This window comes from Pseudarthrobacter sp. NS4 (assembly GCF_024758005.1).
Classification (GTDB): Bacteria; Actinomycetota; Actinomycetes; order Actinomycetales; family Micrococcaceae; genus Arthrobacter.
Genome location: NZ_CP103288.1, coordinates 2,395,819 through 2,452,107 on the forward strand (window position 1 = coordinate 2,395,819; position 56,289 = coordinate 2,452,107).

Consider the following 56,289-nt stretch of genomic DNA (forward strand, 5'->3'; position numbering starts at 1 on the left):
GGATGTCCCGGAAGGAGTGAAGGCACTCAAGGCCGCGGGTTTCCGGCTGGCCACCCTGACCAACGGCTCAACGGGGGTTGCCGAAAAAATGTTCGCAGATGCCGGGATCAGGGACAGCTTTGAATTGCTGCTCTCCGTGGAGGACGCCCAGTCCTGGAAGCCCGCACGGGCCGCCTATGAGTACGCAGCGTTGGCTTGCGGCGCAGCGCCCGCGGAGTTGCTGCTGGTGGCCGTACATCCGTGGGATATTCACGGGGCGGGGAGGGCCGGCCTGGGCACGGCGTGGATCAACCGGTCCGGCGGGAAGTACCCCGGATATTTTCAGGCTCCGGACTACACTGTTTCCGGGCTGGACCAGCTGGCTGCTGCCCTGATCTGAGGGCCAGGGGCAGCAGCAGTCACGAGCCTGTCAGAGCCTAGAGGGCCAGTGCCGGCGCGGCGGGGACGTCGAGGGCTGTCCTGGCGTAGTGGTTGAAGTAGTTCGTGAAGAGGTTCGCGGCGATGTGCGCGAAGGCTTCAGTCAGTTCCCGATCGGTCCAGCCTGCGTCCAGCGCTGCCTGCCAGACAACGTCAGAGACGTTCCCTGTCCGGGCTGCCGCTTCACGCGCAACCTCGGTGATGGCGGCGAGCTTCGGATCAAAGTCCACCTCGCCGGCGCGCACGGCGAGGATCTGGTCATCGTCCAGGCCGGCCTTGCGGGCCGACAGGGTGTGGGCGGCCTGGCAGTAGTCGCAGCCGTTCTGGTTTCTCACCGCCAGGGCGATGGCTTCCTTGGTCCGCGCGTCGAAGGATCCACGGGTGGTTATGGCCTGCGAAATCCCGTCATAGGCGCCCAGGACGGCCGGTGAATGGGCCATCCCGGCGTGGATGTTCAGGAACTTACCCATCCGGCGTTCCAAATTGCCGGCAATTTCCTTTGAGCCTTCAGGGGCACTGTCTACGGTGTGTGCAGGGATGCGGGGCATGGATGGTTCCTTGGTGTTGTTGGGTGTCACAGGGCGGTGCTGCCGGCTGTAACCCGCAAAGCGGACGGGTTCTGGATAGTGATGCGGCCGCGGCCTTGCCTGATGAATCCTTTGGCGGCGAAGTCGGCCAGGGCTTTGCTGGTGGCTTCCCGGGTGGCGCCCAGAAGTCCTGCAATCTGTTCGTGGGTCAGCCGGATCGATTTGCCTTGGCCGAACCGGCCACTGGGTGCGGCGGCATCAAGGCTGAGGAGGATTGATGCGGCCCTGGCCGAGAGCGGCCGCAGGGCCAGGTCCGTCAGGCGCTCTTCCAGCCGTGCCACCTGCTCCCCCAGCAGCCGTGAGATGCGGATCGCGATCCGGGGATCGGAAATGAGGTACCGCTCCACGTCCTCCACCCCGAGCTGGCAGATGGCGGAGTCTTCGATGGCTTCGGCGTAGTTGTCGTACATGCGCTGGCCCACCAGCAGCATCTCCCCGAAAACGGCGCCGGGTTCCAGGATTGCCATGGTCAGGGCTTTGCCGTCTTCGGCGACCCGGAAGACCCGGATCCTGCCGGATTTGAGGATGAACAGCGCCGTGACGGGCTGGGCCTGGCTGAAGACCAGTTCGCCGCGGCGGAAGACCCGGCCGGGCGCCATCATGTGCATGGCCCGCACTTCCTCGGCCGTCAGGTCCGCGAAGAGGTCAACTTCGTCCAGGCAGTTGAACGGGTCATCGGGGCCGGTGGAAAAGGGATCCTGTTCACGTTGCCGCGGCGACCATGGCTGGAGGCCACCTGCGGCAGCCTCCAGTCCCCTCTCCCAGTTATCGCTCATGGGCCGGCTTCAGGACCCGAACGGCGACAACGGCCAGGACGGCCCCATAGACCAGGTGACCCATCAGGGACCACATTGCGGCGGTATCGATCATGAACATCGGCATGCCCAGCATGGTGGGCATGATAACCAGAGGACCAAGGACCCACCAGAGCGCACCGTAGACCAGCCCGATCAGTACGCTGCGTCCGTAGGAGGTCAGGAGCCCGGCGAAAGGTACGGTCAGGCCCAGGCCGATCAGGACCGAAATCACCATGTGGACTCCGAACCCCACGACGGCAGAGTCGGAGCCGACCATCATGGCGATCATGGGCAGCATCCCCATCATGGCCATCAGGATGCCGAATACCAGGCCCCCGGCGACGCCGCCGGCAGTGCCGGCCGCGATGCGGCGGCCAAGGTGAAGGGTAAAGGCGTGTGGCGGCCGTGCCACCGGAGATGTAGCGGACATCGTGTGCTGCCTTTCTATGAACGAGAAACTGCTTACCTTCGAAAGGTAGGCCTCCGGCCAACTCTGCACTGTAAACCGGGACACATAAGGGGCACCGGGTCCGAAAAACCACCACCCCTGCCCCACCACGGGGAAGGCCAAAGGCGGGCCGCTGACCCTTTTTAGTTCACCTTGTCCATATTGTGCCCGCAGCAGCACTTCGGGTCCTGGTTGCCGCCGTGGCCGGGGGCCGCCCCTTTGGTGACCCGGATTTCACAACCGCATGCCTCATCCGGGCAGCGGTAGGTCTCGCCTTCCTGCAGTGCCATGGCTGGTTTCCTTCCTCTCAGTCCTTGTCCACGCGGACACTTCTCACGCTAAAACCTTCCAGTTGGGGGAAGGCAAGGGCTGGGCGGAGGGTTCTGCTGCGAGGCCGATGACCGTCAAAGACGGGGTGGGCAGCTGAATCCGGACCGTGCCGCCGACGGTGAGGCTCTGGCTTCCGGAAGCTTCGGCGTGCAGGGCTGCACCCTTGGCGTCCATGCTGATGAGCTGCCGTGGTCCACGCGTATGGACGCCCGTTATCACCGCAGGCGTGCCCTGGCCTCGTTCATCGGAAATGATGATGTGTTCCTGGCGCACCACCAGAGTGGCGGGTCCTTCCGGCCACGTCTGATCGTCCGGCAGCGGGTGGGCACCCAGTGCCGAATAGTGGATTCCCTCCCGCACAGTCCCTGGAACCTCGTTGACTCCGCCCATGAGGCGGCTGACCTGCAGGGAGGCGGGCCGGCAGTACATCGCTTCGACAGTGCTGTGCTGGAGCACCCTGCCTTCGCTGATCAGGGCGAGGTGGTCAGCCACGTCCGCAGCTTCGTCACGGTCATGGGTGACCATCAGGATGGTCGGGTTCAGCTTCTTCCGCACTTGCGCCAGCAGTTCGTGCATGGCTGAGCGGAGTTCAGGGTCCAGTGCACTGAAGGGTTCATCGAGCAGCAGCACGGCGGGACGTGCTGCCAGTCCCCGGGCGATGGCTACCCGCTGCTGTTGTCCGCCGGAGAGGTCCTTCACCGTCCTCTTGCCCGCTTCTTCCATCTGGACCAGTTCCAGGAAGGCCTGTGCATCCCTGCGGGCCTCCTTTCGCGGAACACCGCTTACGATTGCCGCGAATGCCACATTGTCGAGCACGTTCAGGTGCGGGAACAGCAGCGGGCGCTGAAAGACCATCGCCATTCCGCGCCGTTCAGGGCGGACGGCAGCAAGGTCCAGGCCGTCCAGCAGCACACGTCCGGTGTCCGGGGTTTCGAGGCCCGCGACGGCGCGAAGGAGTGTGCTTTTACCCGATCCTGAGGGGCCAAGCACCGCTGTGCAGGACCCGGCAGCGAGGGTGAGGCTGACCGCATCAAGGGCCGGAGCCCTTGATCCCTTGAACGACTTGGAAACCCCCTCAATAACCAACGCGTGGCTCATGAACTGCCTCCCCGCCGTCGTCCTTTCAGGCCCAGCAAAAGCAGCAGTGCCAGCGGGGGCGCCAGCGCCACCACGGACAACACGGCAACAACGCCGTCGTTACCGGTGCCGGAAGCGGCGGAAGCCACCAGCAACGGCACTGTCACCAGCGAGCCCCCGCCGATGAGGAGCGTGACCAGGTAATCGCTCCACCCCACAAGGAAGGCCAGGAAAGCCGCCCGCGCAAGGGCCGGTGCGATCAAAGGCAGATGCACCCGCAGGAAGACCTGCACCGGGCCCGCCCCCAGGGTGCGGGCTTCTTCTTCGAAACCGATGTCATGCCCGCCGTAGGCCAGGCGCATGACATAGGCCGTGTAGGGAAGGGCGTAGGCCGTCAGGACCAGGATGACCGCAGCGTAGGAAGGGACCTGCAACCGGATCAGCACAACGTTCAGCCCGAACACGGCGACAAAGGCCGGCAGGGCCAGCGGGGCGAAAAGGAGGCCGCTGATCAACGGGGACCAGCGTGTGCGGTGGAACGCCAGGCTCCGGGCAGCCATTACACCAAGCGGGGTGGCAACCGCGCTGACCAGGAGTCCCAGGCCCAGGGAACGGACGAACGCCGGCACAGCGCCTTGGGCAACTGCAGATTCGGTATTACCGGTCCCCCATTCCTGGGGCAGCGGGGCTGGGTAGGACCAGCGGTCCGCGAAAACCCACAGGGCAAGCGGGACCAACGGCAGCACAAACCAGACGGCCAGGGCCGCGGCTGTTACTGCCCGTGCCACTCGTCCGGCGCCACGGGACTCGGTCAGCCTGTTCTGCGCCGGGGGGCCATGCGGTGCCTGCTGGGTCAGTGTTGGCGGCAGGGTTATCGCCATAGCGGCACCTTCCGTAGGAATAACAGGGCAAGCGCCGCAGCGCACAGCGATACAGCTGCGGTGACGGCAGCGACGGCGGCAGCCTCCGGCCGGGAGGTGAGCGTCACCGAGTTGTAAAGACGCAGGGCCATGACGGGTAACGGCTCAGGGTAGGGCCGGCCCAGCAACCAGGCAACCTCATACGAGCCGAAGCTGTAGATGAAGGCGATCGTCCCCGAGATAATCAGCGAGGGCAGGCTCAGGGGCAGCAGTACGTGGCGCAACCGGCGGACCCGTCCGGCACCCAGCAGGGCAGCGGTTTCCTCATAACTGACGGACCGGGTGGCCAGGGTTGCTGCCACCACCAGTCCCACGAAGGCGGATTCCTTCCATGCATACTCGAAGACGACGGCCGCCCACCAGGGACCGCCGACCAGCTCGGGCCAGTTATCCGCTGCCCCGGAAATCCTGGCCAGCAGGCCGGAATCTCCGATGAGCAGCCCGACCGACGCTGCCCCCACAATATGAGGCACCGGGATGGACAGCGTGCCCATTGCCGCCACAAGCTTCCCGCACCATCTGCCCTGCATGATGACCAGGGCCACGGTCAGGCCAATCAGGCAGGCCAGCAGTGTCGAGGTTCCCGCGAGGGCCAGCGAGATGGCTGCGCCGTGCAGTAAGTCGCCGGCGTTGACTGTATACGCCGCCGTGGAAAGTTCACGCCGGCCCACCAGGGGCATCAGCCCCAGGCTCTGGACGGCGACCGTCGCCGATCCGCCCAGGACAACGAACGAGACCACCAGCACTGCCGGCATGGCCAGGAGAACGCCGGGGACACGGATCCACATCCGAAATGATGAACTTTTTCGCTCCTGGACCGTCGGCGGGCAGGAGACGGGGTCAGCTCCCGGCAAGAATCTGCCTCCGCCAGGCCTCATCCAGGGCGGTAACCCAGCCGGCTCCGAGCTCAGGGTTCGCGTTCCTGGACAGCTCCTCATAGCCCGGGACCACCGGTGAGGAAGGGACCTCTGCGAAGAGGGCGTTTTCTGTTGGGCTGAGTGCGGCCGGGCTCAGGACCGGGTACTGTCCCCAGATCCGCGGGTCGGCTTTCTTCGCCTGCTGCTCGGCCGAGAGCGCGAGGTTCGCCACCACCTTCGCTCCTGACTTCTGGCCCGACGTTGAGGGGATGGCCAGGAAGCTGGCGTTGCCCACCGTCCCCTCGTCCAGGGTCAAAACCTTCGTCCCGGCGGGGTACGTGCCGTCGGCGACCAGCTTTGTGAGTGCCGCAGGACCATAGGTCATGGTGAAGTCCACCTGCCCGCCGGCGTACAGGGCATCAAGTTCACTGGAGGATTTCGGGTAGGTTGACCCGTTCCGCCACAGCGCCGGTTCCAGGTCCTCGAGTTCTTTCAGCAGTGCCGGGGTGAGCCGGTCAAAGGCTTCCTGGTCAAAGGCCAGCGGCACCTCGCCGTACCCGCCGGAGACGCTGTAGAGCACTTCGCGGGTGAAGACGGAGCCGGTGAAGTCCGGCGGCGCCGGATACGTAAAACGGCCCGGGTGTGCCTTGGCCCAGTCCAGCAGACCCGCCAGTGTCGACGGGGGCTCAGCGACGGTGCCGGAGTTGTAGGCGATGGTGAACTGGGCCTTGCTCCATGGAGCTTCACAGCCCTCCACGGGGGTTCCGAAGTCTTCTGAAAGCAGCGGATCTGCGGGGTCGGTAAGAGCCATGTTGGGCAGCACCGAGGTCCAGCCGCAGGCCCACGCACCGGCCTCCTTGCCGGTGCCGAAGTTGTTGCCGTTAACCCAGACCAGGTCCACATCGCCGTCGGTGGTGCCGGACTGGACCTCCGTCAGGACCCGGTTCAGGGCATCCTTGGTGTCGGCGACGGGCACGCGTTCCAGCGTGACCCCCTCATCTGCTGCGGCCGGGATGAGGTGGTCATCGACGTAGGCGTTGCCCTGTTCATCCCCGCCGTACATCCACAGCTTGACCGTCTGTCCCCGGGCCTCGGAGCTGATGTCCTGCCAGGGCTCCGCTTGCGGTGCCGCTGCGGGGCCGCCGGCGCAGCTGCCCAGGAACATCGTCCCGACGACAGCCGCCAGGAGGTTTACATTACGACGGCGGTGGGCTGGTTTCACTGGCGGGTCCTGACCTTGGGGCTGAGGGGAAGGAGTTTGCGGAGCCCTGCGTTCTCGGCAGGGTCCAGCACCGAATGCTGGACGCAGGCGGGGACCAGCTGGCCGGTTTCCGGGTGGCTCATGGTGTACATGCAGGCGCCGAGCCGTTCCTGGACCTCACGGGTCTTCGGGTCCTCGCTGACCACGCCCTTGTCCATCAGGTCCCAGGCCGGTGCAACGTCCGCCGCGTCCATGAAGTTATGGACCACAAAGGTTTTGAAGGACAACCGGCCTGCCCGGGCGGCAGCAGCGATGCGCCGGATGCCGCCGGCCCGCCGTGCCAGGCGCAGGCCGAACCCCAGGATGACCGGGACGTCGCCCGGGTGGGCCAGCAGGGCCCTGGTGACTTTTACGGCGAGAACCCAGGGCCGTGTGCCCCCGAAGTACATTCCCCCGAAGTGGCCCAGCAGCCGGTCCCGCGCATCAATGTCCTTTGTATCGTCCGGGTCCAGCAGGGGTGCCATCTTTTCCCCGGAGCGCAGGACCACAGCCGTCCGGTTGCAGCGCACGTCCCCGAACTGGGTGCCCTGCCAGGGGATGCGCTGCCCGGCGCCGGCTTCAATCCGGTTCCAGACGGCGTCAATGGTCACGTCAGTGAAGCCTTCAACCCACCTCCGGTCATCCCCGATGTAGGCGGCGGGCTGGAATGAGAGCATGTCGAAGGGCATACCCAGGACGGCGCTGGTGACCCCGGCTACCTGGTTGATGTTCGCCGGGGTAACGGTCATGTTGTGCGCTACATAGGAGCTGACCCCATGATCCTTCCTGAGGTCTGCGAACATCTGTGCGAACTGTTGGCGGAAGGGATCCAGCTCCGCTTCTGTGCGGGGACGCGGCACTCCCCTGCGGCCGCGCATCAGGGAATCGAAATGGGCCGCGAACGATACCCTCCGGAACCGGGGCCTGCCGGTTTGGTCCAGTACGACGTCGAGCAGGTACCGGTAGTCGAAGTCGCCGTGCGTCATGGACATCGGTTCGCGTCCTGCGGCGTGCATGGCAAGCAGGGCTGCGGCGTGGTCTTCGGCGGGCAGCAGGCTGACTTCCCCGCCGATCAGCTGGGCATGGGCACGGGGTCCGCGGACGCGGCGGAGGAGTGCCAATTGTTCAGTGACGGCGTTGACGGTGTGGCGGCCGTCGATCCGCACTTTGTTGGCGTCGGCAGAGTGGTAGCACGGCGTGCAGGTCAGGTTGCACTTGGGGAAGACGCCATGGGTGCCTTCACACCCGACAGCTGTCCGTCCCAGCAACTGCTCAGGGGTTTTGACGTGTTGGGGCAGTTCGGCCCAGCGGCGGTCCAGCGCTGCCCGGCTCTCCGGGTGGACCGGCCGGGTGAGCAACTCGAGCCTGCGGAGGGAGGCAGGCCATTTCTCCGCATCCATGTGCGCCCTTTCGTCCCGTTCCGGTGGTACCGCTCAACCCTACGGCCCGTTCAGGTTGGTTTTTGTAATCTGGGGCACACAACGCTGTTTGACCTGTTCACGTTCGGAGTGCACCGGCCCGCACTTGCACGTGTCCTGACCGGGCCGAGCTGCGAACCACGTCCGTGCAGTCCTCCTCAACGGCACGCCACGGGTGGGCTTGGATGTCGGCACCGCCGAGGGCACAGGCGGCGCGCGCCAGCGGGGTGAACACCCTCCCCCATCCCTCGGGCTCCTGCATGTCCACCACGGCCGCCCTGCCCTGCCCGCGGAGCAGCGCGGCGATGTTCGCCCACGCTTTCCTCCACTCCGGCATCAGCGAGAGTGCGTAGGTCGCCAGGGCCGCGTCCGACGCCGGTGCGCCACCCTGCTGTGCGATGTCGGCACGGACTGCTGCCGGGTCCATCAGGACGGCGTCGGCCCGGACGAGGATCACATTGCGCCAGCCGGCAGCTTCCACCCGGCGCCGGGCCTGCTCCAGCATCTGGGCACTGCGGTCGATTCCTATGATTGTTCCTGCGGGACCCACGCATTCCTGGAGCAGCGGGAAATTGAGCCCTGTACCGCATCCCAGGTCCAGGACCTGCTGTCCCGGCTGGGGACCCAGTGCCTCGATGCCCAGGATCCTTCCGGCACGGTAGACCGGGTATTCGCCGGAAAGTGCATCGTAAAACGGCGCGAATGTTGTGTACTTGTCAGGGATGGCTGGCTCCTCGGATCACATAATGCAGGGGAACGCCGGCAATCCTCCACGCAGCAGCCGGCATCAACCGTAAGGATCTTTATCATGGCACCCAGCGACGGAATCATTGACTTCCTGGTCCTCGGTGGCGGAACGGCAGGGATTGTCGGAGCGAAGACCGCTGCCGGCTTCGGGGCCACCACAGTCCTCGTGGAGCAGGAGCGCACCGGCGGGGACTGCCTGTGGACCGGTTGTGTTCCCTCCAAAACGCTTCTTTCGGCGGCCGCGCAGGCAAAAACCCTGAGGAAGCAGACCGGCCAGGAGCCCGACTTCCAGGCAGTCCGCGGACGCATCGCCACCGCCATCCGTACCATTGAGCCGGAGGACAGCTCCGAGGCGCTGGAAAAGGCCGGGGTCCAAGTGCTCCCTGGACGGATCATTTTCACCGGACCAGGCACGGCCGAGCTGGACGGCCGCCCCCTCCGGTTCCGCCAGGCCCTTATCGCAACAGGGGGGCAACCCGCTGACCCCGGCATACCGGGGTTGGACCCTGCCCGCACAGTGACCTCCGAAACCGTGTGGGACCTGGAGGAACTGCCGCCCCGGCTTGCCATTCTTGGCGGCGGACCCATCGCTTGTGAGCTGGGCCAGGCGTTCGCCCGGATTGGCTCGGACGTCACCATGGTGGTCCGCTCCGCCATCCTGGCCAAGGAACTGCCCGAAGCCGTGGACATCGTGAGGGAAAGCCTGAAGGCCGACGGCGTGACAATCCTGGAGAACACCACCGTTACCACCGCAGCAAACTACGACGGCGGCGTGCGGCTGCAGCTCGCGGACGGGACTGCTGTGGATGCTTCCACAGTGTTGGTAGCTGTTGGGCGCACCCCACGGACCATCAATCTTGGGCTGGAGAAGGTGGATGTGCGGACCGATGGGCGGGGGCACGTGATCACGGATGAGCGCATGCGCACCTCCAATCCCCTCATCTGGGCGGCGGGGGACGTCACCGCCCAGCCGCAGTTCACGCACCTGGCAGGAGTCCACGCCAGCGTCGCAGCGTCCAACGCGGTGCTGGGCCTGCGCCGGAGGATCAGCACCGCGGTCCCCCGCGTCACCTACACCTCACCGGAAATCGCTGCCGTGACCAGCACAGGATCGGGCGACGGCCAGGCCGGAACGCCCCGGACCATCTGGCACTCGCACCTCGACCGGGCCATCACCGCGGACAGGACCGAAGGCTTCACCCGCCTGCTCGTAGGCCGGCGCGGCCGGATCACCGGAGGCACCATCGTGGGCCCCCGGGCCGGAGAATCCCTCGCTGAGCTGTCCCTGGCAGTGCACAAAAAGCTCACCACATCCGACATCGCCGGCACCACCCACGCCTACCCCACCTACTCCGACGGCGTCTGGAACGCAGCAGTGCTCGATGTCCGCGAACGCCTGGCGTCCCCGCTCACCGGCACGGCCATCAAGGCCCTGGCCCGGATCCGTCGGGTGGTCATCGACGGCCGCCGGATCAACTCAAAGCCCGGTACCCCACCAGAATCCGGTGCACGGCACTGATCCCCACCACCAGGGCCCAGACGACGGCGATACCCCAGGCGGCGTTTGGGAAGATCAGCCACAGGCTGTGCACCACCACGGTTTCCGTCCCCTCTGCCAGGCCGCCCAGGAACGACAGCGACCGGCCATCGTCAAGCCGGCGGCCGGTCTTCTCCGCGATCGAGGAAAACGCCAGGAACACCGCGCCGTTGATGTAGTAGGCGAAAAGGACAAGCATGAACGGCAGCCACGGCGCGTCGAAAGCCGCCGTGGCGCCCACGCCGACGCCGACAACCGTGGCGCCGTAAACGACGAAGTCCGCGCTGATGTCCCAGAACCCGCCCTGGCCGGGATCTTCCTCCCCTGACTGACGGCGTCGGAGGCGGGCCAGCGGGCCGTCCAGACCGTCGGCCAACCGGCACAGAAGCCAGGCGGCCAGGGCCGGAAGCCACCACTGCCCCGCGGCCAGCCCGGCGCTGGCCAGGCCAAGGACCAGGTTCAGCCCGGTCAGCCGGTCAGGGGTAACCCAGGGACGGTCCAGCGCCGACGCCATCCGGTCCAGCACGGGCGCGGTCCGTGTCCTCAGTGCAGCGTCAAACACTTCCTGCCCCCTCACTGCGCCTCCGCACAGCCACGATCAGCCCGGCAATAGTCAGCAGGCCCAGTGCCGCAGCAGCAGCCTGGACCTGCCAGCCGAGCTGCATGCCAAAGGCACCGAGCGTCACATAACTGACAGTGCCGGGCAGGATACCCGCCGCCGTGCCCGAGAAATAAGGCCACCAGCCAACAGAGGTGAGACCGGCAAGGTAATTGATGGCGGTAAATGGAAGCACCGGCACAAGCCGCACACCCACCACCGCCGCGAACCCCCGCCGCCGCAGCACCTCATCGAGTTTTTCCACCCGCGCTCCCGTGAACTTCTCCACGGCTTCCCGGCCGAGCCAGCGGCCCAGCCAGAAAGCGGCTGCCGCGCCCAGCAACGCTGCCGCCACAACCACTCCTACTCCCCCTGCGAAACCGAAAACCACTCCGGCGCCGATGGACAGGACGTTCTTGGGCACCGGCGAAAGGGTCAGTGCTGCGTACCCGAGGACAAAAACCAGCGGCCCCCAACGGGTGTTCGTGAAATAGCCCTGCAACTGATCAATGGCCGGCAGCGGCAACAGCAGAACCGCGACCGCTGCGGTGGCGATAAAGACCAGCAAACCCGCAAAGCGGATCACTGCGCGGCGGCCCTTCTTCGGCTCTGTCATGGACTAGGCCTTTCCCGGCCAGGGACCGGGTCCCCGGAACCGCGGACTTTCTCCTCGGCCTGGCTGATCGCCCAGGCGGCGTTAACCAGCCCGATATGGCTGAAAGCCTGCGGGAAGTTCCCCAGCAGTTCCCCGCTGCCGGCCGCTACCTCTTCAGAAAGCAGGCCCAGCTCAGTCGCAAAACCGGCAGCGCCTTCAAAAACTTCCCGCGCCCGCTGAACGGAACCTGCAAGGGCAAGGGCGTGGGCAAGCCAGAACGTACACAACAGGAAGGTCCCTTCCTCCCCAGGCAAACCGTCCTCGCCGCCATACCTGTACACCAGGCCCCGTCCATCACTTAAATGATTCTCGATGGCCTCAATGGTGGCCACCATCCGCGGGTCATCCCCCGGCAGGAAACCAACGATGGAAAGCATCAGCGCTGAAGCATCCAGCTCATCGGAGCCCAACGCCTGCGTGTAAGCGTTCGCCGTGTCGCTCCAACCCCGGCTCCGTATTGCGGCGGCAATCTGGTCCCGCACGTCCCGCCAGCGGGGAACCCTGTCCTGGGCGTCCAGGAGGTCGGCGAGGCTGATGGCCCGGTCCACCGCCACCCAGCACATCAGCTTTGAATACAGGTAATGGCGCGGCTCTCCGCGGACTTCCCAGATCCCCTGGTCCGGGGACTGCCACCGGGCAGCCGCCGCGTCGGCGGCATCTGCCAGGAACCCGCGGGTTTCCGTGTCCATTTCAGCCAAGTATTCCGGCAACGTCGCTGCAGCGTCCAGAAGTTCCCCGTACACGTCGAGCTGGCTTTGCCGCCATGCCCCGTTACCTACCCGGACCGGCAGGCTGGAACGCCAACCCGCCAGATGGGGCAGTTCACGTTCTGAGAGGTCACGTTCACCCCCCACCCCATACATAATTTGCAGCTCTCGCCCTTGGCCGAGCTGGCCCGAGCCGGCCGTTGCCAGGAAGCGGAAAAACTTTTCGGCCTCATCCGGGCATGCAGCAACCCACAGCGCCTGCAGGGTCATGCTTGCGTCCCGTACCCACGTATAGCGATAGTCCCAGTTGCGCTGGCCACCGATCACCTCGGGCAGAGATGTGGTGGGGGCGGCCACAATTGCTCCGGTGGGAAAGAACGTCAGCGCCTGCAGGATCCGGCCGCTCAGCCTGACCAAGTCCTGCCAAGGACCGGTGTAGCTCTGGTGCATTACGGACCAGCTGGACCAGCCCTCCCGGGTATCGGCCAGACGTCGGAGGATTTCCTCCTGGCCCCAGGATGAAGGCGCAGCCTCCCAGCTGCTGGCATGTTCCAGGGCGAATCCAAGGACGTCACCTGCACGCATCACAACACGGGCCCGGGCAACATCACCCTCCATGCTGAAGGGAACCGATGCCGATAAGAACAGGACGGCGGCGCCTCCTCTCACCAGGAGCCCATCTGATCCCTCGCGTACGGCAGGCCGGATCAGCCCGTATTCCGGCCGCGGAACAAAGACCACATCAAGCTCGACCGTCCCTTCCCTGCAGGAAACCTGCCGAAGAAGAGCCCCCGGGGCTCCCGCGCCAAGCTCATGGCCCCTGTTCCCGTCGCCGAGCACCAAGGCATCAGTTAAGGTAACCGCTCCCTCGCCTGTGCGAAAAGACGTCTCAAGAACCATCGTGGGACCCAGATAGCGCCGGGTGGAGGTGAAGGCAGCCACGGGTGTGATCGACCAGAACCCCGCCTGCTCGCCCAAAAGACGCCCGAAAACGGAAGGGCTGTCAAACCGCGGGAGGCACAGCCAGTCGACCGATCCGGCAGTGCTTACCAACGCAGCTGTCCGGCAGTCAGAGAGCAGCCCGTAATCTGCAATGGGTTTACTGGTCATGAGCACACCCTGACTGAACCGTCGCAGATCGGCAAACGAGCTCATTCGTGGCCGGGACTCCCACGAGGCGCCAGTCAGACTGCCAACTCTTGAAGAGTCTCCTTCGTCGACAGGACAGCCCCTGCGATGTAGTTGAAATTAACCAGAGCGGCTGCATACCCGTGGCCCAGGTCGGGGTGTTGTGCGGCGGCCGTAGCGTCGGCAACGACAGCAACCTCGAACCCCTGCTCCAGCAACTCCCGCAGGTGGCTCTCCACGCAAAGATTGGCAGACATCCCCGCGGGAATGACCTTGCTGATCCCCCGCTTGCGCAGCTGAAGGACCAGGTCGTTCTGCTCCGGCCCGTAAACCTTGTGCGGGCTGCAGACCACTGTCCTGCCATCTTCAAGGTAGGGCTTGAACCGGTCCAGCCAGTCCGCCCCAGAATCGTTGAAGCTTGCCAGGTCCAAAGGCCCCGTACGGTCGAACATGCCGATGTCATGCATCTTCTTCTCCAAAGTCCCACCAAACTCCCACCGGTGGTCATGCGGGAAGTAATAATGCGGGGAAACAAAAACCTCATAACCGCCGGACTTGGCCCCACCGAGCAACTGCTCAATGTGATCCACGGTCTGATTCTCTTCGACGCTCTTGCCCACCAGTTCCCAGGTCACACCGTCGGGACTAAGAAAACCATTCTGCGGATCAGTCAAAACAAGAGCCGTAGTAGAACTATCAAACTGCATGAAAAGCCTCCTCATCGAAAACGGAACGCGCAAGCACGCCTTCAGATTCAACCTAGGGCGGCAGAAAACGCTGGTCTGTAATCTCCCGCACAGAAGGGATGGACGCGTCACGTACGCCTATCACGCTAGTCTCGGGGACAGCGGCCCCACATTGCCTGGTCAGGACGTACTTTGATCTGATAGGGGGTGAAGTCGGCGGGGGGCGGACGAATGCTCCTCACCTTCCGAAGGATGGAAAAACGCACAATGCCCGCTACCACCAGGAACGCGCCGGACCGCACACTCAGGTTCGGCTTCGTCTTCATCGGCCTCCTGCTGATCGCAGTTAACCTTCGGGTGTCCTTTGTCAGTGTGGGGCCGGTACTTGCAAACATCAGCGACGACCTTGGCCTGTCCAGTGCCGCAGCAGGGTTCCTCACAGGCCTTCCACTCATTGCTTTCGCAGTCTTCTCACCCCTGGCGCCCGGCTTCGCTTCCCGCCTGGGCCTGGACCGGGCACTTTGGATGTCCCTGCTGATCCTCGCATCGGGAATCGTGCTTCGCTCCTTACCTCTGCCCGGCTTCATCTGGGCGGGCACAGCGTTGATTGGCCTGGCCATAGCGTTTCTTAATGTCTTGGTCCCCTCCCTCGTAAAGCGGGACTTTCCATTGAGGGTCAGCCAGGTCACCGGAAGCTACACCGCCACACAGGCGGCCTTCGCAGCGATCGGCGCCGCCGTCGTCGTTCCCGTGGCGCAAACGTCCCCGGCGGGATGGCGGCTTGCCCTGGGCATCTGGGTGGGACTGGCCCTCGTAGCCATGGCGGTGCTCCTGCCGTGGCTGCGCCGGCACGGGACAGGCACCGTGGACGCCCCCAAGCCGGAGGTTTCCTACCGGTCGCCTTGGGTGTCAGCCTTGGGCTGGCAGGTGACGATATTCATGGGACTGCAGTCAATCGCCTTCTACGTGCTGATGGCATGGCTGCCCACCATCGAACAAAGCCGCGGGGTTTCAGCCACTACTGCCGGCATCCATCTGTCCGTTTTCCTGCTCATCAGCGTCTTCGCCAGCCTTGCCGCGGGGGGAATCCTTCACCGGGGTTCGGACCAACGGCTCGTATCCTTCGCGAGCGGCGCGGTCATGTTCGTGACGTTCCTCGGGCTGGCGCTTGCACCGGAGCTCATGTTGCTGTGGGTCCTTCTTGGCGCGATCGGCTGCGGGAGCCTCATTGTCATCGCCCTGTCGCTGTTCAGCCTCCGGACCGTGAACTACCCCCAGGCAGCGTCCCTGTCCGGCATGGCGCAGTCCGTCGGCTACGGTCTAGGTGCTGCGGGGCCGGTGTTGTTCGGTGGTCTTCGTGACGTAAGCGGAGACTGGACGCTTCCGCTGCTCGTCACAGCAGGCATCATGGCGGTTCTCACCGTAACGGGCGTGCTTGCCGGGCGTAACCGGGTGATCGGCGATAAAACTTCCCTATGAGGTATGGCCCGCTGTTCCTCCCAGGAGGCACCACCTGGGCGCCGGAAGGGGCCTGGGGTGCGCCGTGGATTTATGCCGGCACGGCAGCCACCGCCGGGCTGATGTTTCAGAGGTCGTGTGGACAAATTTCAGTGCCCGCTAGCTCAGGCATTCCCTGCCCGAATGAGGGGTCGTCGTCACTTCCGGCCCAGACGACACCGCCTCCGGGGCAGGGCATCACATCGAACGCCCGGCCATCAAGGTGCGCCCGCAGGTGGCGCCCGTCATCCTCGACCACTTCCCAGCCCGCCGCTGGCAGCGCTGCACGGTAGTGCTGCAACACATCGACGTCTCCTGGGAGCACAAACCAGCGGGTACAGCCGCCTACACCACTCATGCCGCCACCGCTGAAATGGCCGATGTGCTCCATGGAATCGAACACCTGCTGGGACTCCCGATCCGCGGTGGCCATGGGCTCATCCGTGCCCTCGGTCACGCATTGCGGAGTCGAATCGAACTGCACCTCAAGCCGCTGCCCCAGTGCCGAGGGGGTGACAGCGAACATCCCGATCAGCATGAGGACCGGGATTGCCACCGCCGTCAGCCGCATCCACCATCGTGTCGAGAGCATGAAGCCGATCATGGCAACGACCGCGACCAGACCGAGCGCCAACCCGGAGGGTCCGGCCGTCAACCCCCAAGTGAGCCCCTCGAACGCGGTACCGCTGACATCGCCGTATATTCTCATGAATTCGTAGTGGACCAGCACAGCCAGCAGCGCCAGTCCTGCCCCAATGACGAGCAGCACCGCGGCAGAGACGGCTCGGCCTGTCACGGGCATGGCTCATCGTATTCCCGCTTGGCCACATGTGAACAGGTGCCGATCACTACATTAGTTGCGGGTCAGCCGGCCTCAGGCAGTCCAAGGCAGAGGACGATGACGCTAGCTCCGCAAATGGGGAGCCAGGGCGTCCCCAAGGACAGTTCGCACCTGGTCCTGCATGGCTTCCGTCAGGTCCGGGAGCGGTCGACGGACCGACGGATACCGACTATCCTGACGGCGACTCCTGTCAGGACCAGGCCGATTCCCACAGCCATCAGAATCCAGACAGGCGTTGCAGCGGAATCAATGTTCCGGTAGCACTCTGCCGCCAGCCCGGTCGTCCGCAGTTGCAAGTCGGCCATTTCAGCTGCATTGCTTTGCGGGAGCAACGGGCTGCCGCAAAGCGGCCCCACCGTCCTCAAGCCGATGACGATACTGAGGATGTGCAGGGCGAACCCGACAACGATTGTCAAAATCCAGCCGCGCCGTTGACTAAGTTCCTGATCGATGGCCTTGGTCGCATTACCGGGTGAATCTCGAACCTCCATGTTCAGAGCATAGTGGGATTCCCCCAGTACGGGCGGAAGGAGAAGCACAGCATATGAGGCCACTAGCAAGGCTAAACTCCTGGCGCGGCCGTGCAGCAGAAGTTTTTCTTACTGCAAATCCCGGTCAGCTCAGCGACGCCAAGTACTGCTGCACGACGTCCTCTTTGATCCGTCCGCGCGGGTTGACGGCGACGCCGTTGTCGGCAGCCCAGTGCCGGATTGCCTTGGTGTCTACTGCCGGGGCGATCGTGGTGACCTGGCGGCGCACAGAACTGCTGCCCTTCCGTCCTGCCTCGACGTAGCGCGCCAGCGCACTGCGCAAGGAGCCGGCGTTCTGCTCGGTCAAGTCAATCTCGTAGTCGGTGCCGTCAAGCCCAAAGCGGATGGTTTCGGATGCCTGGGATCCGTCAAGGTCATCAATGAGTTCAATTACGGTGCGTGTAACCATCCGGAAATCTTAACTAGTCAGCACCCTTACTTATGCAATGAAACGCTGGCCAGCGCGTGTGATCCACACCATACGGGTGGTCCACGTCAGTTGGATGCTGGGCTTAACACCAAATTTTCATAGGTGTAGGTGGACGCCGCCGGCGAGTCGATGGTTAGGCTGGGCGGATGGCGACAGTTATTCTTGTGCGGCACGGCCGTACCACAGCCAATGCCACTGGGCTGCTGGCTGGTCGGGCCGCTGGCGTTAGCCTGGACCAGACCGGGCGCGAGCAAGCGGCTTTGGCCGGGGACCGGCTCGCGGGCGTGCCGGTAGTCGGGGTGGTGTCGAGCCCTCTCGAGCGTTGTCAGCAGACCGCCCAGCTCATCCTCGATCGCCAGGCTGGCACTCCGTACGCGCCGGTCGAACCCGATCTTACAGAGTGCGATTACGGCCAGTGGCAGGGCCGGATGCTCAGTGATCTCGCGGCCGAAGATCTGTGGCCGGCTGTGCAGTCGCAGCCGTCCGCCGTCATCTTTCCCGGCGGCGAATCCATGGCCGCGATGCAGGCTCGGTCGGTAGCTGCGATTCGACGCCACGATGCAGCCTTCGAAGCCGACTATGGACAAGAAGCCGTGTGGGTGGCGGTGAGTCACGGTGACATTATCAAGTCAATCCTCGCCGACGCGCTCGGCATGCACCTTGACCTTTTCCAGCGTATTAACGTAGGCCCCGCCTCTGTATCGATCGTGCGCTACGGCGCTTCTCGGCCGAGCGTCTACGCGACCAACACCGACGCGGGGGACCTGTCGTGGCTGTCGAACGGCATCCACTCAGGCGATGCTCCGGTGGGCGGCGGTGCAGGGCAGAAGGAGCCGTGAAACCCATGTGCCTAAAATACTGATATGCCTACACGCGTTCACGAATTTGCCTGGCCTGATCGGGTCGTCGTTGGCACCATTGGCCTTCCGGGGGCGCGCACGTTCTACCTGCAGGTGCGGGCAGGCACTCAGATCGTAAGTATCGCCATGGAGAAGCAGCAGTCGGCTCTGCTCGCAGATAAAATCGACGAAATTCTCGACCAGCTTCTCAACGTCGAGGGAAACCCTCACAGCGTTCCCACGAGCACTCCCATTGAGTTGGTCGACAATGACCAGCTCGAGGCCGTTCAGGAGCAGTTTCGGACCGGCGCCATGAGCTTAGGTTGGGACCCGACGACGGCGCAGGTGGTCATAGAGGCTTACCCGATCACCGATGTCGATGCTGATAACGACGACGAATCGCTTGATGAGGATGACGCTGAAGTGCCTGAAATGCTGCTGGTGCGAATGCCGGTCGGTACCGCCCGCGCATTCGCCAAGCGCACCCGGGAGGTGGTCGGCGCCGGACGTCCCGCGTGCCCGCTCTGCGGTCAGCCCGTGGACGCCGACGGGCACGTCTGCACTCTGCCCGACCTCTGATGCACGCGCCCGACCTTTTGACGGCCGAGCTAACGCTTACTGGGCGCATTACGACGGCGTCGAACGCCACCTTCCTGGGCAGCATCGGTGACACTACGGTCGTCTACAAACCGATAGCCGGGGAGAAACCGCTGTGGGACTTTCCCGACGGCTTCCTTGCCCACCGGGAGGTTGCCGCCTATCTGGTCTCGGAGGTCCTTGGCTGGAACGTGGTGCCACGCACCTGGCTGCGCGATGGTCCGCTCGGCAAAGGAATGGTGCAGCTCTGGCAGGAGACAGACCCCGACCAGATCACAGTGGACCTCGTCGCGGCGGACGACGTACCGGAGATGGGTTGGAAACACGTCCTCGAAGGTCAGGATGAGAACGGACGGATGGTCGCCCTCCTACACGAGGACTCTCCAGAGCTGAGACGGATGGCGGTGTTCGACGTCGTCGTGAACAACGCCGACCGCAAAGGCGATCACATCCTTGCCATGTCAGACGGACACCGGCACGGCGTGGACCATGGGCTCACCTTTCACCGTGACGACAAGCTACGCACGGTGCTGTGGGGGTGGCTGGGAGACGCTCTGACCGGTGAGGAGCGCAACGGCATCGATCGTGTCAGCGCAGGACTGCACGGTGAGCTGGGCCGAAACCTGGCGAACTTGCTCAGCGCGGAAGAAGTCGCCTCGCTCGCCGCGCGCTGCGCACGGTTGCGTTTGGCAGGGCGGTTTCCGGCTCCGAGCGGTGAGATGTCGGCGGTGCCCTGGCCGCTGTTCTGAGGGATTCACAGCAAGGCTTTGCCAGCCTGCTTACGTTGAGGGGCCTGAACGACTACCGGTATCCGGACATCATGGAACGGGGGTTCAAGACCCAATCGCCAACCCAGGACGCGCTGGCTGACCTGCTTAGCAGCCGCGAGCTCGCTCCCCCTTTCTGCATTCGACAAACTATGCAACTTTGACCTTGCCTGGCTTCAGTCCGAAACTCTTTCTGGTCCTCGAGCGGAAGCCCCAAGACGCCCACTGGGGAGCTCTGTGGCGGCTGCCAATTGGCCTGCGAAAGAGGCTTGTTATAGCTCGCCACCACCCCTCAATCGTGTCGATACCGCTACGAATGCGCTATGCGCCCTCGTAATCGGTAGCCGCGTAGACTCCTCAAGGAGAACAATTTGGGGGACGGATGATCCTTGGAAAAAAGCAGCACACGTGCGAGATGTGCGGCATGAAGACAGCGGCACATAACAGGGATTTCCGGTTCCGGCTCCCGGACCCGGTCCTGAACAGCCCGGAGCAGCACCGCGCCGACGACAGCTGGTTGAGCGACCCGGATCCCAACAAAGCCACTCTCATGCAGATCCAGGGCATCAGCCCGTTTATCCGTGCCCTACTGCCGGTGAAGCTCGAAGGCGGATACGAATACCGGTACGGGGTCTGGATCGCCATCCACCCCGATGACTTACAGCACGCCTGCAGGGTCTGGAACGCCCCTGAGTACACAGACTTGAAGCTCACCGGCTATCTGGCCAATAGGATTGAGCCCTGGGGCCTGTTGGCTGTCCCGGTGAACCTCGCCGTGCTGAACCCGGATCACACCCCCTACTGCGTGAGCAGCACCAATGCGGAGCTGAGCGAGGTGCTCACCAAAGAGTGGCCGCACGACATCCTCGCGTCATTACCCTGATCCAGCAGCCCGTCCGCCGCCCCTGGACGTTCGCTGCGGTTTGCGTCATGGTCGTTGCGCTTACGCTCTTGGTCTTCGGCCTGACCCAGCTTCCTGTGATCGAGCTGTTGCCCAGGTACGCGGCCGCCTATCTGCTGGTCGGTGCCTGCATCTTTGCCCCGGTCGACAAACTCCCGTCGTTCACAGTGTTCCTGCTGCCGGCCATTCCCCTCATCCGACTGGCCTACCCGTTCTACAGGGCAAGGCGGCTCCAGGCGCCCGCCGAAGTTCTCCTGGCCGTGGCCGCCGTCGTAGTGGCCGTGCTGCTCCCACTCCGGAACGCTGTCGTACAGCTCGCCCTGGATGCGCGCCAGCGGCGCCGCCAGGGCAGGGCTGATGATCGCCTACTGGGCCCGGGGACTCCCCCCGTCAGATCACACTCAAGCACGAGGCAACTTAGAACCCCGTAATCGTGTAGCGGCGCTCGATCCCGGCCGTGGCACGCCCCCAGGTGCTGGCCGCTACGCGGTCTTGGTGAAGTCTGAAAGCAGCCGCGTCGCGGAAATGTTCGTCAACCTGCCACACCAAAGGGTCACCGGTAGGCGTCACGCTGAAAGAGACGCAGCCAGCTTCAGCCAGCGTCAGCGTGACGTGGCTGTCAAAATGCTGGACGACGATGGCTACGTCGTCGGAGTTACGGCACACAAGTTGTCCGCTCAAATAAACATCAGTCACTGAGCCATCTTCGCGTATTTGGGCCGGCATCCATCATCGGAAGAATTGAGCAGCAGCCCACTGCTACCGCAGGGCTGCGCGCAGCCTTTCCGACAGGTCCTCTAGGGATTCGCGCCATTCCGGTTTGTCGGCGTCGTCGCAGAGCTCAGCCAGCTCGGACTCATCCCCGGCCACCCGCTCAACTGCCTGCAGCGCGAGCTCCACATCTTCGGCACCGAGCTAAGCACCATGAGCGGTCACCCATGTCGTGACGCTCTCCGGCAAGTCGACAGGCGGGTTGCCCTGACATGCTGAGGTGATTCGGCGGCGGCTACGGCCACACTGCCCTCGGGTGCTTCGACGTAACCGTCTCCCGCGTTGGTCAGGGCTCCGCGCACCACCTTGACTACCCACCTGGATCCCACGGTCATACGATGGCGGTATGGACACGCCAGAAGGCCCCCTCGTCGTCCGCGCAGGTGAAGTCGATGTCTCCGGAGAACCAGGATTCCAGGACCGGTACCTTCTGGAGAGCGCAGCTTCCTCCGGCAGGGTTGCGCTGATCGAACACGTGCTCGGCCCGAAGATGCTGGCCGCACCCATACACCGGCACAGCCGCGAAGACGAATACACCTTCGTGCTGGCCGGCACACTCGGGGTGATCGAGGAGGGCATCGAGATCACGGCAACGCCGGGCGATTTGGTAGCCAAGCCTCGCGGACGCTGGCACACCTTCTGGAACGCCGGCGAGGGCGAACTCCGTGTGCTTGAGATCATTGTTCCGGGCGGCATCGAGGCACTGTTCCGCCGCCTCGGCGAGCCTGGCGGCGAATACTCCCCGGATACACTTCCCGCCCTCGCAGCCGAGTACGGCGGCGAGGTGGACTTCGAGGCAACAATGCCGCTAATCGAGCGGCACGGGCTGATCTTGTAGGGGATTACTGACCTGAAGAAGCTCTTCGGGTCATCGACGCCAGGAGGTCGTGGTGGAAGACGATGGCGTCCACGGGCCGGGCGTCCACGAACAGGACCGCAACCGTCCGGGAGTGGACCACGGTGTACGGGGTGAGGTCATCCACCCAGGAATGGATCCCGGTGTACTCCTCGACAAACCGTGACCGAGCAGGCTTCCGACGGCGATCCTTTCTCGACGTCCGGGAGTTAGCGTTGTGCGTCGGGAACAAACACGATGGCTCGTTCCAGTGAGCGGGTGGGGAGGCCTTGGTCACCTCTATTGACTATGGCTGCACCCCGCGCTATACCTCAACTAAGTCCAGCAGCAGGCCCCGCATCAGCTCATCCGGAGACCGCTGTGACAGCCCCCAACTTCCCCAGCTCCCCGCAGAATTCTGCTCTTAAAGAGCAGACGCGCGCCTCACCCATGAACCTGCGAACTCCGAGGTTCAGCCTGGGCTAATGCCCACACCGTGAATAACCCACACCTCACCGGCAAACCGCCGAACCTTTTCGAGGAGAAGTGTCGCAGTGGACACGCTTCCAGCAGTGCTCCTTGTCATCGGCGCGGCATTTGGCTGGATCGGCCTGACCGGCATCGTCGTCCTCCATCTTCGCCGCAGACGGAACGGGTCAACCCTGGTCGCCTCGGCCGCTGATGAAATTGAGCACCCGGTGAGGCCATGGCCGGCCCGGCTTCACCGAAACCGCGCCGCTGCACGCCCTCGGGGGATGAGCCTCCGACGAGCACGAGGCAGCGGCACCACCCACCAGTCCGGATAACCTTTGGGAGCAAACGTTGAATGCCGAAACGATCTTCGGATTCAGCATCGGGTACCTTGCCGCCCTTGTCGGCATCTTCATCCTGTGCCTGCCGTACCTCATCCTCTTAGTGGCGCTGCTGATAGCGGCCGGCATCCTTCAGCTGCTGTTGCTGCCTTTCGCCCTCTTGGTCCGGAAACTGCGGCGAACAAGGCCGCGGCCAACTCCTGACAACTCATGGATCCTGAACCGGTCGGACAGACAGCCCTCCGAGCAACTCCTGCCGCCCAGGCGGCACGGGGCGGCGCCCCAGTAAAGAGCTTTCTGCGCCCGACTGCCCGCGCCCCGCAGCATTGAGGAGCACATGGTCACCTCCCGCGCCGCCCCGCCTTGGGGAGCTACAGGAGCGTGTCCTCATCAGTGACGACGGTGGACCGGCCCCCTAAAAAAGACGGTGGCACCGGCCCACGGCAGCGGCCTTCCCTGCTCGGGCCCACCATCACCGGCTACCACATCCTGGGGGCAGCCGGTGGTCTTAGCCCGCTTCCGGGCACGGGTCTCGATCGTTGGATGCTGGCTAGGGTCGCATGATGCCTCCAGGGGACGCAGAGCGGTGGGTGAGCTCCGCGTCCACAATGTGAAGGAGCGCCTGCGCCGCGGCCGACCTGTCCGTCTTGAGCCGGAGTCCGTCCGAGCACGTGCTTCCGCCGGAGGAGATCCGATACCGGAACGACCGGCCAGCGCCGGAAGGACTTGAAGATCCCCCGCAATCACATCCCTTTAGAGACTTTTCCCACAGCCGGCATCGCCCTCGTGCCCACGCCCCTTACATGCTCCGGGCTCGCCAAAGACCTGCATCAACTACGCCGTTAGACTGGCCGGATAAGGACGGATTGGGGGATCCTCGGCTGCGGTGCGGCTGTTCCACTGGTCGGTCACAGCCAGCGAACCAAGGATCACTTTGACCTTCTTCCAGGACTTCCCCATACCCGCCCCTCCCCCGCGTGGTCGCACTGTCCGGTACGTTCCTCCACCATGGGCCGGCGCCCCGCGGTATGAGCTTCCCGCCGTAGAGCACGTGGGGCAGTTCCTGCACAGCAGCCCCACTCTCGTGATGGCGATCAGGAGCGCCAACGTGTTCTCGACGGGCTGTACCTTCGACGTGTCCTGGATCTTCCGCCGAAGTGATGAGGATGATGAACGGTGGGCTGCACTGAACGCCGTCTTCTTCCGCGGTGGCCCACGACTCCAAGATGGGGTAATTTCGCTGGATTCCATGTTGCTCTTCGGCGTGCAGCTCAATGACGGCACGAAGGCCAGTACGGGGTCCAGCGCGATGCAAGAGATACCTTCGGACCCTACCCGCCGGCCGGAAGCACCCGTCCTCGATTTCAGAGGCTCCGGCGGGAACGGCGGAGATGAGGAGATGGCAGGCAGCGGGTCGCTTTGGCTGTGGCCGCTCCCGCCGGCAGGGGACCTCCGGCTACTTGCACAGTGGAAAGACTTCGGCATGGAGGAGAGCTCCATCGTGCTGGACGGAGCACATTTGCGGGAGGCCGCGGCACGGATGCAGCCGTTCTGGCCTGGAGCGGCTCAGCCATGACGGACCTTAACAATGTCGTTCTGGCCGTGCTCTTCACGGCCATCTTTTTCTACGTCCTCTACGGAGTGATCCGCGCCGCGGTCCGCGACGGCATCGGCCAGGCCGACGAGCAGCGCAGGAAACATGAGGAAGGGCTGGCCATGGATGGCTGGTAAGCCGACTTGGCAGCGGGTGACTACCCCTCCTGACTGGATGGCAGCCCAATCCCAAAACCTTTCACCGTCGACGCTCATCCTGGTGGTTTTTGGTCCTGGCCTGCTGGCCTTCTTCGTCGTCCAGACCATGTTCGGATATTGGCCCTCTGTTGCCGCCTTCGTGGTACTTGAGGCCGGCGTACTGTTGCTGATCCGGCAAGACTACAGGCGGGGCTGGCTCCGACGGGGGCTACCAGCAGCGCCGGAACGGCCGCATGTAGGGTGTAATTGCATCAAGCAACGACGTTCGGGGGAAACAATGCTTGAAAACGCTGCACGGCCAACCCAGCCGCCACCACCAGCAGATCACCGCCACATCCAGCAATCGGACCTGCCAGCAGAACAGATCTACACCCGGGAACCGGCGCCCAAAGGCCGCTTAGCCGGTTGCGTTCTCGCAGTCCTTCTCAGTGGTTGGGCGCTCATCGTTCCGATTGCGCTCATTGATCGACTCAAAGACGCTTCCGAGTCAGCGGTAGGTGTTATCACCGGGATCATCGTGGTGAGCGCCGTGATCACGGCCACTCTGGGCTGTATTCGTCTTTCCGCTGCCAGGGACAAGCGCAAGTCGCTGTCCTTTACACTCATTGCGACCCTCACGACAGCTATCGCGGTCTCGGTCATTTCCGCCACACGGCTGGAGTACGGACTACTCCTGCTCGCCCCAGCCCTGCTGGCGGGACTTCCGGCGTTGGGTGCATTAGCCAGGGACGCCCGAACGAACTAGAGCGGCGACAAGGACTGCACCCGTTGGCAGAGGGCGGCGAGAAACAGGGCTTCGGCAAGGATCGAATTTCGCAGTTCGCCCACGTGAACGGATTCGTTGGCTCCATGCGCACGCGAATCGGGGTCTCTGGGTCCTGTCAGCAGGATGGAGCAGCCGGGATGGTGCCGGCTCAGCTCTGCCACGAACGGGACTGAGCCGCCAGTGCCTCTGGTCACCGCCTCGGTTCCCCATGCCGCCCCGAGTGCCCATAGGGCTGTCTGCGCCATCCGGTCGCGCGGCGCCATCGCGAAGGGCCTGGTCTTTGTGCCCGGAGTGAATGTCACTTCGGCGCCAAAAGGGGCGTGCTTCAGGGTGTGCCGGCGGACCGCTTCCATGGCTTCGTCCGGGTCATTACCGGGCGGAATCCGGAGGCTGAACTTAACGGCGGCCGCTGGAATCAGGGTGTTTGGAGCGGTTGCTATGGGCGGGGCATCCAGCCCGATGAAGGACAGCGCCGGCTGGCTCCACAGTCGGGAGTTGATCTTTCCTGCGCCCGCCAGCTGAATACCATCCGGGACGCCGGCATCACGCCGGAATTCCTCCTCCGAGAAATCCGGACCTTCGGTGCTTGTTGTTACGAGGCCTTCGACGGCGACTGAACCATCATCGTGGTGGAAGGTGGCCATTAGGCGGGCAAGGACGGTGGGGGCATCCAGGGCGGGACCGCCGAAGCTGCCTGAATGCAGCGCATGATCCAGGGTTCGCACTTCGATGGTCCCGTCGACCAGTCCTCTCAGGCTGGTCGTGAGGGCAGGAGTTCCGATTTTCCAGCTGCCAGCGTCAGCAACGATGGCTGCCTCCGCCTGGAAACGTGGCTTATGCTGCCCAAGGAGGGCCGGCAGCGTGGGCGACCCCGATTCTTCTTCTCCTTCGATGAAGAAGGTCAGGCCCAGGCCGTTGCGCGATCCTAGGACTGCGTCCAGGGCGCGTACAGCAGCAACATGCATCAGGATTCCTGCCTTGTCATCGGCCGCTCCACGCCCCCACAGGCGTCCATCCCTAACAAGAGCAACAAATGGGGAATTCTCCCATTCCTCGGCCGGGCCAGGCGGCTGGACGTCGTGGTGGGCATAGAGCAGCACCGTTGCCATGCCGGGAGCGGCAGGCCTCGCGGCGAAGACCCCGGGTGCCCCAGGTACGCCCGCCGGGTCGGTGGCGCGCATGATTTCCGCGTCAGCAAAACCTGTCTCACGGAGCAGCTCCCGGACGTTCCCCGCACTTTGCTCCAGGGCACTGGGCTCGAAGTCGGGCCAGGCGATGCCGGGTACTGCGACCAGCCCCGCCAGGACTTTCACTGTCACGGACATCCCGGCGTCAACGGCGGATGCCAGTCTTGCCACGGTTTCCCGTGGCAGCCTGCCTGCGTCTTTCATGGGACCATGGCTCCGACCGCGCCGCTTCGTGAATCGATAGAGATAAGCGTACTTCTCTTTTCGTTGTTGGAAGTAGTTGAATCTTTTCCGGCGCACTCGCTTAAGCCGACTCCTCGAAGTGGTGCCCGGAAGTCTGCTGGGGTTTTCGTGACAGGACTTCGCACCCGAAAATCATCATGGGCACAACCAGGACGGGCCGCTTCAGTGAACGGGTCGCCCCCTGGGTGCTGCAGCGGCTGACAGATTACGGATTCGATGTGCACCAGGCTAAAAGACGCCAGGACGTCCCGGTGCGACGCCGCGCAGGGTCCAGCCTTGGCCGGGCCGTCCCTGCTTTGTGCTTCTCATGTCTCCTACCTGGATGTGGTGGGGACCCAGACGTCGCGGTCACGGCGGGCGAACTCAGCGAAACTGGTCGGGTCCCTGCCAAGTACGTCGCGGACGGTGTCCGTCAAGCCAGCGGCGAGGCCAAGCCTCACAGTGGTGTAGATGGCTGCAGTGACAATGGTCATGCCCCAGGGCATGCCCAGGGCCCGGCGGGCGTGCCGGAGGTAGCGGATCACGCCCGGACGGTTATACCGGACGGGCCCGCCGAGTTCCGCGGTCAGGATTAACGCAACCTGTTCATAGGTCAGCGCTTCGTTCCCCGTGACGGCCAAGGCAGTGTTGCGGTGCGCTTCCGGATGCAGCAGGGCTGCAGCAGCCACGGCACCAACGTCCACAGCATCGACAAAGGCGGTCGCGCCGTGGCCGGCCGGGACGACGAGTTCGTCACGGTCGCGGACGTCCGTGAGGTGTGTGCTCGAAAGGTTCTGATGGAAGAACGCAGCCCGCACGAACGTCCACTCGGCCCCGGACGCGCGGATCCACGATTCAATGCGGGCATACGGAACGAGTTTGTTCTTCTCCGCACCTTGAAGAGACAAGAACACTATCTGTTCCACGCCCTGGATGCGCGCGTACTCCAGGGCCGGAAGGATTTGTTTCCCCGGCTTGCCCAAATGGGGCGGGCGCAGGAGGAACATCCGGTCCACACCCGCGAACGCCCCAGCCCAGGTCGCCTTCCAGGTGAAGTCAAGGGCGACGGGCTCCACCCGGTCATCGAACATCCTCTGCACGGAGCCCGTGGTGCGCGCGGCGCGCGGACAGCACAGCCGGCGGCGAGCAGCTGATCGACCACGACACTACCGACATTGCCCGTAGCCCCCGTCACCAGAACTACCCTGTCCGCCATGCCCCTCTCCCACTTGTTCCTTCAGAACCAGTTGCGCAGAGTGTGATGATCCACTCGATGACTAATACAACGCCGGTAACGTCAGGAACGGAAGCCCGCAGATCCCCTATCGGCGAACTTCCATTCCCAAGAGCACACTGACATGGACCGCGGCATCAACACCAGCAGGATCAAGCGGACAGGGTACAAGCGGGCAGGCGCAACCGGCCGAAGACGATACCGTGGGGGCCCCAAACAGGCACCACCTATGTCCCCGAGGTCACCAGCGAATACCCCTCGCCCGATACATTAATGTCGTCCGCGGGACCGGCATCCGTTCGATCCCAGGCGTACCCCTGTGGTTGGAGGAGGGGTCAACTGCGGCGGTGGTCTTGGTTTCGTCGGTCACCGGCTCATGCTATGTGTGGCGGGCCCCCAGCAGCCGTAGACTCGGCCCATGAAGACGGGTTGGGGGATCCTGGGAGTGGCTGCGCTGGCCGCGGTCACGCTGCCGGCAGCGGGCTGCAGTACAGCGTGTCCGGCTATTGGCTACGTCAGCGGCATTGAGGTGATCGTTGAGGGCGACACGACGCTAATCGACGAGGTTCAGCTGTGCACGGATGAGGGCTGCTCGGCGCCGGAACCCACCGCGGCACCTGTCCCTGCCCCGTCCGTGGCCGTCACCGATGACTGGGTACAGCTACCTAATGGGGGCTTCTCCCCCGCTCCGGGTTCACGTGTCCAGCCGCCAACCTACCCCGACACCCACTACATCGGCAGCAGGAAGGAAGGCAATACCTGGAGGTTTACCGTCATCCTCGGCCCGGCACCAACCCGTATCACCTTGCGCGCTCTTGCTGAGGACGGCTCCTTGTTGGCCGAGCAGGTGAACGACCTGGAATGGACCAGGGACGACCCGTTCAACCCCTGCCCGGGGCCGGTCACTACTCCCCCGGTCTTGTTCCTGGTGGGTGAACGATGAATGCCAGTACTGAAAGCCGCCCCCGGCTCGCAGCTGTCGCCGTCTGCAGTGTGATGTTGGTGGCAGCACTGACAGCCTGCGGAGTTCAGCCGGGCCCTCCTCCACCTGGTTCCAGCCCACCCCCAGGCATTTCCGTACTGCCCATCGAGACAGTCTCGCCGCAGTACGGCGAAATCCAAGTGGACCGAAGTACTGATCCAATGCCGACCGTACCTTGGCAGCTAGTGAGGGTGGACCGGCAGGAGAACAGGGTCTACCTCTCGGCGTCCACCACCGGCTGCAGTCATCCCAAAGGTGTCAGAGCCACGGAAAGTGGCTCGTCCATCCACATCACCGTCACAGGCACGGGTGAAAGTGAACCATGCAGCATGCGGCACGTCACCTTGATCGGCTACGTCCAGCTCGGCACCATAGGCGACCGGAAAATCACCGGCTACACCAGCTCATAGCGATAGCCAGGCCCTGGGTGCAGTTGACCTGCATGTAGGCTCAGTGGACAGAGAGCCTGAGGGGGCAGCGCTGATGAAGAACACCCGCATCCTTGCCGCAACATTCGCCGCGGCACTCCTGCTGCCCGGCTGCACTTCAACGCCGAAGATCAGCGCGCTGGAAGCTCCAGCTGGAGCAGAAGACCAACTGCCTGCCGACGTCACCATCTGGCCGGATGACGAGATTCCTGCCAGCAGTGTGAGGTTCCTCGTCGAGCACAATGAGGTCAGATATTTCGGTGCGAAAAGCACCGATGGCCGGCGGGCATGCGTGGCCGTCCTACCGAGGGACAGGCAGGCCTCCTGGATTGCCGGTTGTTCCGATCTGAGGGATGACCGGGAAGTAATTCATGTGAGCGGGACCGGAGTCGTTGAGACCGTATTGGTGTCCGACGGCTTTGACGTCGACAAGCTCATAGGCGACGGGTGGAAGCCCATCCACAAGAATATCGTCATCGCCACACCCTAGGCTGCTCCCGCCCTGAACTGAACGTTCGTGGTGCGAGGGCAGTTGGATGATAGACGGGCGATAAAACGTAGGTCGGGAATTACAAAAGACCCCCGGAACGTTCCGAAGGCCTTTGTTGCTTCTATTAATCTATTTACGGCGTTACCAAATCAATAAACACTGTTCTCGGTCGTACTTCGAAGCGACCGTCTCTGTCGGCATCCTGGACAAGGTGCTGATTACAACACCTTGTCCAGGCTTACTGATCTGCTCCTGTCACTTAAACTGCGACCACTTCCGTTACACATGCAAATCGGATCGCAGCCTATTGCATAAGGACTCGCGAAATCTTCAGCAGCAGGGGACCTGAGCCCGACACAGCTGCCCTTGCCTAACGGGCCTCGGCCAACGGCTCGTTATCTGCATCGCTTGCGAGCGCGGCCGGCAGCGGCAACCCATACTTCTCGCACAGGAATCGGGTTTGGCAGTACCGCTGCGCGTCGGCGGCCACATTGCCGAGGACCGCTGAGTTCATACCGGCACCAATGAGGATGCCCACGAACGGCACCACCTTTGCGACGCTCTGAACCGGAACCCTGGAGCCGGCCGGACCAAGGTGCTGCATCAACTTCTCAAGGCCGGCCAGCAGACGGTGGTCGGCGCGGAGTTTGTCCGACCACCTAACGCGGCCGTTGATCGCTTCGGCTGCACGTGCGACGTCACGCAGCGGCTCGACCTTCGCTGCTTGCGCCATGAATGACCGGCGTACCAGGCGTTGGATAAAAATTTGTTCATCGGGGTCTTTAGCGTCGTAGCCGTAGGAATATGCGACGCGCGATGCAATCGATGTGGACAGGACTTGGATGACGAGAATGTCGGCTGTCATCGCGACAGGAATACCGGCCACGGGAGTCAGAGCCAGCACACCCATGGCCCCACCCTCCAGCGCGCCAAACGTCCGCCACGTGAGGGTATTGAATTTCAGCAGTCGATCGCAAACCTTAAGGTCATGCTGCCGCAGTTCGGTGAAACTGTTGAGGTCCAGACCTCGCTTGCGGGCGAGCTTCTCAACGCTTTTCGGGTCGTTGAGCTCCATCGCCCAGTCGTTGACCAGCTCCAGAAGCGATGCCGCACCTGCGAGCGCTGGCCGCACGGCCGCGGTGGAAACAGCGTCGCCAGCACGGCGAACCGGTTCCTTGACCGCCTCTGGCACAGCCGCCGTGACCCTGTCCACGGCCTTTCCTGTTACCTCGCCGGTGCGCTCGAGCGCACTGCTCGCCCAGTTCGGCAGGCCACGGCGGTTGTTACGCCGTTGCCAGTGCTCGTTGAGCTTGTCCCACACTTGCCCCTCGTAGGCACTCATCGGCGTTGCGCCATCGACGAGCGGGTCTGTGTATGTGGTCACTGAGATTCTCCATTTCGACTGTGATTGCTCGATCCATGTTGCCCTACAAGCTGAGACACATGGGTAAGGGCGCTCTGTGTCATCACTGCGCATTATTGAAAGTTGTCAGCTGTGGGAGTGCGGCGAGCAAATCTCGCCGTACGGGTGGAAGGAGATTTGTCGCTTGGGCGTAAACCGAAAGGTCTCCTTCCACCCCAGTCTGGTCATGACCCATTAAGGGATCTGAATGCGCGCAGCTTCCTGCAGCAGCGGATCGGAGATCATCACCGTCGCGGCGCCAGGAGCGATATCGAACGCGATGAAGCCTCGCGACTTATCCCCGGGCAAGACTTCCCCTGAGCCCAGCTGGTTGTCTGCAAACATGCTCAGGTCGGCCTTGCGCCCCTCAGCATCTTTGGCGGAGAAATAGAGCGGGTTGGAGCTGGTCGTGCCCTTCTCGGTTTCCCACAGCACGTCCAGGAGCAGGTAGGTGCCGTTCTTGGGCGGAGTGGCAAACGCCGTCGTACTGACGGTGTCCGTCCTGACTGCGGAGACGATGGTGATCCGGGCAACGTCGCCGTTGCGCATCTCCACAGTGAACGGCGTCCCTACCATCGGGGCGGCAGGCGCCGCAGGAGCAGGTGCGGGAGCGGACAGCGCCGGTGCCGCCGCCGGCTGTGCTGCCTCGGTTGGGGTCGAGGGGACGGTGCCACTGCCAGCAGTGTCGGTGCCTCCGCCGGAGCAGGACCCCAGCATGATGCCGAGAAGCACCACGGCGGCCGGGATGACGTAGCGCTTCTTCTTGTAAAACGGCCGCTGCATGGGGCCCTGGGGAGCGGGCGGCACAGGGGCAAAGTTCTGGTGGGACATGATGGAGCCTTTCAATGGTGCGATGGATGATGCGGGGGTAGAGATAGCTACTGCTTTTCCCATTTGCCGCAGCGGGTTGAGTTGAAGTCCTGGCCGGCTGAGAGCGTGACCACGGGGCGGCCGCCGCCTGGGATGTCGTTTTCGATGATGTCGCCGCCGTTGCTGCCGCTTCGGTAAATTCCCCAGTAGCAGGTGGAGCCGACTGCCGCCGCGGCCCTATAGGTGCCGGGCTCGATGTCGCTTCCAACCGTCCAGGTGCCGTCCCCGACCGTGTTGGCGGCCTTCGTCTTCTCGGCTCCGGTGACTGCCTCTTCGCGGGCCTTCACCGCGGCCTCTGCAGTTTTGACCGCAGCGTCGGCCTTGCCGACCTCGGCTTCCTTAGCCGCGACCTTGGACTCGCGGGACGCCATGCCGTTCTCGAGGGTGTCGTACTTGCCCTTGATTGATGCGTAGCTGGAGAGCGCGGCATCGCGCTCAATCTCGACCGTGGACTTCTCATCGGCCAGGGACGTGTACGCTTCGCTATTCTTTGGATCCGGGAGTGCAGTACCGAAGGCAATCCCGCCGGCGAAGAGTACGACGGCGGCGCTCGCCAGAAGGATCGGCTTCCTGCGGCGGGACTTTCCTGACTTCCCGGGCTGTCCGTGGGCAGCTTCGGCAGAGACCTCGCCTTCTGGCCCGTGCGCCGGGCTGGTGTCATTGGTCAACATATTCTCTTCCTCTGTTCGTGGATAACCGCAGAACGGCGGCGGGATACTGATCCCCCAATACGCGGTTCCCCGCCGCCGCCGCAGCTCCGGAAGATCCCTTCCTTCTTGGCTGCAGAACGAACCTACGATCCGCTGGCCTCCGCCGCGGCGAACATGCCTGATAACACGGGTTATCAGCACAAGAGGAGGATTGTCGCACCCCGTCGCTAGGCTGATGGGACGACGATCACCACCGAAGGGGGCGGGCATGGAAACATCAGGCGGGACTTTGCGCATGACGCTCTCCGACGTCGCCTCGCTTGCCCAGGTCCAGCGCCCGGTCGTCTCCATGTGGCGCAAGCGCAGCAGCACAGGCCCGCTGCCTTTCCCAGCAGCCGCGGCGACGCTTCAGGGAGTCGAAGTGTTCGACGCCGATGAGGTCACCGCCTGGCTCCGGGCAACCGGCCGGGGCAACAACCCCGAGGCGCACAACGACGTCGCGGTTTACGCCAAGCTCATGGCGGGGGCAAGCGAAGCACCCCGGGACAGCCGCCATACCTTCGACGGCCTCACCTCGCTCCTAGCCCTGAAGGTCATTACTGGAAAAGCTCTCAGCCGAAGCAGCGGCGCGGAGCTTCTTGATGCTGCCGACGAGGCGGACCCGGACGACGTTTTCCTTTATTCCGAGCTGGAAGCCCTCGGTTCCGCGCTTCCAGGGCTGGCCAACTTCGCTGACAGACTGGCGGACAGTGCTTTCAGTGCGTCGGCAGCGTTCGAGAAGCTGCTGGGCCACCGATTCAAGGAAGGCCTGCGCGAGCACGCAGACACCGCGCTGACGGACGCCGCACTTAAACTCGTCGCTGCCGCAGCCATCGAACTCGCCTCCACCCTGGACGGCAAGGCCCTGTTCGTCGATTCCACTCCCGGTGGAAGTGACGTGATGCTCAGCATCGTGCAGCGGTTCGGCGAATCAGCGCCGGTCACCTTCCTGGCAGCGGACCACGACGGCGGCGCCTCACGGTTGGCGCGCCGGCGCCTCGCGGTGCATGGCACGGAGAGCGGACCGGTGAAGGTCGACGCCAAGGGTGCCTTTGCCGTCAACGGCCCGGCTATACACGTCGCGCAGTACCCCGCTCCGGGCGCTCCCGCCCTAGGCACCACCGGCGTTCTGTCCGGCATTGAGAACATCGTGCTGCAGATGGATGACTCCCAGCGGGCGGTGGTCGTCGCTCCTGCCCGGGTGCTCTGTGACGCCCTGGCCGGAGAACCGGGCAACCTCCGCTCGGATCTCCTGCGGTCCGGCCGCGTGCGTGCCATCGTCCGGCTTCGGCCCGGGATGCTTCGCGCCAAACCGCGGGAACCGCAGGCACTGTGGGTACTGGGCCCGTCCCTTGCGGACGTGCCCATCGCCGAACGGTGGACCATGGTGGCGGACCTGAGCACCACGCCGCTCACCCTCGACGTGAGCCAGGACCTGATCAGCGATGTCGCCGCCTCCATGGGTGACCGTGCCACCATCCGCGCCCACTCCTTCAGGTTCGCCCGGCTGGTCCAGACCCGCATCCTGCTCGCCGGCACCGGCGCACTCGTCAGCGTCCCTCCCGGAAGAAGTACGACGGCGGCAGCCGGCGCCGAAGGAGCGCTTCGGATTGATGAACTCGTCCGCGCCCTGTCCTCCCCGGCGGCCGAGCCGTCAGCACTGCCGGCCGTTCTGCCCAGCGATTCCAACGCCCCGTTCCCTCCTGCTACGGTCCAGGAGCTCATCAACTCCGGAAACCTCAAGTACCTCAAAGGCATCCGCGTTGAAGAAGCTGACCTCAACGGCAAGACCGGAACCAAGATCCTGGGCCGCGAGGAACTGATGGACCCGCACACCGCACCACAGCGGTTCATCACCCTCCTGGACTTCGCCGCGAAGTACCCGGCAGGGCGCCTCACCGAACCGGGTGACGTCGTCTTCTGTACCAGCCCGCGGCCCGCCGCCATGGTGGACGCGGAGGGCGGCGCCGTCGTCGTCTTTCCTGCCCGGATCCTGAGGATTGACGCCGGTGACCCGGGCGGCTTGATGTCCGACGTCGTCGCCGCTGACATCAACGGCCTCAACCCAGCGGACAAAACCTGGCGCAAATGGCACCTTCGCCGCACACCGGAAGTCCAGCGCCAGCCACTGGCGAAGGCCCTGCAAACCCTGCAACACGAGCAGGCCCAAGCCCGTGAACGCGTCAAACAACTGGAAGAACTCGCTACCCTGATTACGGACGGCGTAGCGGGCGGAAGCCTTACCCTGACAGACCCCATTTCCATCGCCGCACCAGAAGAAGGAACAGCATAATGCCCCCGAAAGTGAAGGTGGACCTTGCCCCGTCCACCATGAAGGAACTCAAGGACACCCTCTGGAAGGCGGCGGACAAGCTCCGCGGTTCGATGGATGCCTCGCAGTACAAGGATGTGATCCTGGGGCTGGTGTTCCTGAAGTACGTGTCGGACGCGTTCGAGGAGCGGCGCGGGCAGATCCAAGCGGAGCTGGAGGCCGACGGGCTCAACGAGGAGCAGATCGCCCAACTGATCGACGACGTGGACGAGTACACAGGCCGCGGCGTCTTCTGGGTATCGCCCCGGGCGCGCTGGACCTACCTTGCGGAGAACGCCAAGGGCCTGGATGCGGTGGACGGCGCGGCGCCGAAGTCCATCGGGCTGCTGATCGATGAGGCGATGGAGCTCATCATGGCCGACAACAAGAGCCTGGCCGCGACGCTCCCCAAGATCTACAACCGGGACAACGTAGACCAGCGCCGCCTGGGCGAGCTGCTGGACCTGTTCAACTCAGCACGCTTCACCGGGCAGGGCGCCAGCAAGGCCCGCGACCTGCTCGGCGAGGTGTACGAGTACTTCCTGGAGAAGTTCGCCAAGGCCGAGGGCAAGCGCGGCGGCGAGTTCTATACTCCGGCCGGCGTGGTCCGCGTTCTGGTGGAGGTGCTGGAACCGCACCGCGGACGGGTCTACGACCCGTGCTGCGGCTCGGGCGGCATGTTCGTGCAGGCGGAGAAGTTCCTGGCCGCGCACCATTTAGAGGGCTCGGACATCTCCGTGTACGGTCAGGAGCTGAACGAGCGCACCTGGCGAATGGCCAAGATGAACCTGGCCATCCACGGCCTGAACGCCAACCTGGCCTCGCGTTGGGGCGACACGTTCGCGCGCGACCAGCACCCGGAACTGACCGGGAACAACGGCGCGGACTTCATCATGGCCAACCCGCCGTTCAACATCAAGGACTGGGCCCGCTCCGAGTCCGATCCGCGCTGGAAGTACGGCGTCCCGCCGGCCGGCAACGCCAACTACGCCTGGATCCAGCACATCATTTCGAAGCTGGCGCCGGGCGGCAGCGCCGGCGTGGTGATGGCCAACGGCTCCATGTCCTCCAACTCCGGCGGCGAGGGCGAGATCCGCGCCCAACTGGTGGAGGCCGACCTCGTCTCCTGCATGGTGGCGTTGCCCACGCAGCTGTTCCGCAGCACCGGCATCCCGGTGTGCACCTGGTTCTTCGCGAAGGACAAGACCGCGGGACCCCGTGGCTCGGTGGACCGGACCGGGCAGGTGCTCTTTATCGACGCCCGAAACCTCGGGTACATGGTGGATCGCGCCGAGCGCGGCCTGTCCGACGAAGACATCGCCAAGATCGCCAACACGTACCACGCCTGGCGGGGCACCGCTTCTGCAGTGGAGGCAGGACTGACGTACGACGACGAGGCGGGCTTCTGCTACTCGGCAAGCCTTGCGGAGGTCAAGGCTGCGGATTATGCGTTGACGCCTGGGCGTTATGTCGGAGCGGCGGATGTCGAGGACGACGGCGAGCCGATCGAGGAGAAGATCGCGCGGCTATCCAAGGAATTGCTGGAACAGTTCGACGAGTCCGAGAGGTTGGCGGCCCTCGTGCGCGAGCAGTTGGGGAGGGTGTCGTGACAACCGGACGAGCAAGCACCCTGAATCAATTCTTAGAGTTCAGGAACGGCAAAACATCTCCTGACCGGACTGGCGAGGGGGCCTATGCAGTCTTTGGCTCAAATGGGGAGATAGGTAGATCAGACTCCACTAATGCGTCGGGCCCGCTGGTCGTCATTGGTCGCGTCGGATCCTACTGCGGAAGTCTTTTCTACTCAGAAACCGACGCATGGGTCACTGATAACGCCATTGTTTGTTCGTCCAAGGATTCGAAGGACGTTCGCTACTGGTACTACGCTCTGCAGACGTTAGATCTCAACGGAAGAAGTTCCGGGTCGGGCCAGCCCCTCTTGAATCAAAGTGTCCTCGGCGCCATCGCGTTTGATCCTCCGGAAATGGACGCGAGGCAGGCCATCGCAGAAGTTCTAGGCGCCCTCGACGACAAGATCGCCGCCAACATCAAACTCGCTGCCAGTTTGACGGGCTTACTCGATGCACAGTTCGAGCAGTTGGGGGTTAATTGCGAACCTCAAGATGATAGCCAGATCGTTTCTCTAGATGAGCTCATTGAGCTGAATCCAAAAGTAGCTGCCCCGAAGGAAGCAGAGCCGGTCTACGTCGACATGCAAAAACTGCCCACAGCCGGAATGAGTATCAGCGGGTGGGAGCGTCGCCCTGCCAAGGGTGGGGCAAGGTTTATGAATGACGACACCTTGATGGCCAGGATCACGCCCTGTTTGGAGAACAGGAAGACCGGGTTCGTGGATTTTCTGCCGGATGGTGAAGCAGCCATCGGCTCTACGGAATTCATCGTCATGCGTTCCCGCCCCGGCATCCCGAAGCAACTGTCCTACTTTCTTGCCACTAGCGAACGGTTCAGAACCTATGCGATTCGCCACATGGTCGGCACGTCAGGACGGCAGCGCGTCTCAGCGCTCAACCTAGCCGGATATGCCGTTTCGAAGCCAGATCCGGAAGCGCTTGCACGCTTCGGAGAGATCAGCACGGCCCACTTCAAGCTACTTAAGTCCCTGACTGACGAGAACCGCACCCTCGCAGCGACGCGTGACACACTCCTCCCTGAGATGATTTCCGGCAAGCTCCGGGTCAAGGATGCGGACAGGGTCCTAGAGGACGCCGAGGTGTAGACGCGGAACGCGATTTTGAGGGCACCCGGGGATAGTCCCCGGGTGCCTGAGTAAGCTGAACAACAAATCGATTTTGGGGGAATCACCGTGACAGCACCAGCAGTGGCCTTTTCGGAAGCCGACTGGGAGGGCGCCGCGAAGGAGCGGCTCGGCGAGCTGGACTGGAAGCCCTTGGAGGGCCAGTCGATTGCGCCCGGCTCCGGGGAACGCGATTCGTGGTCCGAGCTTCTGATCCGGCCCCGCCTGCTCGCCGCCCTCCAGCGCCTCAATCCCGCCGTTCCCGCCCAGTACCTCCAGCAGGCACTGGCGGAAATCGCATCGCCCAAGTCGAACGACGCGATGGCCGAGAACCACCGCATCCACAACTGCCTCGTCGACGGCTACCGGCTGACCTACATCGACTCCGACGGCAACGAAGCCAACCCGACCATCCGGCTGGTCAGCCAGGCACCGGACCAGAACGACTGGCTCGCCGTCAACCAGGTCACCCTGGTGCAGGGCGACTACAAACGGCGCTTCGACGTCGTGCTCTACTGCAACGGCATGCCCGTCAGCATCATCGAACTCAAGAAGGCCGGCAGCGCCCACGCCGACCTCCCCGGCGCCCACGCCCAGCTCCAGACCTACCTCCGCGAATTCCCCATGGCGTTCCGCTTCTGCGTCTTCACCCTCGCCAGCGACGGGATCCAGGCCAAGTACGGTACGCCATTCACCCCTTTCAACCACTTCTCACCGTGGAATGTAGACGACGACGGCGTCCCCGTCCCCCAGGGCTACATGCTCGACGGCGATGCCGTCACCGCACTCGACACTGCGCTTGATGGCCTCTACAACCAGGAACGCTTCCTGCAGCTCACCCGCAACTTCACCGCCTTCGACCAGGGCCCCGGCGGTTTGGCAAAACGCATTGCCAAGCCGCACCAGTACTACGCCGTGACAAAGGCGGTCGCCAGCACCATCCAGGCCGTGGAAAGCAACGGCAAGGCCGGCGTCGTCTGGCACACCCAAGGCTCCGGCAAGTCCATGGAAATGGAACTGTATGCCAACATGGTGGCGCGTGCACCCAAGCTGAAGAACCCCACCGTCGTGGTCATCACCGACCGGAACGAGCTCGACGGCCAGCTGTATGAAGGCTTCGACCGCAGCCTGCTCCTCGCCGAATCGCCCAAGCAGATCAGGAAGCGCTCCGAACTGCGCGATGAGTTAAGCAACCGGACAACAGGCGGCATCTACTTCACCACCCTGCAGAAATTCGGCCGGAGCAAGTCCGAGAAGGACGCCGGCGCCGACCACCCGCTGCTGTCCGACCGGCGCAACATCATCGTGGTGGTGGACGAGGCGCACCGCTCGCACTATGACGACCTGGACGGCTACGCCCGCCACCTGCGCGACGCACTCCCCCATGCCACGTTGATCGCATTCACCGGAACTCCGATCTCTTTCGATGACCGGAACACCCAGGACGTCTTCGGCGACTACATCGACATCTACGACCTGTCTCGGGCTGTGGAAGACGGCGCGACTGTGCCCGTGTACTTCGAGCCGCGGCTGATCAAGGTGGAACTTTCCGAAGGTGTCACGGAAGAGGACCTGGACAAATCCGCCGACGAACTGACCCTCGGCCTGGACGATACGGAACGTGCGCGCATCGAGGCGAGCGTCGCCGTCGTCAACGCCGTCTATGGTGCGCCGCAGCGCATCGCCGCGCTGGCCGAGGACCTGGTGGCGCACTGGGAAAACCGGCGCGAGCGGATGGGCAAGTTCATCGAGGCGCCGGGCAAGGCGATGATCGTGGGCGGGACGCGGGAGATCTGCGCGAAGCTGTACGCCGCGATTGTGGAGCTGCGCCCGGACTGGCATTCGGACGACCTGTCGAAGGGCAGGATCAAGGTGGTGTTCTCGGGCGATGCGACCGATGTGCCGCCGGTGTCCGACCATGTGCGCCGGGATTCGCTGAATGCCCAGGTCAAGGAGCGCCTCAAGAACGTCGACGACGAGCTGGAACTGGTCATCGTCAAGGACATGATGCTCACCGGCTACGACTCTCCCCCGCTGCACACCCTGTACCTGGACCGACCCCTCAAGGGCGCGCTGCTCATGCAGACTCTGGCACGGGTGAACCGCACGTTCCGCGGCAAGGAGGACGGGCTGCTGGTGGCGTACGCGCCGCTGGCAGAGAACCTTGCGAAGGCGCTGGGCGAGTACACGCAGTCGGACCGGGCGAACAAGCCGGTGGGCAAGAACATCGACGAGGCCGTTGGGCTGACGGTTTCCCTGGTGGAGACGCTCCGCTCGCTGCTGGCCGGGTACGACTGGAAAGCCGTGCTGATGAAGGGCGGACCGAAGTCGTTCGTCAACGCAGTGACCGGAGCGGTCAGTTATCTGCGGAATCCTGCCACGCCGGGCAACCAGCCGGCGGACGGCGAAGAGTCGGTTGCAGCGAAGTACCGCAAGTTCTCCAGCCAGCTGTCCCGCGCATGGGCGCTGTGCTCCGGATCCGAGACGCTGGCTGAGCTGCGCCCCGAGATCCAGGTGTACGAGGAGATCCGCGTCTGGATGGCGAAGTACGACGCCGCCGACCGGCAGGCGAGCGGTGAGCCGGTGCCTGAGGAGATTCAGCGGCTGCTGGGGAACCTGATTGCGCAGGCGACGTCGTCCGGCGAGGTGCTGGACATCTACGACGCCGCCGGCATGCCGAAGCCGTCCCTGGATGACCTGACGCCGGAGTTCATTGCTAAGACCCAGAAGGCGCGGAACCCGCAACTGGCCATCGAGGCACTACGGAAGCTCATTGCCGATGAGTCCGCTTCCTCTACTCGGAACAACGTCATCCGGCAGCGGGCGTTCTCGGAGCGGATCACGGAGCTGATGAAGAAGTACACGAACCAGCAGTTAACGTCGGCTGAGGTGATTGCCGAGCTGGTGGAGCTGGCGCGTGAAGTGGCTGCTGAAGGCAAGCGCGGTGAGCAGTTCACTCCCCCACTGACTTCAGACGAGCTCGCATTCTACGATGCCGTGGCGCAGAACGAGTCTGCCGTGCAGGTCCAGGGCGAAGGCGTTCTGGCCGACATTGCGCGCGAGCTGGTTTCGGTGATGCGACGTGACGTGCGGACCGACTGGACTGTACGTGACGACGTTCGCGCCAAGCTGCGATCTTCGATCAAGCGACTTCTGGTCCGGTTTGGATACCCACCGGACAAGCAGCCCGAGGCCATCAAACTTGTCATGGAGCAGATGGAGTCCATGGCGCCGCGTTTTGCCGAGAGCAGCGCATAAATGAGGTGTTGCCACATTTCACGTTGCTCATGCCCACGTTCGTCGCGATCAAAAGTGCGCCTGGTCCTAGGTAGAGGCAGACCGTCTGACACGAAGATGCCGCCAGATATAGTCGCATCAAAGCATTCGCATAGGCTCGTTCCTCCCAGCAAAGTGAAAGCAAGTAACGGATGAAATCGATCTTCTTTGGATATCCAGAACGGCCCCACTCACAGGCAGAGTCCATGCGGACTACCGCCCGCCTGCTGATGGAACAAGGGTATGCAGAAACTGCGACCTGGGAGGCCCTAAGTGTAGGGGGCACCGTCGTCATTGACGAGGTGCTCAATGCCATCGACGAAGCGGACATGTGTGTTTTTGACATCACTAGCATGAACCCGAATGTCCTCTTCGAAACGGGCTATGCCATCAGTCGCGGCAAGCAGGTCTGGCTGACGATCGACAGCTCCATACAAGCAGCATTCCCATTGTGGAAAGAATTTTCGCTCCTCGGTCCCTTAGGCTTCACCCCCTACCGAAACAGTAATGAGTTGGTTAGCGAATTTCTAAGGGATGATCCGCTAGAAACATTGGTGCCGATTTACGACTCGCTTATTGAACCCAGCCTTCCCGATACATCACTGCCTCGTCGTTCGATTTTGTACTGCACTACTTTCGAACCATTCGAGGCTTCAAATCGGCTCGATAATTTCATTGATGAAAGAAAGCAAAAAGGGCTGAATGTACTTGTTTCTGACCCCAAAGAGTCCAGCCTAAACCCAATCAACTGGTATGCGCCGATTTTGCTTCGCTCCGCCGGCGTGCTGATCAGCTTCTCCGGAGCGCAACGGAACAAAGCCGAAATCCACAATAAGCGCCACTCATTAGTGGCGGGTCTGGCGGCAGGCTTCGAGATACCCATCCTATTGGTCGCAGAGAATGACTACCTAGCTCCATTTGATTACGAGTATCGGCTTCACACTTACGATTCAAGCGATGAGTGCGTCGGTATCGCACGTAAATGGCTCAACAGCCTAGAGTTCGAACGCATATCATGGAAGAATGCACGTAGTGGCGTTTCAAACCGGCTAAAGCAAATCCGCTTTGGCGAACATGTAGCAGAAAATGAAAGCGACAGCCTCGGAGATTACTTCATCGAGACCGCAGCATATGGAGACGTCGTCCTCGCCCGTAATGCGATATTTATCGGGCACCGCGGGACGGGCAAAACAGCAAATGCCCTGCAGGCCTTTGTCGCGGTTAAGGAAAACAAGAACAACCTTGCAGTTCTAATCAAGCCGCCTGGGTTCGAATTTTCAGCAATTATGCATCTGGTAAGCAAACTACCAAGAGTCCAACACGAATATTTCTTCGACGCATTGTGGCGGTTTGTCGTGCAGACGGAGATAAGCAGCGCGGTCCTGAAGAGTATCGAGGACAGGCTATCAGGCGTGCCTCGGACCCAAGCGGAATCAGAGTTTGTTAATTATGTAGACGGCACCCCCTTCAACATACGATCCGACATCTCGGTCCGCATTGATCAGGCTCTAGATGCCCTCCTCCTCACTCTCGGGGACACGACGACACTCGAAACGAACCGCGACCACATAAACGAAGCATTTCATTCAAATGCTCTTGCCGAGCTGCGTCATAATCTTGGGCCCGTACTCAAAGATCGTACGCGAGTTGCTGTGTTTGTCGATAATTTGGACAAAGGATGGGAAAAGGGTGCTGATTTCAATGTGATGGCACGCTTCATATTGGGGCTCCTGGTCGCAGAGGGGCGACTGGCTCAAGACTTCGCTCGGCACGATTCTTGGCGGGATAAGATCAAATTGACTGTAGCTATCTTCCTCCGCAGTGATATATACACTTACTTGGCAATCGAAGCGCGAGAACCCGACAAGCTCCCTATTTCAACTGTCGTATGGAGAGACAGGCAGACGTTACTTTCGGTGATTGAAGAACGTTTCTTGGCGAGCCGTTATAGTCGCGGCGACTCCGAGGAGCTATGGACTCAGTATTTCTGCGGGACGGTCAGCGGCATCGGCGTCAAGGAATACCTCGGGAAGGTTGTCTTGCCTCGTCCGCGAGACATCGTCTACTTCTGCAATGCTGCTGTGGGAAGAGCCATAGACAGACGCCATGAGAGGGTTGAAGAAGATGATTTCCTGGCAGCGGAGGAGACATATTCGCGATACGCGTACGAAGCCCTTTTGGTTGAGAACGGAGTAACGATTCCAGAAATGGAAGAAGCTCTTTTCGGTTTTCTCGGCTGCAGGCACATTCTCAGCGTAGGTGAAGCAAAACGAGCTATCCTTAACGCTGGCGTCGCCGACTCCCGCGTTGACGCACTACTAAGAAAACTTGTATCCATGTCGTTCCTTGGGATTGAAACGCGACAAGGCGAATTCACGTATCCCGAAGCGGGAATCGACCTAAAAAGAAGTATGAAACTGGCTAGTATTTTGGAGCCCTCAACTGAATCCCAGAGAGTCGCTGTTCATCCAGCCTTCTTCAACTTCCTTGCTGTGGAACGGAACGCTACTGAAGGAATTTAGTTTTTGATTCTCCGAAGGCCATTAGTCGCCTGGTCGGGATGAAGCCCAAGGTAACCGGAGCCCTGTGCTGCACTGTATTGCAGAACAGGGCTCCTGCTTCAATCAGTTGCATCAGTCCCGGGAGCGTTATTCGCAAGTAAGACGGAGAGGCAAGAAACCTAGAAGTCCCAGTCCTCATCCTCGGTGTTGACGGCCTTGCCGATCACGTAACTCGAACCTGACCCCGAGAAGAAGTCGTGGTTCTCGTCAGCGTTCGGGGACAGCGCCGAGAGGATGGCCGGATTTACGTCGGTGACCGAGGCCGGGAACATGGCTTCGTAGCCGAGGTTCATCAGCGCCTTGTTGGCGTTGTAGTGCAGGAACTTCTTTACGTCCTCGGCCAGGCCAACGGAGTCGTAGAGATCGTGCGTGTACTGGACCTCGTTCTCATACAGCTCGAAGAGCAGCTCGAACGTGTAGTCCTTGATCTCCTGCTCGCGCTCCTCGGACAGGCCTTCGAGGCCCTTCTGGAACTTGTAGCCGATGTAGTAGCCGTGCACGGCTTCGTCACGGATGATCAGGCGAATCAGGTCAGCAGTGTTGGTCAGCTTGGCGCGCGAGGACCAGTACATGGGCAGGTAGAAGCCCGAGTAGAACAGGAAGCTCTCCAGAAGCGTGGAGGCCACCTTGCGCTTCAGAGGATCGTCGCCCTGGTAGTAGTCCATGACGATCTGCGCCTTCTTCTGAAGGTTCGCGTTCTCCGTGGACCAGCGGAACGCCTCGTCGATCTCCTTGGTGGAGGCCAGCGTGGAGAAGATAGAGGAATAGCTCTTGGCGTGCACAGACTCCATGAAGGCGATGTTCGTATACACGGCTTCTTCATGCGGAGTCAGGGCATCCGGAATCAGGGAAACTGCCCCGACGGTGCCCTGGATCGTATCCAGCAGCGTCAGACCGGTGAACACACGCATGGTGAGCTGCTGCTCAGCCGGCGTCAACGTGTTCCACGACTGAACGTCGTTGGACAGCGGCACCTTCTCCGGCAGCCAGAAATTGTTGACCAGGCGGTTCCAGACGTCCACGTCCTTATCGTCCTGGATACGGTTCCAGTTGATTGCCTCGACGTGGCTAAGCAGCTTGACCTTCTCGGTCATGTCATCCCCTATGCGTTGGGTGGTTTCTCTAAGTTAAAGCGTACGACGGCGGGCGGGCACCCGCCGTCGTACTGGCACATTTAGTTGAAAATTAAAGCATGCAGGAAACGCAACCCTCTACCTCAGTCCCTTCCAGCGCGAGCTGGCGGAGACGGATGTAGTAGATGGTCTTGATGCCCTTCTTCCAGGCGTAGATCTGGGCCTTGTTGATGTCGCGCGTGGTGGCGGTGTCCTTGAAGAACAGCGTCAGGGACAGGCCCTGGTCCACGTGCTGGGTGGCAGCGGCGTAGGTGTCAATGACCTTCTCGTAGCCGATCTCGTACGCGTCCTGGTAGTACTCCAGGTTGTCGTTCGTCAGGTACGGCGCCGGGTAGTACACGCGGCCCAGCTTGCCTTCCTTGCGGATCTCAATCTTGGACGCCACCGGGTGGATCGAGGAGGTGGAGTTGTTGATGTAGGAGATCGAGCCGGTGGGCGGAACGGCCTGCAGGTTCTGGTTGTAAATGCCGTGCTCCATGACCGAAGCCTTCAGCGCCAGCCAGTCAGCCTGCGTGGGGATGTGCACGTTCTTGAACAGCTCCGCAACCTTCTCAGTCTGCGGCACCCATTCCTGCTCCGTGTACTTGTCGAAGAACTCGCCGGAGGCGTACTTGGACTTCTCGAAGCCGCCGAAGGTCTGGCCGGTCTCGATGGCCAGGAGGTTGGAGGCGCGGACAGCGTGGTACACCACCGAGTAGAAGTAGATGTTGGTGAAGTCCAGGCCCTCTTCAGAACCGTAGTGCACCCGCTCGCGCGCCAGGTAACCGTGCAGGTTCATCTGGCCCAGGCCGATCGCGTGGCTCTGGTCGTTGCCCTTGGCGATGGACGGCACCGAGGTGATGTTGGACATGTCCGAGACAGCCGAGAGTGACCGGATGGCCGTCTCGATGGTCAGGCCGAAGTCCGGGCTGTCCATGGTCTTGGCGATGTTCAGCGAGCCCAGGTTGCAGGAGATGTCCTTGCCGGTGTCGGCGTAGGACAGGTCATCGTTGTACGTGGTGGGCTGGGAGACCTGGAGGATCTCCGAGCACAGGTTGGACATGATGATCTTGCCGTCGATCGGGTTGGCCCGGTTCACGGTGTCCTCGAACATGATGTACGGGTAGCCGGACTCGAACTGGATCTCGGCGAGGGTCTGGAAGAACTCCCGGGCCTTGATCTTGGTCTTCTTGATCCGGGAATCATCCACCATCTCGTAGTACTTCTCGGTGACCGAGACGTCGGAGAACGGCATGCCGTAGACGCGCTCGACGTCGTACGGCGAGAACAGGTACATGTCCTCGTCCTTCTTGGCCAGCTCGAACGTGATGTCCGGGATGACAACGCCCAGCGAGAGGGTCTTGATGCGAATCTTCTCGTCCGCGTTCTCGCGCTTGGTGTCCAGGAAGCGGTAGATGTCCGGGTGATGCGCGTGCAGGTACACGGCACCGGCACCCTGGCGGGCACCGAGCTGGTTGGCGTAGGAGAAGCTGTCTTCGAGAAGCTTCATCACGGGGATGACGCCGGAGGACTGGTTCTCGATCTGCTTGATGGGCGCGCCCACCTCGCGGATGTTGGTCAGCGCAAAGGCCACGCCGCCACCGCGCTTGGACAGCTGAAGCGCAGAGTTGATGGACCGGCCGATCGACTCCATGTTGTCTTCGATGCGCAGCAGGAAGCAGGAGACCAGCTCGCCGCGCTGCTTCTTGCCGGCATTCAGGAACGTGGGCGTGGCCGGCTGGAAGCGGCCCTCGATGATCTCGTCCACCATCTGCAGGGCGAGCTGCTCATTGCCGCGGGCCAGGTGCAGGGCAACCATGCAGACGCGGTCCTCGTAGCGCTCCAGGAAGCGCTTGCCGTCAAAGGTCTTCAACGTGTAGGACGTGTAGAACTTGAACGCGCCCAGGAACGTTTCGAACCGGAACTTCTTCTTGTACGCACGGTTGAACAGCTCGCGGATGAAGTTCATCGTGTACTGGTCAAGCGTCTCGCGCTCGTAGTACTCGTTCTTCACCAGGTACTCGAGCTTCTCCTCCAGGTCATGGAAGAAGACGGTGTTGTTGTTCACATGTTGCAGGAAGTACTGGTGTGCAGCCTCGCGGTCAGCCTCAAACTGGATCTCGCCGTTGGGGCCGTACAGGTTCAGCATGGCGTTCAGCTCGTGATAGCCCAGGCCTTTGTAGGCGGCCGGCATCTCGGGCTTTTGGGCCCTGGTTACTTCTGTGTCTGCGACAGTCGTGTCCAAAACGTGTCCAATCCATTGTTTACGCGGGCCACGTCTTCTGGCGTGCCCATTAATTCGAAGCGGTAGAGGTGCGGTACTCCGCACTTGGCGGCGATGATGTCCCCCGCCATGCAGTAGTTGTCCCCGAAGTTAGTGTTGCCGGCACCGATGACCCCGCGGAGCAGTTGCCTGTTCTGCGGGTTGTTCAGGAACCGGATGACCTGCTTGGGGACGGAGCCCTCTCCCCCGGTGCCGCCGTACGTGGGCACCACCAGCACAAACGGCCGGGTGGCGAGAAGGGGTGCATCCTTGGCTAAAAGCGGAATCCGGGCCACGTCACGGCCAAGCTTCGAGACAAAGCGGCTGGTGTTCCCGGATGCCGAGGAGAAGTAGATGAGCTGGCTGCCGGTGACAACCGGCGGGACAGGCCGGGAGGATTCCACGCGCTGAGCCACGTGGGAGTCCTGTGCTGTTGGTGCTGCCATGGGAGTCACCTCAGCTGCTTGATGGTTGCCGGCAGGGAAAGGGTCCCTATGCCACAGAGGAAACAGCGGAGAGAGCCAGTTCCTCGATCTTGTCCGGGCGGAAGCCTGACCAGTGGTCCTGGTCCGTGACCACAACGGGTGCCTGCATGTAGCCCAATGCCTTCAGGCGCTCAAGGGCCTCGGCGTCCTGGGAGATGTCAACGCTCTGGTAGGTGATGCCCTTTTTGTCGAGCGCCCGGTAGGTGGCGTTGCACTGAACACACGCAGGTTTCGTGTAAACCGTTACGGTCATGGTTCCTGTCCCCTTTTCTGGAAAACTTGCTCGTCCGGTGTCCCCGCCCAAGCTGTACCTAGATACTACATCTAGTGCAGACGCCTCTTTGGAACCCCAAGATGATGTATTACAAGTATGTCATTTTATGCACTTTTAATCCACAGGCAGGTGCCCTCAAAATGTCCGGAATCCCGCCGATTTTGTGGACACCATCCACATCCTGTGGAGTACTTAGCCACATTTACCGCCCAGCGTGTCGGCGAAAAGGCGGCGTGTCGGGAACGCACCCAGGCCGTGTCGAAGCCCACAGCACACCACACCGGAGGCACCATCCCGGCACCCAAATCCGAACGCCCGGAATCCCCTCATCCGGACGTTGACGGCAGCGACGCCAGCAGGCCCAAGGCGCGGTCCAGCAGATCATTCATGCTTCCCCTGGCAGCCCCGGCCACAGCCTGCCTCGCTACTGCATCAGCACGGGCCACATCACCATAGTCCAATGCTGCACGGGCTTCGGCGAGCAGAATCTCAACCTGCATCCACGTGTAGGAATCGGTGACGCGTCCGCAGAGGGTCCCTGCGTTCTGCATCCACTCCAGCGCAGTTTCCGCATTGCCCTCCAGGAGATGCGTGAGCCCGATGGTCTTTGCCGCAAGTCCTTCCCAACAGGGGTCCTGCAGCTGGCGCGCGAGTGCGAAAGTTGCCTCCGCCTCCTCCCTCACCACCGCAGGCCGCTCGCCGGCGGCAAGGCGGGCGTGGGCCAGCCACCCTTCCGGCCAGGGCCGGAACGCTGCCCATCTCTCAGTGCGCGCAATCTCACACGACTGGCGTGCCCACTCCGCTGCCTCGTCCGCGCGGCCCAGAATGAAGAGGCTTCGCGCGCCAACTCCCAGGTTCCATGCTTCACGCCTCGCCGCTCCGGCTTTCCGGCTTAGCTCCACGGCATCTCCGAACCGGTCCGCCGCAGGCTCAAGCCTGCCCCAATCACTGAGGTTCATGGCTTCAAACCCGGCGATGGCGGCCGAAAGGGAGGCGTCCCCGGTGGTCAGGCCACGCGCAGTCTCCAGGTATCCCGCAGCGCTGGTCCGTCGGCCGGCCAGGATGTCCACGTAAGCCAGTTCTGACAGCGCTTTGGCCGAGACGGATTCCGCGCCTGCCGCTGCCGCCAGGTCAACAGCGGCGGCAAGGATGATGGAGCCTTCGTCGTCATAGCCACGGATGGAGTGGACCAGCGCGGCGCCAAGCTCGGTCAGGCAACGGCTCTGCAGTTCCTTGTCGCCGGACAGCTCGGCTGCAGCTGACGCTCCCCGAAGGCATTCGATCCCGGCGTCGGCCGCGCCGGCCGACAGCGCCGCCAGCCCCGCCTCACACAAGGTCTCGGCTGAAGCACGGGCTGAGACGCCCGGTATTGGTCCCGCAATGGCGGGCCGGACCGCAGCGCGGATGGCCGGCGTCGGCTTTGTCCCAAGTTCGGCTGTGAGCATGGCCTCGCTCGCGGCTGCCTGCCGGAGGGCAGCAGCCGTGTCACCGGAGGATGCCAGTGCCTTGACCAGCAGGACATGCGGCCCCTCCTCCAGTGGCGCCCTCTCCACCATTGCACGGGAGAGCTCCACGGCCCGGGGGAAGTCACGGCCGGAAAGTGCACGCAGCGCTGCCTGCCTCAGCGCACTAAGCACCTCGCTGTCGACGCGCTGGCGCTCCACCAGGAGCCAGGACTCAAATCCCGGCGATCCCCTGACCTCGATTCCTTCCAGGAAATACCCTTCAGGAAGTTCGCCATCCTGTACGGCTTGCGGGAGGTTGGCCACGTCCGCCACGACGTCCATACCCGGCGGGAGCGAAACCGGATTGCCCCTGAACGCATTGACCAGGCCCGTTTTCCGCCGCAGTTCTGCCAAGGTCCACCGGAGGGCCCCCATGGGATCGTCGGCGTCAGCAAACAATTCATCCACGAGGACCTGGCGGGAGACCGGCTTTGATGATCTGACCAGCCTGCCCAGCACCGCCCAGGATTTATGCCCCCTGGGTGCGGGTATCGGCTGGCCATCGCGTTCGAGGCCCAATCTGCCGATCAACCGAAGACGCAGCACGAGGTCAATGTAGCAACGCTCAGGCAGCCAGCACCATAGCCGCTGAGGGCCTGAAGCGCGCCAGGAGTCCAGCCTGTGCCGGCGCCCCCAACTCGCTGATCAGCACGCCGTGAACAATCCCGAATGCCCGCAGGCGGGCTATCTCCGAACCGTCCCAGTCCTCAAGCGCAGCGGCCGCGCCGGCTGCCATCGGCCGGGCCGCGTCTGCCAGGATTTCCAGGGTCGCTCGTTCTGCGGCGGTCCCTTCAGCCACGATGCGTTCGGCTGTGAGGCCCAGGAAGGTGTTCAGTTCTTCTGTGGTCTTTGTGATCGTTTCCATACCAGAAGCTTCCGGCAGCAGCATGTGACGCCGGGTGTGATGGTCAAAGGCAGGAAGATCCCGGCTGTCACACGCAACATCACATGCCGCTTTTCCGGCCGTGGGTGCCGGGTCCTGCAGCTTCTTCAGCGCCGGGGCGGCAGAGTACTGTGGGCTGGTGGTAAATCCGGTGCACCTGAAGACCTTGATGGAGGTCACGCGGCTTGGCTCCTTCGCGGCCGCTGCCGCAACCCTGGGCTACACGGCCTCTGCCGTCTCCCAACAGATGTCCGCACTGGAACGGGACACCGGCGTGGTCCTGTTCCAGCGCTCGGCGCGGAGCGTGGTACCCACGGAAGCCGCCGTCGTCATGACCCGGCATGCCGCCAAGGTGCTCACGGACATCGAGGCACTGATGGCTGCCGCCGCCAAAACCCAGGACAGTGCCAGCCAGGAACTCCGGCTTGGAATCTTCCCCAGCCTGGCAACGTATGTCCTGCCGCGGATCCTGAAGAATCCGGCGTGGAAGAACCTGGGCATCGACCTGAAAGTGTCCGTGGCCGAACCCGGGCAGACCATCCAGGGACTGCGCACCGGCGGTGAACTGGACCTTGCCGTGGTCTTCCAGGTGGGACAGACCGGCGTGGCGTGGCCGGCCACCATCAACCGGCAATGGATCGGGGACGACGACTTCCGGGTGGTCCTGCCTGCAGGCTGGGGGTTCCGGCCGGACGCGAAAGTAGCGGCAGACCACCTCTCCGAGATGCCCTGGATCATGCACCACCCCGGCACCAGCGACGCCATGGTGATCGAGCGGCTCTTCGCCGGCTGCAACCTCCACCCCCGGGTGGTGGCACACAGCGACGACTTCCACGCCAGCCTGGAGATGGCGGCCGCCGGCCTGGGCGCGGCACTGGTTCCCGAACTGGCGCTCCGGAACAAACCGGAGGGCGTAGTAGTGCTGGATGTTCCCGAGATCCGGCTGGCCCGGAACGTGTTCGCGCTGCTGATCAATGACCGGAAAACCGCCCGGGTGCAGCTTTTTGTTGACCTGCTGGCCGAAACCCTCGCCGGGATGCGCACCGCAGTCAATTAGGCCTGAATGCTGGAATGCTCCGCGGTTCGGGTCTATGTTGAGAATATGAACAAGGTAGCGAGCCAGCACTTTGGCGAGATTGAACTCAATCACGGCAGGGACCACCTCATCGCCGCAAAGCACGAGCTGCGCGGTCAACCGCTGGAACTCGACCTGAACATCAACGCCCACGACCACTTCGACGAAGCGGCGCTGCGCAAGGTGGACTACCGTCTGCGGTTCCTCCCGGAGCTCGTGGACGAGGTCCGGGACATGATCGCCGAGGAACTGGACCAGGAAGGCACCAACCCGCAGGAGTACCTGCAGTTCCACTGCAACGCCCTCAAGGATGAGCACCTGCACAAGGTCTTTGGCGTGGAGGACCGCAGCCAGCTCACCAAGGACGTTTTCCTGAAGGCCCTGAAGCTGGGACACGTCGGGATCTTCCCCGGCCAGCCCGAACGCTACTTCGTTATGGATTTCACCCTCGGCGAGCACTTCACGGACGAGGTCCTGGTGGCTTCTGCCGACGAGGACGGCGTGGTGGACGACGAGATCCTCTGGGAGTCCTAGGTTTCGACGGGCTCACCCACCAAACAAAAAAACGACGTCGGCTGGTCACCTGAAGTGACCAGCCGACCGTTCGCCCGCTTCTCAAGGTCCGGCGCGCTGAGCGCACCGGACCTTGAGCCTCTGCGGGCTCTCTTACAGAGTTGCTACTTGGCGGCTTCCAGCAGGTCCGCGCGGACCGCCTGGGTTGCCTTGACCAGGTTGCGCAGGGACTCTTCGGTCTCGGCGTAGCCACGGGTCTTCAGGCCGCAGTCCGGGTTGACCCAGAGCTGGCGGGACGGGACGTGCTTGACGGCCGTGGCCAGCAGCTCGGTGACTTCCTGCTCGCCCGGGACACGCGGCGAGTGGATGTCGTAGACGCCCGGACCAACACCGCGGCCGAAGCGGTGGGACTCGAGGTCGTGAACAACCTCCATGCGGGAGCGTGCAGCCTCGATGGAGGTGACATCGGCGTCCAGGCCGTCGATCGCGTCGATGATCACACCGAACTCCGAGTAGCAGAGGTGGGTGTGGATCTGCGTGGCGTCGGCAACACCGGCGGTGGCCAGGCGGAAAGAGTCAACGGACCACTTCAGGTAGTCGGCGTGGTCAGCCTTGCGCAGCGGGAGGAGTTCGCGCAGGGCGGGCTCGTCCACCTGGATGATCTTGATGCCGGCGGCTTCCAGGTCGGCGATCTCGTCGCGCAGGGCCAGGCCAACCTGGTTGGCGGTCTCGCCCAGCGGCTGGTCGTCGCGGACGAAGGACCAGGCCAGGATGGTCACCGGACCGGTGAGCATGCCCTTCATCGGCTTGCTGGTCAGGGACTGCGCGTACTCGGCCCACTTCACGGTGATGGGGGCGCTGCGGGTGACATCGCCCCACAGAATGGAGGGACGGGTGCAGCGGGAGCCGTAGGACTGGACCCAGCCGTGGACCGTGACGTCGAAGCCTTCAAGGTTTTCGGCGAAGTACTGGACCATGTCGTTGCGCTCGGGCTCGCCGTGGACCAGGACGTCGTAGCCGAGCTCTTCCTGCAGGTTCACGACGCGCTTGATCTCGTCCTTCATCAGCTGCTCGTACTGCTCGTCGGTCAGGTCGCCCTTGTTGTTGCGGGCACGGGCCGAACGGATCTCTGAGGTCTGCGGGAATGAGCCGATGGTGGTGGTGGGCAGCGGCGGCAGGTCCAGTGCTTCTTCCTGGGCTGCTTCACGGACCGGGTACTCGGAGCGGCTGAAGTCAGCGGCGGTCAGGGCCTCGGTGCGGGCGCGGACGTCCTCGCGGCGGACGCCTTCCGCGGTGGCGCGGGACGCGATCACAGCGGTTGCCTCGTCGATGGCTGCCTTGGCGGCAGTGGGATCGGCCAGGTACGACGCGAGAGTCTTGACCTCGACGGCCTTCTGGTCAGAGAACGCCAGCCAGCTGCGGAGCTGCTCGGACAACTGGGTTTCCTCGGCAACATCGTGCGGGACGTGCTGCGTGGAGGTGGAGGTGGAGACGGCGAGCTTGCCGGCCGCTGCCTTCAGTTCGTCCAGCTTCGCGGCGGAAGCGGCGAGGTCGTTGCGCCAGATGTTGTGGCCGTCAACGACGCCGGCAACCAGGGTCTTGTTGCCCAGGCCTGCCAGGGCGGCTGCGGACGGAACCGCACCCTTGAAGACGTCGATGTGCAGGGCGTCGATGTTGGTGGCGGCAAGGGTGCCGAGCTGGCCGTCGAGGGCACCGTACGGGGTGGAGACGAGGATCTGCGGGCGGCTGGCGGCAGCGGCGAGTACCTCGTAGGCACGGGCCACGGCTGCTTCGATTTCTGCGGCCGGGGTGTCCTGGTCAACCACGAGGGCCGGCTCGTCCAGCTGGACCCAGCTGGCTCCGGCGGCGGCAAGCTTTTCGAGCAGCTGGACGTAGACGGGCAGGATGTCCTCGAGGCGGGACAGCGGAGCGAAACCGGCCGGAGCGTCGTCGGAGGCCTTGGAGAGCAGCAGGTACGTGACCGGGCCAACGATGTACGGGCGGGTTTCGATGCCGTTGGCCAGGGCGAAGGCAAACTCGTCAACCTTGGCGGTGGAGGCGAGGGTGAACTTTGTCTCGGGACCGATTTCCGGCACCAGGTAGTGGTAGTTGGTGTCGAACCACTTGGTCATTTCCAGCGGCTGCTGTTCCTTGTTGCCGCGGGCCAGGGTGAAGTAGCCGTCGATGTCCAGCTGTCCCTCGGCATTGAGGAGCTTGCCGAAGCGGGCCGGTACGGCGCCGAGGTGGGCGGTGGTGTCCAGCACCTGGTCGTAGTAGGAGAAGGTGCCGGGAACGGCTGCGGCCTCTGTCAGGCCGAGCTCCTGCAGCCGCTTGGCAACGGTGAGCTGGATGTCCTTGGCTGCTGCGTCCAGGGCGGCGGCGTCGATCTTTCCTGCCCAGTACGCCTCGACGGCCTTCTTGAGCTCGCGGCGGCGGCCGATGCGGGGGTAGCCCAGGATGGACGCAGCGGGGAACGGAGTGGAGTTGGGCGTGTTGTTTTCAGTCATGGCAAAGTCCTTGGATGGTGTGGAGAAGGCTGTGTGATGGGGTGGAGTCCGGTGCGGACTCAGCTGGCGAGCTGGCGCTGCAGGATTGCGGAGCGCCGGCTGGCGGAGCGGGAATGCCGTGGGAGTGCCAGCTTGTCCAGCACCTCCAGCGCGCTCTCGTGTTCATTGAAGGTGTACAGGTGGATGCCCTGGGCGCCGGCGTCGAGGGCAGCCTTGGCCAGGTCCACCGTGGCGCGGACACCAACCCTGCGCCGTTCGGCGTCGCTGTCTGCGGAAGCGAGGCGGGCAACGAGCTCCGGTGCCGGCTCGACTCCGCTGAGTTCGCCCAGCCGCTTCACCCGGCGCAGGCTGGTGAATGGCATAACGCCCGGAATGATCGGGATGGTGACCCCGGCACGGCGGGCCCGGGTCAGGAGGTCCGCGAACTGCTCAGCGCGGAAGTAGACCTGGGTGATGGCGAAGTCGGCACCGGAGCGCTGCTTGGCAAGCAACACCTCCACGTCGTGGTCCTCGGTGGGTGATTCCGGGTGGCGGGTGGGGTAGGCAGCCACTCCCACGGCGATTTTGCCGGCGCAGAGCAGTGCCGACCGGCGCTGTTCAACCCGGCGGATGAGCTCTATCAGGTCCTGCGCATACCGCAGGGAGCCAGGAACGGGCGGTGCGCCGTCCTGCGGCCGGTCGCCGCGCAGCGCCAGGATGCCCCGCACCCCGGTGTCCAGGAGGTCACCGACGATCTCCGCCAGTTCCTGGGGCGTGTTGCCAACGCAGGTCAGGTGGGCCAGCGGCCGGAGCGTGGTTTCCAGCAGGAGCCGGTTGATGAGTTCGACGGCGGTGTCCCGGTTTGAGCCACCGGCACCATAGGTGACGGAGACGTAGTCCGGGTCCGTGGTCTCCAGTTCCCGGATGGTATTCCAGAGGGACTCTGCCGCGGCCGGAGAGCGGGGCGGGAAGAGTTCGTAGGAGAGCGCCACAGGGGTGGCCGTGTCGGATAGATTTGGATGCGCTTCAATAAGGCTTGGGGGTGACATTTGCGTCCTTGGCTTTGGGTCGTTGTTAGCCACCGTCAGCAGATGTGACGGCAGGCCGGCAATGAATTTGAGTTTGGGGAACACGGAAAAACTCCACAAGGACGCAGCCGCGACTGTTACGCCTGAAATGAAGGTTCCCGCGAGCAAATGTCAGGCCCACATGGGGGCACCCACACCCTCCAGAACGGAGGATCGCTGACACGTTACCGAGGTAACTTGTATAAGACTCTAGGAGGGGCCGGAAAAGCATTCAAGTCGGCCTCCGAATTAAGACGCAGTCTTACGCCTTGTTTCGCTTCGGTAGTGAATTATCTTCGCCGAACAGCTTCTCCTGTTACTGCCGTGGCACCGCCGCCGGCCGCCCTACCAGGGCCGGTCCGGCCCGGGGGCGTACTCCGTGTCCCGGAGGTACTCCTCCCGCTCGCGTCCGCTGTTGCGTTCGCGCTGGGCTTGCCGGGCACTGTCCTCAAGTTGCTCCAGCTGGCTTTGCTGCGGGGATTCCGGCTCCTCCGGAGCGTCCTCCTGCGGTGTCACCTCCGTCGAAACCGGGGGCTGTCCGGCAGCAAGCTTTTGGTTCAGGCGGCCCTTCGCTTCAGTCAGCTGCTCCCCCGCCTGCCCGGCGGCACCGGCGGAAAAACATCCCGCCGGTGCGGCATCCACAATGTCCAGGGCCTCCCCGTACAGGGCAGCGGCCGACGCCGGATCCTCCGTCAGGAGCCTGGCGTCACCGGCCTTTTCAACGGCCAGGCT

The 56,289-nt window shown here is 63.2% G+C and carries 57 protein-coding genes (2 of these 57 cut by a window edge); 24 read left to right on the forward strand and 33 right to left on the reverse strand.

Translation table 11 applies throughout. From position 1 onward, the window contains the following. Window positions 1-379, forward strand: partial view of a haloacid dehalogenase type II gene (locus NXY83_RS11280; RefSeq protein WP_258802333.1) — the 3' portion only. The gene continues 287 nt to the left of window position 1, outside the view; only the last 379 of its 666 coding nucleotides appear in the window; its start codon lies off the left edge, out of view; its stop codon occupies window positions 377-379. A gap of 37 nt (window positions 380-416) precedes the next feature. Here the strand turns inward: NXY83_RS11280 and NXY83_RS11285 are convergent, their stop codons facing one another. The 10 genes from NXY83_RS11285 to NXY83_RS11330 form a co-directional block, all read right to left on the reverse strand. Then, the gene (locus tag NXY83_RS11285; RefSeq protein WP_258802334.1) at window positions 417-965 is read right to left on the reverse strand and encodes a carboxymuconolactone decarboxylase family protein; all 549 of its coding nucleotides are present in this window, start codon (window positions 963-965) and stop codon (window positions 417-419) included. A 26-nt stretch (window positions 966-991) separates the two neighbouring features. After that, on the reverse strand, window positions 992-1,780 hold the full coding sequence (locus tag NXY83_RS11290) for a Crp/Fnr family transcriptional regulator (protein WP_258802335.1): 789 nt from the start codon (window positions 1,778-1,780) through the stop codon (window positions 992-994). After that, entirely contained in the window at window positions 1,770-2,231 is a 462-nt protein-coding gene (locus NXY83_RS11295; RefSeq protein ID WP_258802336.1) for a hypothetical protein, read from the reverse strand. Before NXY83_RS11295 ends, NXY83_RS11290 begins: the two co-directional genes overlap by 11 nt. Window positions 2,232-2,392: 161 nt before the next feature. Continuing rightward, the gene (locus NXY83_RS11300) at window positions 2,393-2,539 is read right to left on the reverse strand and encodes a hypothetical protein (RefSeq protein ID WP_258802337.1); all 147 of its coding nucleotides are present in this window, start codon (window positions 2,537-2,539) and stop codon (window positions 2,393-2,395) included. A gap of 43 nt (window positions 2,540-2,582) precedes the next feature. After that, complete coding sequence (locus tag NXY83_RS11305) at window positions 2,583-3,677, reverse strand: ABC transporter ATP-binding protein (protein WP_258802338.1); 1,095 nt, start codon at window positions 3,675-3,677, stop codon at window positions 2,583-2,585. Continuing rightward, window positions 3,674-4,537 (reverse strand): ABC transporter permease, encoded by an 864-nt coding sequence (locus NXY83_RS11310; protein ID WP_258802339.1) that lies wholly within the window; start codon window positions 4,535-4,537, stop codon window positions 3,674-3,676. Before NXY83_RS11310 ends, NXY83_RS11305 begins: the two co-directional genes overlap by 4 nt. Beyond that, complete coding sequence (locus tag NXY83_RS11315) at window positions 4,528-5,364, reverse strand: ABC transporter permease (RefSeq protein ID WP_258802340.1); 837 nt, start codon at window positions 5,362-5,364, stop codon at window positions 4,528-4,530. The genes NXY83_RS11310 and NXY83_RS11315 overlap by 10 nt, the downstream gene beginning before the upstream one ends. A gap of 52 nt (window positions 5,365-5,416) precedes the next feature. Continuing rightward, window positions 5,417-6,655, reverse strand: coding sequence for an ABC transporter substrate-binding protein (locus NXY83_RS11320; RefSeq protein ID WP_258802341.1), 1,239 nt, complete (start codon window positions 6,653-6,655; stop codon window positions 5,417-5,419). Then, window positions 6,652-8,073 (reverse strand): hypothetical protein, encoded by a 1,422-nt coding sequence (locus NXY83_RS11325; RefSeq protein WP_258802342.1) that lies wholly within the window; start codon window positions 8,071-8,073, stop codon window positions 6,652-6,654. Before NXY83_RS11325 ends, NXY83_RS11320 begins: the two co-directional genes overlap by 4 nt. A gap of 97 nt (window positions 8,074-8,170) precedes the next feature. Further along, complete coding sequence (locus NXY83_RS11330) at window positions 8,171-8,815, reverse strand: class I SAM-dependent methyltransferase (RefSeq protein WP_309484141.1); 645 nt, start codon at window positions 8,813-8,815, stop codon at window positions 8,171-8,173. 84 nt (window positions 8,816-8,899) lie between these two features. Here NXY83_RS11330 and NXY83_RS11335 point away from each other — a divergent pair, with 84 nt between their 5' ends. After that, the gene (locus tag NXY83_RS11335; RefSeq protein WP_258802343.1) at window positions 8,900-10,357 is read left to right on the forward strand and encodes a dihydrolipoyl dehydrogenase family protein; all 1,458 of its coding nucleotides are present in this window, start codon (window positions 8,900-8,902) and stop codon (window positions 10,355-10,357) included. On the opposite strand, the gene NXY83_RS11340 is transcribed toward NXY83_RS11335, so the two are convergent. From NXY83_RS11340 to NXY83_RS11355, 4 genes are all read right to left on the reverse strand, one after another. Further along, on the reverse strand, window positions 10,311-10,937 hold the full coding sequence (locus NXY83_RS11340; protein WP_258802344.1) for a CDP-alcohol phosphatidyltransferase family protein: 627 nt from the start codon (window positions 10,935-10,937) through the stop codon (window positions 10,311-10,313). The two genes, NXY83_RS11335 and NXY83_RS11340, sit on opposite strands and share 47 nt — an antisense overlap. Next, window positions 10,930-11,589 carry a TVP38/TMEM64 family protein gene (locus tag NXY83_RS11345; RefSeq protein ID WP_258802345.1) on the reverse strand — a complete coding sequence of 220 codons (660 nt, stop codon included), beginning with the start codon at window positions 11,587-11,589 and terminating at the stop codon, window positions 10,930-10,932. The genes NXY83_RS11340 and NXY83_RS11345 overlap by 8 nt, the downstream gene beginning before the upstream one ends. Then, complete coding sequence (locus tag NXY83_RS11350) at window positions 11,586-13,445, reverse strand: glycoside hydrolase family 15 protein (protein ID WP_258802346.1); 1,860 nt, start codon at window positions 13,443-13,445, stop codon at window positions 11,586-11,588. The genes NXY83_RS11345 and NXY83_RS11350 overlap by 4 nt, the downstream gene beginning before the upstream one ends. Before the next feature lie 74 nt (window positions 13,446-13,519). Then, entirely contained in the window at window positions 13,520-14,170 is a 651-nt protein-coding gene (locus NXY83_RS11355; protein ID WP_258802347.1) for a cysteine hydrolase, read from the reverse strand. 246 nt (window positions 14,171-14,416) lie between these two features. Between NXY83_RS11355 and NXY83_RS11360 the strand changes: the two genes are divergently transcribed. Further along, a complete protein-coding gene (locus NXY83_RS11360) occupies window positions 14,417-15,628 on the forward strand; it encodes an MFS transporter (protein WP_258802348.1) in 1,212 nt (403 codons plus the stop codon). A gap of 106 nt (window positions 15,629-15,734) precedes the next feature. Here the strand turns inward: NXY83_RS11360 and NXY83_RS11365 are convergent, their stop codons facing one another. The 3 genes from NXY83_RS11365 to NXY83_RS11375 form a co-directional block, all read right to left on the reverse strand. Continuing rightward, window positions 15,735-16,442 (reverse strand): hypothetical protein, encoded by a 708-nt coding sequence (locus tag NXY83_RS11365; RefSeq protein ID WP_258802349.1) that lies wholly within the window; start codon window positions 16,440-16,442, stop codon window positions 15,735-15,737. 176 nt (window positions 16,443-16,618) lie between these two features. Beyond that, a complete protein-coding gene (locus tag NXY83_RS11370) occupies window positions 16,619-16,978 on the reverse strand; it encodes a hypothetical protein (RefSeq protein WP_258802350.1) in 360 nt (119 codons plus the stop codon). Between the two features lie 124 nt (window positions 16,979-17,102). Further along, window positions 17,103-17,426, reverse strand: a complete 324-nt coding sequence (locus tag NXY83_RS11375) for a histone-like nucleoid-structuring protein Lsr2 (RefSeq protein ID WP_258802351.1) — start codon at window positions 17,424-17,426, stop codon at window positions 17,103-17,105. A 167-nt stretch (window positions 17,427-17,593) separates the two neighbouring features. Between NXY83_RS11375 and NXY83_RS11380 the strand changes: the two genes are divergently transcribed. From NXY83_RS11380 to NXY83_RS11400, 5 genes are all read left to right on the forward strand, one after another. Beyond that, complete coding sequence (locus NXY83_RS11380) at window positions 17,594-18,286, forward strand: MSMEG_4193 family putative phosphomutase (protein ID WP_258802352.1); 693 nt, start codon at window positions 17,594-17,596, stop codon at window positions 18,284-18,286. 24 nt (window positions 18,287-18,310) lie between these two features. After that, window positions 18,311-18,865 (forward strand): DUF3090 domain-containing protein, encoded by a 555-nt coding sequence (locus NXY83_RS11385; protein WP_258802353.1) that lies wholly within the window; start codon window positions 18,311-18,313, stop codon window positions 18,863-18,865. Further along, entirely contained in the window at window positions 18,865-19,632 is a 768-nt protein-coding gene (locus NXY83_RS11390; RefSeq protein WP_258802354.1) for an SCO1664 family protein, read from the forward strand. The genes NXY83_RS11385 and NXY83_RS11390 overlap by 1 nt, the downstream gene beginning before the upstream one ends. Before the next feature lie 442 nt (window positions 19,633-20,074). Then, a complete protein-coding gene (locus NXY83_RS11395; protein WP_258802355.1) occupies window positions 20,075-20,533 on the forward strand; it encodes a DUF2199 domain-containing protein in 459 nt (152 codons plus the stop codon). Between the two features lie 47 nt (window positions 20,534-20,580). Next, entirely contained in the window at window positions 20,581-20,982 is a 402-nt protein-coding gene (locus NXY83_RS11400; RefSeq protein ID WP_258802356.1) for a hypothetical protein, read from the forward strand. Here NXY83_RS11400 and NXY83_RS11405 read toward each other — a convergent pair. After that, a complete protein-coding gene (locus NXY83_RS11405; RefSeq protein ID WP_258802357.1) occupies window positions 20,969-21,247 on the reverse strand; it encodes a putative quinol monooxygenase in 279 nt (92 codons plus the stop codon). The genes NXY83_RS11400 and NXY83_RS11405 overlap by 14 nt on opposite strands. A 421-nt stretch (window positions 21,248-21,668) precedes the next feature. Between NXY83_RS11405 and NXY83_RS11410 the strand changes: the two genes are divergently transcribed. Beyond that, on the forward strand, window positions 21,669-22,160 hold the full coding sequence (locus NXY83_RS11410) for a cupin domain-containing protein (protein WP_258802358.1): 492 nt from the start codon (window positions 21,669-21,671) through the stop codon (window positions 22,158-22,160). Window positions 22,161-22,164: 4 nt separating this feature from the next. On the opposite strand, the gene NXY83_RS11415 is transcribed toward NXY83_RS11410, so the two are convergent. Then, on the reverse strand, window positions 22,165-22,305 hold the full coding sequence (locus tag NXY83_RS11415) for a hypothetical protein (RefSeq protein WP_258802359.1): 141 nt from the start codon (window positions 22,303-22,305) through the stop codon (window positions 22,165-22,167). A 406-nt stretch (window positions 22,306-22,711) separates the two neighbouring features. Between NXY83_RS11415 and NXY83_RS11420 the strand changes: the two genes are divergently transcribed. The 5 genes from NXY83_RS11420 (at window position 22,712) to NXY83_RS11440 (ending at window position 25,466) form a co-directional block, all read left to right on the forward strand. After that, complete coding sequence (locus NXY83_RS11420) at window positions 22,712-22,963, forward strand: hypothetical protein (protein ID WP_258802360.1); 252 nt, start codon at window positions 22,712-22,714, stop codon at window positions 22,961-22,963. Between the two features lie 16 nt (window positions 22,964-22,979). Then, the gene (locus NXY83_RS11425; RefSeq protein ID WP_258802361.1) at window positions 22,980-23,258 is read left to right on the forward strand and encodes a hypothetical protein; all 279 of its coding nucleotides are present in this window, start codon (window positions 22,980-22,982) and stop codon (window positions 23,256-23,258) included. A gap of 645 nt (window positions 23,259-23,903) precedes the next feature. Continuing rightward, complete coding sequence (locus NXY83_RS11430; protein WP_258802362.1) at window positions 23,904-24,545, forward strand: hypothetical protein; 642 nt, start codon at window positions 23,904-23,906, stop codon at window positions 24,543-24,545. After that, complete coding sequence (locus NXY83_RS11435) at window positions 24,542-24,700, forward strand: hypothetical protein (RefSeq protein ID WP_258802363.1); 159 nt, start codon at window positions 24,542-24,544, stop codon at window positions 24,698-24,700. The genes NXY83_RS11430 and NXY83_RS11435 overlap by 4 nt, the downstream gene beginning before the upstream one ends. Before the next feature lie 37 nt (window positions 24,701-24,737). Continuing rightward, the gene (locus tag NXY83_RS11440) at window positions 24,738-25,466 is read left to right on the forward strand and encodes a hypothetical protein (protein ID WP_258802364.1); all 729 of its coding nucleotides are present in this window, start codon (window positions 24,738-24,740) and stop codon (window positions 25,464-25,466) included. Here the strand turns inward: NXY83_RS11440 and NXY83_RS11445 are convergent. Together NXY83_RS11445 and NXY83_RS11450 are read right to left on the reverse strand one after the other, a co-directional pair. After that, window positions 25,463-26,878, reverse strand: coding sequence for a M20/M25/M40 family metallo-hydrolase (locus NXY83_RS11445; RefSeq protein ID WP_258802365.1), 1,416 nt, complete (start codon window positions 26,876-26,878; stop codon window positions 25,463-25,465). The genes NXY83_RS11440 and NXY83_RS11445 overlap by 4 nt on opposite strands. A gap of 353 nt (window positions 26,879-27,231) precedes the next feature. Beyond that, window positions 27,232-27,987, reverse strand: coding sequence for an NmrA family NAD(P)-binding protein (locus NXY83_RS11450; protein WP_258806175.1), 756 nt, complete (start codon window positions 27,985-27,987; stop codon window positions 27,232-27,234). 561 nt (window positions 27,988-28,548) lie between these two features. Between NXY83_RS11450 and NXY83_RS11455 the strand changes: the two genes are divergently transcribed. From NXY83_RS11455 to NXY83_RS11465, 3 genes are all read left to right on the forward strand, one after another. After that, a complete protein-coding gene (locus NXY83_RS11455) occupies window positions 28,549-29,073 on the forward strand; it encodes a hypothetical protein (protein ID WP_258802366.1) in 525 nt (174 codons plus the stop codon). Window positions 29,074-29,273: 200 nt separating this feature from the next. Then, the gene (locus NXY83_RS11460; RefSeq protein WP_258802367.1) at window positions 29,274-29,522 is read left to right on the forward strand and encodes a hypothetical protein; all 249 of its coding nucleotides are present in this window, start codon (window positions 29,274-29,276) and stop codon (window positions 29,520-29,522) included. Window positions 29,523-29,595: 73 nt separating this feature from the next. Then, a complete protein-coding gene (locus NXY83_RS11465) occupies window positions 29,596-30,030 on the forward strand; it encodes a hypothetical protein (protein WP_258802368.1) in 435 nt (144 codons plus the stop codon). Window positions 30,031-30,400: 370 nt separating this feature from the next. Here NXY83_RS11465 and NXY83_RS11470 read toward each other — a convergent pair whose 3' ends face one another. From NXY83_RS11470 to NXY83_RS11480, 3 genes are all read right to left on the reverse strand, one after another. Then, window positions 30,401-31,414 (reverse strand): EcsC family protein, encoded by a 1,014-nt coding sequence (locus NXY83_RS11470; protein ID WP_258802369.1) that lies wholly within the window; start codon window positions 31,412-31,414, stop codon window positions 30,401-30,403. 213 nt (window positions 31,415-31,627) lie between these two features. Then, a complete protein-coding gene (locus NXY83_RS11475) occupies window positions 31,628-32,263 on the reverse strand; it encodes a DUF4352 domain-containing protein (RefSeq protein ID WP_258802370.1) in 636 nt (211 codons plus the stop codon). 47 nt (window positions 32,264-32,310) lie between these two features. After that, complete coding sequence (locus NXY83_RS11480; RefSeq protein WP_258802371.1) at window positions 32,311-32,973, reverse strand: hypothetical protein; 663 nt, start codon at window positions 32,971-32,973, stop codon at window positions 32,311-32,313. 247 nt (window positions 32,974-33,220) lie between these two features. Between NXY83_RS11480 and NXY83_RS11485 the strand changes: the two genes are divergently transcribed. The 5 genes from NXY83_RS11485 to NXY83_RS11505 all read left to right on the forward strand — a co-directional run bounded on the left by NXY83_RS11485 (window position 33,221) and on the right by NXY83_RS11505 (window position 43,855). Further along, window positions 33,221-35,284 (forward strand): hypothetical protein, encoded by a 2,064-nt coding sequence (locus tag NXY83_RS11485; protein WP_258802372.1) that lies wholly within the window; start codon window positions 33,221-33,223, stop codon window positions 35,282-35,284. Further along, on the forward strand, window positions 35,284-36,912 hold the full coding sequence (locus tag NXY83_RS11490; RefSeq protein ID WP_258802373.1) for a type I restriction-modification system subunit M: 1,629 nt from the start codon (window positions 35,284-35,286) through the stop codon (window positions 36,910-36,912). The genes NXY83_RS11485 and NXY83_RS11490 overlap by 1 nt, the downstream gene beginning before the upstream one ends. Next, a complete protein-coding gene (locus NXY83_RS11495; protein ID WP_258802374.1) occupies window positions 36,909-38,039 on the forward strand; it encodes a restriction endonuclease subunit S in 1,131 nt (376 codons plus the stop codon). Before NXY83_RS11490 ends, NXY83_RS11495 begins: the two co-directional genes overlap by 4 nt. A gap of 102 nt (window positions 38,040-38,141) precedes the next feature. Continuing rightward, the gene (locus NXY83_RS11500) at window positions 38,142-41,315 is read left to right on the forward strand and encodes a type I restriction endonuclease subunit R (RefSeq protein WP_258806176.1); all 3,174 of its coding nucleotides are present in this window, start codon (window positions 38,142-38,144) and stop codon (window positions 41,313-41,315) included. Between the two features lie 170 nt (window positions 41,316-41,485). Next, the gene (locus tag NXY83_RS11505) at window positions 41,486-43,855 is read left to right on the forward strand and encodes a P-loop ATPase, Sll1717 family (protein ID WP_258802375.1); all 2,370 of its coding nucleotides are present in this window, start codon (window positions 41,486-41,488) and stop codon (window positions 43,853-43,855) included. A gap of 158 nt (window positions 43,856-44,013) precedes the next feature. On the opposite strand, the gene nrdF is transcribed toward NXY83_RS11505, so the two are convergent. The 6 genes from nrdF to NXY83_RS11535 form a co-directional block, all read right to left on the reverse strand. Next, window positions 44,014-44,988 carry a class 1b ribonucleoside-diphosphate reductase subunit beta gene (nrdF, locus tag NXY83_RS11510; protein WP_258802376.1) on the reverse strand — a complete coding sequence of 325 codons (975 nt, stop codon included), beginning with the start codon at window positions 44,986-44,988 and terminating at the stop codon, window positions 44,014-44,016. Between the two features lie 91 nt (window positions 44,989-45,079). Beyond that, window positions 45,080-47,200: a class 1b ribonucleoside-diphosphate reductase subunit alpha gene (gene nrdE / locus NXY83_RS11515; protein WP_258806178.1), complete on the reverse strand. Its 2,121-nt coding sequence runs from the start codon at window positions 47,198-47,200 to the stop codon at window positions 45,080-45,082. 20 nt (window positions 47,201-47,220) lie between these two features. Then, window positions 47,221-47,724 carry a class Ib ribonucleoside-diphosphate reductase assembly flavoprotein NrdI gene (nrdI, locus tag NXY83_RS11520; protein ID WP_397427102.1) on the reverse strand — a complete coding sequence of 168 codons (504 nt, stop codon included), beginning with the start codon at window positions 47,722-47,724 and terminating at the stop codon, window positions 47,221-47,223. Between the two features lie 37 nt (window positions 47,725-47,761). Continuing rightward, window positions 47,762-48,007 carry a glutaredoxin-like protein NrdH gene (nrdH, locus tag NXY83_RS11525; RefSeq protein WP_013601222.1) on the reverse strand — a complete coding sequence of 82 codons (246 nt, stop codon included), beginning with the start codon at window positions 48,005-48,007 and terminating at the stop codon, window positions 47,762-47,764. A gap of 347 nt (window positions 48,008-48,354) precedes the next feature. Further along, complete coding sequence (locus NXY83_RS11530; protein ID WP_258802381.1) at window positions 48,355-49,941, reverse strand: AfsR/SARP family transcriptional regulator; 1,587 nt, start codon at window positions 49,939-49,941, stop codon at window positions 48,355-48,357. Between the two features lie 157 nt (window positions 49,942-50,098). Beyond that, window positions 50,099-50,398 (reverse strand): hypothetical protein, encoded by a 300-nt coding sequence (locus tag NXY83_RS11535; protein WP_258802382.1) that lies wholly within the window; start codon window positions 50,396-50,398, stop codon window positions 50,099-50,101. Between the two features lie 157 nt (window positions 50,399-50,555). Between NXY83_RS11535 and NXY83_RS11540 the strand changes: the two genes are divergently transcribed. Both NXY83_RS11540 and NXY83_RS11545 read left to right on the forward strand, forming a co-directional pair. Next, complete coding sequence (locus tag NXY83_RS11540; protein ID WP_258802383.1) at window positions 50,556-51,473, forward strand: LysR family transcriptional regulator; 918 nt, start codon at window positions 50,556-50,558, stop codon at window positions 51,471-51,473. A 45-nt stretch (window positions 51,474-51,518) separates the two neighbouring features. Continuing rightward, on the forward strand, window positions 51,519-52,025 hold the full coding sequence (locus tag NXY83_RS11545; RefSeq protein ID WP_258802384.1) for a DUF2004 domain-containing protein: 507 nt from the start codon (window positions 51,519-51,521) through the stop codon (window positions 52,023-52,025). A 143-nt stretch (window positions 52,026-52,168) separates the two neighbouring features. On the opposite strand, the gene metE is transcribed toward NXY83_RS11545, so the two are convergent. From metE to NXY83_RS11560, 3 genes are all read right to left on the reverse strand, one after another. Continuing rightward, entirely contained in the window at window positions 52,169-54,511 is a 2,343-nt protein-coding gene (gene metE, locus NXY83_RS11550) for a 5-methyltetrahydropteroyltriglutamate--homocysteine S-methyltransferase (RefSeq protein ID WP_258802386.1), read from the reverse strand. 59 nt (window positions 54,512-54,570) lie between these two features. Further along, window positions 54,571-55,539 carry a methylenetetrahydrofolate reductase gene (locus NXY83_RS11555; protein ID WP_258802387.1) on the reverse strand — a complete coding sequence of 323 codons (969 nt, stop codon included), beginning with the start codon at window positions 55,537-55,539 and terminating at the stop codon, window positions 54,571-54,573. Window positions 55,540-55,902: 363 nt separating this feature from the next. Further along, on the reverse strand, window positions 55,903-56,289 hold the 3' portion of the coding sequence (locus NXY83_RS11560) for a hypothetical protein (RefSeq protein ID WP_258802388.1). 372 nt of this gene lie beyond the right edge of the window; the window shows 387 of its 759 coding nt (coding positions 373-759); its start codon lies off the right edge, out of view — the gene reads right to left on this strand; the stop codon is at window positions 55,903-55,905.

Coding starts and splice junctions, on each gene's coding strand:
- NXY83_RS11435 (WP_258802363.1), top strand. CDS start 24,542: ATGACGGACCTTAACAATGTCGTTCTGGCCGTGCTCTTCACGGCCATC.
- NXY83_RS11380 (WP_258802352.1), top strand. CDS start 17,594: ATGGCGACAGTTATTCTTGTGCGGCACGGCCGTACCACAGCCAATGCC.
- NXY83_RS11290 (WP_258802335.1), bottom strand. CDS start 1,780: ATGAGCGATAACTGGGAGAGGGGACTGGAGGCTGCCGCAGGTGGCCTC.
- NXY83_RS11315 (WP_258802340.1), bottom strand. CDS start 5,364: ATGTGGATCCGTGTCCCCGGCGTTCTCCTGGCCATGCCGGCAGTGCTG.
- NXY83_RS11475 (WP_258802370.1), bottom strand. CDS start 32,263: ATGTCCCACCAGAACTTTGCCCCTGTGCCGCCCGCTCCCCAGGGCCCC.
- nrdH (WP_013601222.1), bottom strand. CDS start 48,007: ATGACCGTAACGGTTTACACGAAACCTGCGTGTGTTCAGTGCAACGCC.
- NXY83_RS11390 (WP_258802354.1), top strand. CDS start 18,865: ATGCACGCGCCCGACCTTTTGACGGCCGAGCTAACGCTTACTGGGCGC.
- NXY83_RS11545 (WP_258802384.1), top strand. CDS start 51,519: ATGAACAAGGTAGCGAGCCAGCACTTTGGCGAGATTGAACTCAATCAC.
- NXY83_RS11555 (WP_258802387.1), bottom strand. CDS start 55,539: ATGTCACCCCCAAGCCTTATTGAAGCGCATCCAAATCTATCCGACACG.
- NXY83_RS11335 (WP_258802343.1), top strand. CDS start 8,900: ATGGCACCCAGCGACGGAATCATTGACTTCCTGGTCCTCGGTGGCGGA.
- NXY83_RS11445 (WP_258802365.1), bottom strand. CDS start 26,878: ATGAAAGACGCAGGCAGGCTGCCACGGGAAACCGTGGCAAGACTGGCA.
- NXY83_RS11350 (WP_258802346.1), bottom strand. CDS start 13,445: ATGACCAGTAAACCCATTGCAGATTACGGGCTGCTCTCTGACTGCCGG.
- NXY83_RS11355 (WP_258802347.1), bottom strand. CDS start 14,170: ATGCAGTTTGATAGTTCTACTACGGCTCTTGTTTTGACTGATCCGCAG.
- NXY83_RS11450 (WP_258806175.1), bottom strand. CDS start 27,987: ATGTTCGATGACCGGGTGGAGCCCGTCGCCCTTGACTTCACCTGGAAG.
- nrdE (WP_258806178.1), bottom strand. CDS start 47,200: ATGCCGGCCGCCTACAAAGGCCTGGGCTATCACGAGCTGAACGCCATG.
- NXY83_RS11455 (WP_258802366.1), top strand. CDS start 28,549: ATGAAGACGGGTTGGGGGATCCTGGGAGTGGCTGCGCTGGCCGCGGTC.
- NXY83_RS11505 (WP_258802375.1), top strand. CDS start 41,486: ATGAAATCGATCTTCTTTGGATATCCAGAACGGCCCCACTCACAGGCA.
- NXY83_RS11440 (WP_258802364.1), top strand. CDS start 24,738: ATGGCAGCCCAATCCCAAAACCTTTCACCGTCGACGCTCATCCTGGTG.
- metE (WP_258802386.1), bottom strand. CDS start 54,511: ATGACTGAAAACAACACGCCCAACTCCACTCCGTTCCCCGCTGCGTCC.
- NXY83_RS11395 (WP_258802355.1), top strand. CDS start 20,075: ATGAAGACAGCGGCACATAACAGGGATTTCCGGTTCCGGCTCCCGGAC.
- NXY83_RS11410 (WP_258802358.1), top strand. CDS start 21,669: ATGGACACGCCAGAAGGCCCCCTCGTCGTCCGCGCAGGTGAAGTCGAT.
- NXY83_RS11360 (WP_258802348.1), top strand. CDS start 14,417: ATGCCCGCTACCACCAGGAACGCGCCGGACCGCACACTCAGGTTCGGC.
- NXY83_RS11310 (WP_258802339.1), bottom strand. CDS start 4,537: ATGGCGATAACCCTGCCGCCAACACTGACCCAGCAGGCACCGCATGGC.
- NXY83_RS11285 (WP_258802334.1), bottom strand. CDS start 965: ATGCCCCGCATCCCTGCACACACCGTAGACAGTGCCCCTGAAGGCTCA.
- NXY83_RS11385 (WP_258802353.1), top strand. CDS start 18,311: ATGCCTACACGCGTTCACGAATTTGCCTGGCCTGATCGGGTCGTCGTT.
- NXY83_RS11325 (WP_258802342.1), bottom strand. CDS start 8,073: ATGGATGCGGAGAAATGGCCTGCCTCCCTCCGCAGGCTCGAGTTGCTC.
- NXY83_RS11300 (WP_258802337.1), bottom strand. CDS start 2,539: ATGGCACTGCAGGAAGGCGAGACCTACCGCTGCCCGGATGAGGCATGC.
- NXY83_RS11465 (WP_258802368.1), top strand. CDS start 29,596: ATGAAGAACACCCGCATCCTTGCCGCAACATTCGCCGCGGCACTCCTG.
- NXY83_RS11460 (WP_258802367.1), top strand. CDS start 29,274: ATGCCGACCGTACCTTGGCAGCTAGTGAGGGTGGACCGGCAGGAGAAC.
- NXY83_RS11485 (WP_258802372.1), top strand. CDS start 33,221: ATGGAAACATCAGGCGGGACTTTGCGCATGACGCTCTCCGACGTCGCC.
- NXY83_RS11370 (WP_258802350.1), bottom strand. CDS start 16,978: ATGGAGGTTCGAGATTCACCCGGTAATGCGACCAAGGCCATCGATCAG.
- NXY83_RS11345 (WP_258802345.1), bottom strand. CDS start 11,589: ATGACAGAGCCGAAGAAGGGCCGCCGCGCAGTGATCCGCTTTGCGGGT.
- NXY83_RS11400 (WP_258802356.1), top strand. CDS start 20,581: ATGGTCGTTGCGCTTACGCTCTTGGTCTTCGGCCTGACCCAGCTTCCT.
- NXY83_RS11535 (WP_258802382.1), bottom strand. CDS start 50,398: ATGGAAACGATCACAAAGACCACAGAAGAACTGAACACCTTCCTGGGC.
- NXY83_RS11295 (WP_258802336.1), bottom strand. CDS start 2,231: ATGTCCGCTACATCTCCGGTGGCACGGCCGCCACACGCCTTTACCCTT.
- NXY83_RS11305 (WP_258802338.1), bottom strand. CDS start 3,677: ATGAGCCACGCGTTGGTTATTGAGGGGGTTTCCAAGTCGTTCAAGGGA.
- nrdF (WP_258802376.1), bottom strand. CDS start 44,988: ATGACCGAGAAGGTCAAGCTGCTTAGCCACGTCGAGGCAATCAACTGG.
- NXY83_RS11375 (WP_258802351.1), bottom strand. CDS start 17,426: ATGGTTACACGCACCGTAATTGAACTCATTGATGACCTTGACGGATCC.
- NXY83_RS11490 (WP_258802373.1), top strand. CDS start 35,284: ATGCCCCCGAAAGTGAAGGTGGACCTTGCCCCGTCCACCATGAAGGAA.
- NXY83_RS11480 (WP_258802371.1), bottom strand. CDS start 32,973: ATGTTGACCAATGACACCAGCCCGGCGCACGGGCCAGAAGGCGAGGTC.